The organism is Bradyrhizobium sp. CCBAU 45321 (assembly GCF_028128975.1).
GTDB lineage: Bacteria > Pseudomonadota > Alphaproteobacteria > Rhizobiales > Xanthobacteraceae > Bradyrhizobium > Bradyrhizobium yuanmingense.
This window is the reverse complement of sequence record NZ_LFKZ01000111.1, coordinates 1-47,711: the sequence shown is the minus strand read 5'-3', so window position 1 is coordinate 47,711 and position 47,711 is coordinate 1. Positions and strand designations below refer to the sequence as shown.

The 47,711-nt window shown below is 65.8% G+C and carries 40 protein-coding genes; 22 read left to right on the top strand and 18 right to left on the bottom strand.

What is annotated here, in order from left to right; all coding sequences use genetic code 11:
* Positions 1–5,123 (bottom strand): apolipoprotein A1/A4/E family protein (locus tag ACM43_RS13410; protein ID WP_271540560.1); only part of this gene is annotated, 5,123 nt, incomplete at its 3' end.
* A gap of 396 nt (positions 5,124–5,519) precedes the next feature.
* Between ACM43_RS13410 and ACM43_RS13405 the strand changes: the two genes are divergently transcribed.
* Positions 5,520–5,894 carry an Hpt domain-containing protein gene (locus ACM43_RS13405; RefSeq protein WP_271540558.1) on the top strand — a complete coding sequence of 125 codons (375 nt, stop codon included), beginning with the start codon at positions 5,520–5,522 and terminating at the stop codon, positions 5,892–5,894.
* Between the two features lie 165 nt (positions 5,895–6,059).
* Positions 6,060–6,380 carry a 2Fe-2S iron-sulfur cluster-binding protein gene (locus ACM43_RS13400; protein WP_008143731.1) on the top strand — a complete coding sequence of 107 codons (321 nt, stop codon included), beginning with the start codon at positions 6,060–6,062 and terminating at the stop codon, positions 6,378–6,380.
* 28 nt (positions 6,381–6,408) lie between these two features.
* Here the strand turns inward: ACM43_RS13400 and ACM43_RS13395 are convergent, their stop codons facing one another.
* Complete coding sequence (locus ACM43_RS13395; protein WP_225114188.1) at positions 6,409–6,876, bottom strand: acyl-CoA thioesterase; 468 nt, start codon at positions 6,874–6,876, stop codon at positions 6,409–6,411.
* Between the two features lie 182 nt (positions 6,877–7,058).
* Between ACM43_RS13395 and ACM43_RS13390 the strand changes: the two genes are divergently transcribed.
* The 3 genes from ACM43_RS13390 (at position 7,059) to ACM43_RS13380 (ending at position 9,465) form a co-directional block, all read left to right on the top strand.
* On the top strand, positions 7,059–8,087 hold the full coding sequence (locus tag ACM43_RS13390; protein ID WP_271540555.1) for an NAD(P)/FAD-dependent oxidoreductase: 1,029 nt from the start codon (positions 7,059–7,061) through the stop codon (positions 8,085–8,087).
* Positions 8,088–8,260: 173 nt separating this feature from the next.
* The gene (locus ACM43_RS13385; protein WP_157280838.1) at positions 8,261–8,854 is read left to right on the top strand and encodes a DUF2147 domain-containing protein; all 594 of its coding nucleotides are present in this window, start codon (positions 8,261–8,263) and stop codon (positions 8,852–8,854) included.
* Between the two features lie 257 nt (positions 8,855–9,111).
* Complete coding sequence (locus ACM43_RS13380) at positions 9,112–9,465, top strand: hypothetical protein (RefSeq protein WP_271540552.1); 354 nt, start codon at positions 9,112–9,114, stop codon at positions 9,463–9,465.
* 56 nt (positions 9,466–9,521) lie between these two features.
* Here the strand turns inward: ACM43_RS13380 and ACM43_RS13375 are convergent, their stop codons facing one another.
* The 3 genes from ACM43_RS13375 to ACM43_RS13365 all read right to left on the bottom strand — a co-directional run bounded on the left by ACM43_RS13375 (position 9,522) and on the right by ACM43_RS13365 (position 12,025).
* Complete coding sequence (locus tag ACM43_RS13375; RefSeq protein ID WP_271540550.1) at positions 9,522–9,791, bottom strand: hypothetical protein; 270 nt, start codon at positions 9,789–9,791, stop codon at positions 9,522–9,524.
* 192 nt (positions 9,792–9,983) lie between these two features.
* Positions 9,984–11,348, bottom strand: coding sequence for a sensor histidine kinase (locus ACM43_RS13370; RefSeq protein ID WP_271540548.1), 1,365 nt, complete (start codon positions 11,346–11,348; stop codon positions 9,984–9,986).
* The gene (locus ACM43_RS13365) at positions 11,345–12,025 is read right to left on the bottom strand and encodes a response regulator transcription factor (RefSeq protein WP_036015597.1); all 681 of its coding nucleotides are present in this window, start codon (positions 12,023–12,025) and stop codon (positions 11,345–11,347) included. The genes ACM43_RS13370 and ACM43_RS13365 overlap by 4 nt, the downstream gene beginning before the upstream one ends.
* 354 nt (positions 12,026–12,379) lie before the next feature.
* On the opposite strand from ACM43_RS13365, the gene ACM43_RS13360 reads away from it, so the two are divergent.
* Entirely contained in the window at positions 12,380–13,267 is an 888-nt protein-coding gene (locus tag ACM43_RS13360; RefSeq protein ID WP_271540544.1) for a MipA/OmpV family protein, read from the top strand.
* A gap of 3 nt (positions 13,268–13,270) precedes the next feature.
* Positions 13,271–14,011, top strand: a complete 741-nt coding sequence (locus ACM43_RS13355) for a hypothetical protein (RefSeq protein ID WP_225114191.1) — start codon at positions 13,271–13,273, stop codon at positions 14,009–14,011.
* Positions 14,012–14,053: 42 nt separating this feature from the next.
* On the opposite strand, the gene garD is transcribed toward ACM43_RS13355, so the two are convergent.
* The 7 genes from garD to ACM43_RS13320 all read right to left on the bottom strand — a co-directional run bounded on the left by garD (position 14,054) and on the right by ACM43_RS13320 (position 24,157).
* Positions 14,054–15,595: a galactarate dehydratase gene (garD, locus tag ACM43_RS13350; protein ID WP_225150666.1), complete on the bottom strand. Its 1,542-nt coding sequence runs from the start codon at positions 15,593–15,595 to the stop codon at positions 14,054–14,056.
* A gap of 144 nt (positions 15,596–15,739) precedes the next feature.
* Entirely contained in the window at positions 15,740–17,188 is a 1,449-nt protein-coding gene (locus tag ACM43_RS13345; RefSeq protein WP_057028773.1) for an aldehyde dehydrogenase family protein, read from the bottom strand.
* Between the two features lie 23 nt (positions 17,189–17,211).
* Positions 17,212–18,555 carry a glucarate dehydratase gene (gene gudD / locus ACM43_RS13340; RefSeq protein ID WP_271540537.1) on the bottom strand — a complete coding sequence of 448 codons (1,344 nt, stop codon included), beginning with the start codon at positions 18,553–18,555 and terminating at the stop codon, positions 17,212–17,214.
* Between the two features lie 24 nt (positions 18,556–18,579).
* Positions 18,580–19,524 (bottom strand): 5-dehydro-4-deoxyglucarate dehydratase, encoded by a 945-nt coding sequence (gene kdgD / locus ACM43_RS13335; protein WP_271540535.1) that lies wholly within the window; start codon positions 19,522–19,524, stop codon positions 18,580–18,582.
* 123 nt (positions 19,525–19,647) lie between these two features.
* Positions 19,648–20,553 carry a LysR substrate-binding domain-containing protein gene (locus ACM43_RS13330; RefSeq protein ID WP_109143167.1) on the bottom strand — a complete coding sequence of 302 codons (906 nt, stop codon included), beginning with the start codon at positions 20,551–20,553 and terminating at the stop codon, positions 19,648–19,650.
* A 476-nt stretch (positions 20,554–21,029) separates the two neighbouring features.
* Complete coding sequence (locus ACM43_RS13325; RefSeq protein ID WP_271540530.1) at positions 21,030–22,976, bottom strand: hypothetical protein; 1,947 nt, start codon at positions 22,974–22,976, stop codon at positions 21,030–21,032.
* Positions 22,977–23,074: 98 nt separating this feature from the next.
* Positions 23,075–24,157 carry a lysylphosphatidylglycerol synthase transmembrane domain-containing protein gene (locus ACM43_RS13320; RefSeq protein ID WP_271540529.1) on the bottom strand — a complete coding sequence of 361 codons (1,083 nt, stop codon included), beginning with the start codon at positions 24,155–24,157 and terminating at the stop codon, positions 23,075–23,077.
* Between the two features lie 429 nt (positions 24,158–24,586).
* Between ACM43_RS13320 and ACM43_RS13315 the strand changes: the two genes are divergently transcribed.
* A complete protein-coding gene (locus tag ACM43_RS13315; protein WP_271540528.1) occupies positions 24,587–25,093 on the top strand; it encodes a YciE/YciF ferroxidase family protein in 507 nt (168 codons plus the stop codon).
* Between the two features lie 38 nt (positions 25,094–25,131).
* Here ACM43_RS13315 and ACM43_RS13310 read toward each other — a convergent pair whose 3' ends face one another.
* Entirely contained in the window at positions 25,132–25,470 is a 339-nt protein-coding gene (locus ACM43_RS13310) for a hypothetical protein (RefSeq protein ID WP_271540526.1), read from the bottom strand.
* A 31-nt stretch (positions 25,471–25,501) separates the two neighbouring features.
* Between ACM43_RS13310 and ACM43_RS13305 the strand changes: the two genes are divergently transcribed.
* Both ACM43_RS13305 and ACM43_RS13300 read left to right on the top strand, forming a co-directional pair.
* Positions 25,502–25,693, top strand: coding sequence for a hypothetical protein (locus tag ACM43_RS13305; RefSeq protein WP_271540524.1), 192 nt, complete (start codon positions 25,502–25,504; stop codon positions 25,691–25,693).
* Between the two features lie 454 nt (positions 25,694–26,147).
* Positions 26,148–28,547, top strand: a complete 2,400-nt coding sequence (locus ACM43_RS13300; RefSeq protein ID WP_271540562.1) for a bifunctional diguanylate cyclase/phosphodiesterase — start codon at positions 26,148–26,150, stop codon at positions 28,545–28,547.
* A gap of 4 nt (positions 28,548–28,551) precedes the next feature.
* On the opposite strand, the gene ACM43_RS13295 is transcribed toward ACM43_RS13300, so the two are convergent.
* Entirely contained in the window at positions 28,552–28,986 is a 435-nt protein-coding gene (locus ACM43_RS13295) for a hypothetical protein (protein WP_271540522.1), read from the bottom strand.
* A 76-nt stretch (positions 28,987–29,062) separates the two neighbouring features.
* Here ACM43_RS13295 and ACM43_RS13290 point away from each other — a divergent pair, with 76 nt between their 5' ends.
* Complete coding sequence (locus tag ACM43_RS13290) at positions 29,063–29,644, top strand: hypothetical protein (RefSeq protein ID WP_036015625.1); 582 nt, start codon at positions 29,063–29,065, stop codon at positions 29,642–29,644.
* A gap of 59 nt (positions 29,645–29,703) precedes the next feature.
* On the opposite strand, the gene ACM43_RS13285 is transcribed toward ACM43_RS13290, so the two are convergent.
* Positions 29,704–31,047, bottom strand: a complete 1,344-nt coding sequence (locus tag ACM43_RS13285) for an aminotransferase-like domain-containing protein (protein WP_271540520.1) — start codon at positions 31,045–31,047, stop codon at positions 29,704–29,706.
* Positions 31,048–31,231: 184 nt separating this feature from the next.
* Here ACM43_RS13285 and ACM43_RS13280 point away from each other — a divergent pair, with 184 nt between their 5' ends.
* Complete coding sequence (locus ACM43_RS13280; RefSeq protein ID WP_271540518.1) at positions 31,232–31,468, top strand: DUF1127 domain-containing protein; 237 nt, start codon at positions 31,232–31,234, stop codon at positions 31,466–31,468.
* Positions 31,469–31,727: 259 nt separating this feature from the next.
* Here ACM43_RS13280 and ACM43_RS13275 read toward each other — a convergent pair whose 3' ends face one another.
* The gene (locus ACM43_RS13275) at positions 31,728–32,153 is read right to left on the bottom strand and encodes a universal stress protein (protein ID WP_036015633.1); all 426 of its coding nucleotides are present in this window, start codon (positions 32,151–32,153) and stop codon (positions 31,728–31,730) included.
* A 55-nt stretch (positions 32,154–32,208) separates the two neighbouring features.
* A complete protein-coding gene (locus ACM43_RS13270) occupies positions 32,209–32,745 on the bottom strand; it encodes a SixA phosphatase family protein (protein ID WP_271540516.1) in 537 nt (178 codons plus the stop codon).
* Between the two features lie 92 nt (positions 32,746–32,837).
* Between ACM43_RS13270 and ACM43_RS13265 the strand changes: the two genes are divergently transcribed.
* The 9 genes from ACM43_RS13265 to ACM43_RS13225 all read left to right on the top strand — a co-directional run bounded on the left by ACM43_RS13265 (position 32,838) and on the right by ACM43_RS13225 (position 46,439).
* Positions 32,838–34,295 carry an NAD(P)/FAD-dependent oxidoreductase gene (locus ACM43_RS13265; protein ID WP_271540514.1) on the top strand — a complete coding sequence of 486 codons (1,458 nt, stop codon included), beginning with the start codon at positions 32,838–32,840 and terminating at the stop codon, positions 34,293–34,295.
* Positions 34,296–34,382: 87 nt separating this feature from the next.
* The gene (msrB, locus tag ACM43_RS13260) at positions 34,383–34,895 is read left to right on the top strand and encodes a peptide-methionine (R)-S-oxide reductase MsrB (protein ID WP_036015643.1); all 513 of its coding nucleotides are present in this window, start codon (positions 34,383–34,385) and stop codon (positions 34,893–34,895) included.
* Positions 34,896–35,117: 222 nt separating this feature from the next.
* A complete protein-coding gene (locus ACM43_RS13255) occupies positions 35,118–37,370 on the top strand; it encodes a flagellar hook-basal body complex protein (RefSeq protein ID WP_157280822.1) in 2,253 nt (750 codons plus the stop codon).
* A 34-nt stretch (positions 37,371–37,404) separates the two neighbouring features.
* Complete coding sequence (gene flgK / locus ACM43_RS13250; RefSeq protein WP_271540508.1) at positions 37,405–39,288, top strand: flagellar hook-associated protein FlgK; 1,884 nt, start codon at positions 37,405–37,407, stop codon at positions 39,286–39,288.
* Positions 39,289–39,309: 21 nt separating this feature from the next.
* Positions 39,310–41,193, top strand: a complete 1,884-nt coding sequence (locus tag ACM43_RS13245) for a flagellar protein (protein ID WP_157280820.1) — start codon at positions 39,310–39,312, stop codon at positions 41,191–41,193.
* Between the two features lie 73 nt (positions 41,194–41,266).
* Positions 41,267–42,052, top strand: coding sequence for a hypothetical protein (locus ACM43_RS13240; protein ID WP_271540503.1), 786 nt, complete (start codon positions 41,267–41,269; stop codon positions 42,050–42,052).
* 40 nt (positions 42,053–42,092) lie between these two features.
* Entirely contained in the window at positions 42,093–43,691 is a 1,599-nt protein-coding gene (locus ACM43_RS13235) for a hypothetical protein (RefSeq protein WP_271540501.1), read from the top strand.
* A gap of 1 nt (position 43,692) precedes the next feature.
* Positions 43,693–44,946: an ATP-grasp domain-containing protein gene (locus ACM43_RS13230; RefSeq protein WP_271540500.1), complete on the top strand. Its 1,254-nt coding sequence runs from the start codon at positions 43,693–43,695 to the stop codon at positions 44,944–44,946.
* Complete coding sequence (locus tag ACM43_RS13225; protein ID WP_271540498.1) at positions 44,943–46,439, top strand: pyridoxal phosphate-dependent decarboxylase family protein; 1,497 nt, start codon at positions 44,943–44,945, stop codon at positions 46,437–46,439. Before ACM43_RS13230 ends, ACM43_RS13225 begins: the two co-directional genes overlap by 4 nt.
* 74 nt (positions 46,440–46,513) lie before the next feature.
* Here ACM43_RS13225 and flbT read toward each other — a convergent pair whose 3' ends face one another.
* Positions 46,514–46,957, bottom strand: coding sequence for a flagellar biosynthesis repressor FlbT (gene flbT / locus ACM43_RS13220; protein WP_271540496.1), 444 nt, complete (start codon positions 46,955–46,957; stop codon positions 46,514–46,516).
* 319 nt (positions 46,958–47,276) lie between these two features.
* Here flbT and ACM43_RS13215 point away from each other — a divergent pair.
* Positions 47,277–47,711, top strand: a 435-nt coding sequence (locus tag ACM43_RS13215; protein WP_442869300.1) for a flagellin N-terminal helical domain-containing protein, incomplete at its 3' end; no start/stop codon positions are given.

Below are 47,711 nucleotides of genomic sequence, written 5' to 3'. Positions count from 1 at the left end.
GCCCGGCCGCCGACGGCGGCCAGCACCGGCTCTTCCTGGCGCTGCACGCTGGCGCGGCCCGCCGTGGTGACGTCGAGCCCGCGGCCGTGCTGGGCCACAATGCGGTTGAGCTCGGCGAGCGCCTCGATCTGGTCGACGATCACCTTGCGCATCTGCGCCGTGCTCTCGGCGGCCTCCTGCGGCATCTCGAGTACGCCGCGGCGCAGCTCGTTGCGGGTGGCTTCGAGTTCGTTGTGCATCTCGAGAGCCATCTGCTTCATGCTGGCGACGAGGTTGGTGAACTTCTCGGTCGACTGCTTGAACATCGTATCCGCCTCGTCCGTGGTCTGGCGGTAGATGTCGTGCATGGCCTCGATGGTCTGCCGGTGCTCCTCTTCGGACGCCGCGCGCACCGCCTCGAACTGGCGGGTGATCGCGGCCGAGCCGGCGCCAGCGGTCTCGGCGACGACGCGGGCGATGTCGCGGGCGCGCTCTTCGGCCGCGGCAAGCGATTCATCGAGCAGGCCGGTGAAGCGCGACAGCCGCTGGTCGAGATCGGCCGTGCGCAGGTCGATCGTGGTGACGAGCGATTCCAGCGCCTGCTTGCGTTCGGCGAGCGAGGCGGTGGTGTTCTTGTTGCTCTGCTCGACGACCTGCGCGGCCTCGACCAGCGCCTGGCCATGCTTGTCGAACTGGGTCGACAGCTCGCCGAGATCCTGCAGCGCCTTCGTGGTCTTGCTGTTGAAGACGTTGAGCTGCTCTTCCAGGTTCTGCGTCGCAGCGCCGTTGCGCGAGGTGACGTCGTTCATTGCCGAGACGAAGTCGGCGACGCGGGTCACCAGCGCCCGCTCGAGCGAGTTGAGGTTGTCGTGCGCACCGGTCAGCACCTCCTGGAGCAGGATGTTGCCTTCGCGCAGGCGCTCGAACAGGGCGACCGTGTCGGTGCGCAGGATTTTGCTGGTCTCCTGCATCTCCGTGACGGCCGCGATCGAGACCTGGCGCGACTGGTCGATCGCCGAACGCGAGGCCTGCTCGAGGTCCTTGAGCGACTTGCCGACGGCGCTGGTGGCAACCTCGCTCGCCGCGTTGATGGTGCGGGCGACTTCCGAGCCGTTGCCCATCATGGTCTGCGAGAAAGCCTGGCCGCGCGTCTCGATCGACTTCAGCGCGTCGGAGGTGACGCGGTCAATGTCGAGCGTGAGCTGGCTGGTCTTGGAGCCGATCGCGTCGACCAGTGCGCCGCGCTTGGCGTCGATCATGTTCGACAGGCGGTCGGCCTGCTGCTGCACGTAGGTGACGATCTCGTCGGTCTTGCCGGTCATGGCCTGGCCGAAGCTGGAGCTGGCGGCGAGCACCGAGCGCTCGACGTCGGCCGAGCTCGACTTGACGCGCGAGCTCGCCTCGTTGGAGGCGGAGATCAGCGCGTTCTGGGCGTTGAGCGCGCTGGTCTGGATGTCGTTGGTCGCGTTGGCGGTGGCCGCGCTCAGCGTGCGCTCGATCTCGGTCGAGATCGTGCGGATCTGGCTCGCGGCATCGGCCGAGGTCGAGGTCAGCGAGATCTGGGCTTCACGCGCGCTGTTGAGGATGGTCGAGGCGGTGTCGGCGCCGACCGCGGTCAGCGTGCGCTCGATGTCCGCCGTCAGCGACTTGATCTGGCCCGCCGCATCGGTCGACGCGGAGATCAGCGTACCCTGGGCCTCGCGCACGCCGCTGGTCAGCGCCTCGATGGTGGCGCCGCCGGCGGTCGCCAGCGCGCGCTGCATCTCGGCCGCGAGCGAACGGACCTGGCTGGTTTGTTCTGCGGAGACAGCAAGAAGGGTGCTCTGGGCGTCGCGGGCGCTGGTGGTGATCGTCTCGGCGGTGGTCTGGCCGACCTGCGAGAGCGAGCGATGCACTTCGGCCGCGAGCGACTTGACCTGGCTCGCCGCGTCCGAGGACGCCGTCACCAGCGTGCTCTGAGCCTCGCGGGCGCCGCTCATGATGGTCTCGGCCGTCGAGGTGCCCGCCATCGTCAGCGAGCGCTGCACGTCCGAGGACAGCGCCTTGATCTGGTTTGCGGTCTCGGTCGAGGCCGCGATCAGCGTGCTCTGCGCATCGCGGGCGCCGGCGGTGATCGACTCCGCCGTGGCGGTGCCGGCCATCGACAGCGAGCGCTGCACGTCGGCGGTGAGCGTCTTGACCTGGCTCGCCGCATCCGAGGACGCCGTGACCAGCGTGGTCTGCACCTCGCGGGCGCCGGCCAGGATCGAGGCCGCGGTGGCGGAGCCCGCCGCCGACAGCGTGCGCTCGACGTCGGCCGCCAGCCCCTTGATCTGGTTGGAGGCTTCGCCCGAGGCCGCAACCAGCGTCGACTGCGCTTCGCGCGCGCTGGTCAGGATCGAGTTCGCCGCACCGGTGCCGACTGCGGTCAGCGCCTGCTCGACCTCGGCAGAGGTCATCTTGAGCTGGGCGTTGACATCGGAGGAGACCGTCAGCAGCGACTGCTGGGCGGTGCGCGCGCCGGTCTGGATGGTCTCGCTGGTGTTGACGACGAGGTTGGTGAGCGAGCGCTCGGCGTCCTCGACATGCGAGCGGATCGCGGTCGAGATCATCTCGGCGCGGGACATCATGTCCTCGCTGGCCTGGCGTCCGCTGCTTTCGATGCGGCCGGCGACGGCCTCGACGCGCGAGCCGAGCAGGTCTTCGAACTGTGCCACGCGCACGTCGATGTCGCTGGCGACCGAGCCGACCTTGGTCTCGATTGCCTGCTGGATCTCCTGGAAACGCGCGGTGACCGTGTCGGTCAGATGGGTGCTGCGGCCGTCGATGATCTCGGCAACCCCGGTAATGCGGCGATCGACCGCCTCGATCGCCTGCGCGGTGCCGTCGGTGAGGGTCGAGGTGAGGAGGGTCAGCCGCGTATCGATCGACTGCACCGCCTGCGAGGCGCCGTTCGTTACCGCGGTGGTCAGGTAGGTGAGGCGGGAATCGATGGATTCGAGCGCCTGCGTCGCGCCGCCGCTGAGCGTCGTCGTGAGATGCGTCAGGCGGGTATCGATCGTCTGGATGGTCTGCGATGCACCGTCGGTCAGCGAGCTCGTGAGGTGGTTGAGGCGCGCATCGATGGTTTCGATGGCCTGCGTTGCGCCGCCAGTGAGCGTCGTCGTGAGGTAGGTGAGGCGGGAGTCGATCGACTGGATCGCCTGCGCGGCACCGTCGGTCAGCGAGTTCGCCAGCGTGTTGATGCGTCCGTCGATGGTCGCGGTCATCGACTTCGCGCGGCTGTCGAACGACAGCTCGAGCGCGGCGACGCGGCCGACGAGCTGCTCGTCGAAGGTCCTGATGTGGCCTTGGATGGTGCCGTCGAGGCTGGCGATCTTGCCGTTCAGCGAGGCATCGATATTGCCGACACGTTCGCCGATCGTGGTCTCGAACTGCGCGAGGCGCTGGTCGAGCACCGCCGTGATCTGGCCGCCGTTCGAGGTGAAGCGGGTGTCGAAATCGTCGACATAGGTCTTCAGCGTTTCGGCGATATCCTGCGTGCGCTGGCCCATGCGCTCGACGATCTCGCCGCCAAAGGTCTTCACGGTGCGGTCGAATTCGGAGATGTGGCGGGTGATCAGCGCGCCCAGCGTGCCGGAGTCGCGGGCGAACTTCTCGACCAGCTCGGTGCCCTGGTTCCGCACCAGCTCGTCGAACGCGCTCATCTGCAGCGACAGCGAATCGTGCGCGGTCTCGGTCTGGCTGACGACCTTGGCGACCAGGGCGTTGACGGTGGCGTCGAGCGCCTCGCTGGCCTTGTCACCGCTCGTCATGATCTGGCCGGCGAGGCGGTTGCCGGCGTCGTCGATCTTGGCGGAGATGTCGTTGGACCGCAGCTCGAGCTCGAGCAGCAGGGAGTCCGACGAGTTCTTCAAGGAATCGTGCACCTGCTCGGTGCGCTCGGAGATGCCGTCGACGATCGCGGCGGAACGCTGCTCGAACTCGCCGGTGATGCGGTCGATGCGCTCGTTCAGCATCTCGTGGACGCGGTCGGCGAGGTCGACGAATTCGTCGTGGACGTGGCCGGTCTTGAAGTTGAGGCTGGTGGTCAGCCGCTCGCTGGCGTCGAGCACGGCGCGCGTGGTCTCGTTGCTGGCCTCCTCGAGACGGTCGAGCAGGTCGCCGCCGCGCTCGCCGAGCGCCAGGATCATGTTGTCGCCGGCATTGCTCAGCGCCTGAGTGATGTGGGCGCCGCGCTCTTCCAGAGCGCCGGTGATCGACTTGGCCACTTCGTCGACGCGGGAGGCGATCGCGTCCGAGATCAGCGCGATGTCGTGGCGCAGGTCGATCTGCACGCCGGAAATGGCGCTGCGAACCTGCTCGGCCTGGCCGACCAGGTTGTCGCGCTGATGCGCGATGTCCTGGAGCAAAGCGCGGATGCGCACCTCGTTGTCGGAATAGGCGCGTTCGAGCGCGGCGACCTCGTTGGCGACCAGCGTCTCGAGCTCACCGGCGCGCGCGATCGCACGCTCGATGCCGTCGCCCATCGCCGCGACCTCGCGGCGGATGGCCTGGCCGACGGTGACCATGGAATCGGAGGCCGAGCCTTCCGGCTCGGAGAAGCGGATCGCGACCTGCGCCATCGCCTGCGCGATCATGCGCATTTCCTGGCCGCGCCAGACGAGGCTCGCGAGGAAGTAGAACAGCATGACTGGCGCGAAGAACATCGCGACGAGGCCGGCGATCACGAGCACGCCGCCGCTCTGGCCCATCGCGGCCTGGATCGAGGGCAGGAAGCCGACGGTCAACGCGGCGCAGGCGGCGAGCCAGATGCCGGCGAAGATGGTGGCGAAGGTGTAGACGCTGCGCGCAGGGCGGCCCTTCTGCAGCGCCTGGAGCAACTGGCCGATGGTCTCGCGATCGTCGTTGGCAGCGCGGCGCGCGGCGCGCGGCTCCTCGACCGGGTCGAACACGGTCGAGCGCTCGTTGGCGGCGGGGCGCGGCTCGAAGCTCGGCTCGTCGAAGACCGGAGGCGCGGCCGGCGGCACCGGGGGCGCCGCTTCGTTGCGCATTGCGGCGTTGCGGCTGGTATCGGCCGCGGTGTCGCTGATGTTCAGAGCTTCCTGGATTGCAGAAAGCGCAACTTCTGTAGGGTCTTTGACCTTTTTCGGAGTGTTCGCCATGTTCAGTCCGAGCCCTCGTTACTTGTACGCGTCCCCCCGCGAGCCCTGCGCGCGGCGCAAGCCCACAGACCGGATCATGCCGCTTGCGCGGATCTCCGAGCCGTCCCCACCCGGACGGCTTGTCCGCCAATTTCTGCAACATCCTATTGGCAGAGCGTCGCGAATGAAATGCCCGCGATTAAGACATTCTTAATCATCGTTAACAGGATCGCGCCGTAACGCCTTAGCAATCAACGCAATTCTCAACCGGACTCGGCCAATTGCGGCAACTTTTCGTCAATAAACCGGCGGATCTGCGTCAAATCCCCCAAACATTTCGTTAACCATTTCCATGCTTGGGTGAGGGGAATCTGACCGCCGGACCGGCGGCCGTCGCGCGAAGCCGGGGCCTGCGCCATGACGCCTGAACTGCAAGGGATGGACTGGATGCCTTCGCCCCCGCTTGCGCCCATCGACAGCCCGCTCGACCTCGATCACCTCTCCCGAATGACGCTCGGCGACGCTGAGCTGGAGCAGGAAGTGCTGGCCATGTTCGCGGAGCAGGCGGCCCGCCTGCTCGCGGCGATGACGGCATTGCCGGCCGAGACCGGCACGCTTGCGCACAAGCTCAAGGGTTCGGCGCGCGGGATCGGCGCCTTTGCGGTCGCTGATGCCGCTGCCAGCCTGGAGACTGCGATCCGGACCGGCCATGGCCGGCCCTACGCCTTCGCCGCGCTGAAAGAGTCGGTGGCCGAGGCCCGCGCTGCCATCGCGGCGATGCTGAAGCGTTGAGCCGATACGATCGGAGCCGGGCTCTAGTCGCTTGTTTTGACGCGTTTTCTTCCCGCAAAGCGGGAATCATTTGGCTTCAAAACGCTATGGCGCCGGGCTGACCGACCCGTTATAGGACAGCCGGGACCCTCCTTCATTCAAAGCACCGCGGCAGCACGAGCACACATGGCCAAGATTCACTTTGTCGACCACAAGGGCGAAACCCGCACGGTGGAAATCGAGAACGGCGCAACCGTGATGGAAGCTGCGATCCGCAACAGCATTCCCGGCATCGAGGCCGAATGCGGCGGCGCCTGCGCCTGCGCAACCTGCCATGTCTATGTCGACGAAGCCTGGCGCGAGAAGGTCGGCAGCCCGACGCCGATGGAAGAGGACATGCTCGACTTCGGCTTCGACGTGCGCCCGAATTCGCGCCTGTCTTGCCAAATCAAGGTCTCCGACGAGCTCGACGGCCTCGTCGTGGCGACGCCCGAGCGCCAGGCCTGATCGTCTCCAAGCAGACTGTCCAAGTCGACTAGGTGCTCGGCGGCGCGACCTCGATGCCGCGCTTGTGCCAGGGTCTGAGCTTCTCGATCACCTCTGCGGTCAGCGGCGCCGGTCGCCGCGTCGCCTCGTCGAGCAGGACGCCGACCGACGTCGCCGACGCAATGCACGTGCCGTTCGAGAACACGACCTGCTCGAATGTCACCGACGTTCGCCCGAGCTTGACCACGCCGAGGCCGAGCTCGATCGAGCCGGGCCAGTGCAGCTCGGCGCGAAAATGCATGTCGAGCCGCACCATGATCCAGGCGAGCCCCGGCGGGGTCAGCCCGTATTCGGGAAGCTTCATCAGCGTGACACGGCCGGTCTCGAAATATGTGGCATAGACCGCGTTGTTGACGTGCTGGTTCGGGTCTAGGTCGCCGAACCGGACGTTGTCGCTGAGGCGAAACGGAAAGTCCTCAAGGCGCGGGGTCGTGTCGAGGCGGGCTGGCGCGTTCACCGATTGATCTCCGTCATATCCATCCTCGTTACAGCCCAGTTATTTTGGCCCGGCAAGTGGGCGCGGCGGCGGGGCGATCCCGCTTTTATGCCTTTCCTGTTCCATCCCCGTTGGCTAGACAGGCAGGGTCACCTCTGCCCAACGGGCGCCGTCCAACCGATAACGATCGATAAAGAGACGACATGAGCGACGTGATCAAAACCGATGTGCTGATTATTGGGGCCGGGCCCTGTGGTCTGTTCGCCGCCTTCGAGCTCGGCCTTCTCGACATGAAGGCGCATTTCGTCGACATCCTCGACAAGGTCGGCGGCCAGTGTGCCGAGCTCTATCCGGAAAAGCCGATTTACGACATTCCCGGCATTCCCCAGGTTTCGGGGCAGGGGCTGACCGACGCGCTGATGGAGCAGATCAAGCCGTTTCATCCGACCTTCCATCTTGGCGAGATGATCGAGACCGTGGAGAAGATCGGCGATCCCTTGTTTCGCTGCACCACGGATGCCGGCAAGGTGTTCGAATGCAAGGTGGTGGTGATCGCGGCCGGCGGCGGCTCGTTCCAGCCCAAGCGCCCGCCGGTACCGGGTATCGAGGCCTATGAAGGCACCTCGGTGCATTACGCCGTGCGCAAGATGGAGACGTTCCGCGACAAGAGCGTGCTGATCGTCGGCGGCGGTGATTCCGCGCTCGACTGGACGCTCAATCTGCATCCGATTGCGAAGCGCATCACGCTGCTGCATCGGCGCGACGAGTTTCGCGCCGCGCCCCATAGTGTCGAGCAGATGCGCGCGCTGGTTGCCGGCGGCAAGATGGATCTGCGGCTCGGCCAGGTCACCGCGCTCTCCGGGGCTGACGGAAAGCTCACCGGCGCGACCGTCAAGGGCAACGACAACAGCGTCACCGAAATCGCCTGCGACACCATGCTGCCGTTCTTCGGGCTGACCATGAAGCTCGGCCCGGTCGCGAATTGGGGCATCGCGCTGGAGAACAATCTGGTGCCGGTCGAGACGTCCGCGTTCGAGACCAATGTGCCGGGCATCTTCGCGATCGGCGACATCAACACCTATCCCGGCAAGATCAAGTTGATCCTGTGCGGCTTCCACGAGGGCGCGCTGATGTCGCAAAAAGCCCATCGTTATGTCTATCCGGAGAAGCGGCTCGTGTTCCAGTACACGACCTCGTCCTCCAGCCTGCAAAAGAAGCTCGGTGTCAACTGACGGAAGCGTTCGGGGCGGCGATGCCCCATGTTTCTGGTGCTGGAACCGTTCGTGAAATCGCCGTAGTCTACGGCCATTCCGGTCATAGGCTTGGCCAGGTTTTTGGCTTAGCACAGTTTGGCTCTGCGAAGTCTTGGCTCAGCAAAGGTGATTGGCTCAGCAAGGTGATCATAATGCGGACTCTCGTTTCCAGCTTTCGGCTGCTCTCCTTCCTGGCGCTCGCATTGTCGCTCGCGATCGTGACGCCGTGCGCGGCGCAGACCGCCGAGCCCACGGCGGCGGGCCTCTGGCAGAAGGTCGAAGACGGCAGGACGGTCGGATGGTTCCTCTTCGTCGATCGCAACGGCGTCTTCGAAGGCGTGATCGCCAAGACCTTCCCGCGGCCAACCGACGACCCGAATGAGGTCTGCTCCAAGTGCACCGACGATCGCAAGAACGCTCGGGTGCTCGGCATTTCCTTCGTCCGCGACATGAAGCGCGAAGGATTGAAGTACGAGGGCGGCAACGTGCTCAATCCGCGCGACGGCCAGATCTGGAAGGCCAACATGCGGGTCAGCCCCGACGGTCAGACCCTGACGTTGCGCGGCTATCTCGGCATCGCGCTGCTCGGCAAGGACGAGACCTGGACGCGCCTGCCTGATGCCAACATCGCGCAGGTCGATCCGGCCATCGTCGCAAAATACTTGCCCGCGCAGGCTGCAGCCGCCAAGCAACCGGCGCCCGCGGCGAAGAAGGGCGGCGCGATGATGGCGCCGGCAAAGCAGTAAAGGCGCAAGCCGCGCGCCGCGCGGTCTCAAAGGCCCTAGCGCAGGGTCTCCAGCCTGTGCGGGCACCTTCGCCGAAGGACGAACGTGCCTCGGGCGCCCTCCAGTAGTTCCCCGGAATGCGCGCTGGCGCCGGATTTGCATAGCTGTCGGCAAAGCTGCTGGGGGAGCGAGTCGCCGTCTCCACGCCTGCCGCGCACCATGCGGAAGGCGGACGGCAGCGTTTGCCCCGCGGTGATCACTTCGACCGCGGAGACCACATGAAACCTGCAAGACAGTGTGCCGCCGTGCTGCTGGGGCTGGCGGTTGTGACGCATTCGGCGCTGGCGCGCGACGACGGCCGCTTCGCCAACTCGCCCCTGAAACCCTGGTTCGAGAGTCTGCGTAGCGAGTTCGGGCAATGCTGCTCGGATGCCGACGGCTACGTCATCGCCGACGTCGATTGGGAGTCCGATCGCGGTCGCTACCGCGTGCGCATCGACGACGAGTGGGTCGTGGTGCCCGACGGCGCCGTGATCACCGTGCCGAACAAGATCGGCCGCACCATGGTGTGGAAGCACTATATCGACGGCCATCCGCGCGTGCGCTGCTTCATGCCGGGCAGCATGACGTAGACGCGCGTGCCATTCCGGCCGGCGCGGAGCGCCGAGCCGGAACGACAACGCCAGGCTTAGCGCGCCTGGTTGTTCGAATCCGCGCTCGCGAGCTGCTTGATCCGCGGCGACAGCACGGCGACCTGCACGGGCGAGGCCGGCATGGCGGCGACGATCATCGCGGGGCTCGCAGACTGCTCCTGGACGCCGGCGCCGCCGAGCACCTGCACTTGCGTTGTCGTGATCGGAAACGACGTCACTTCGTAGGAGGGAAGCTCGCTGGCGAACGCGGCGGCAGAGCTCGCAATCATGGCGCCGGCAACGGCAATCATCGAGAGAACACGCATTGGAAAATCTCCGTGGAAGATGTCAATCGGAGGTTTGGTCGCCGCGATGGCGGAACAGGTTCGCCCGGGCGGGAACATTCCCGTTGTCTTCGGCGCAGATATTAATTGCGTGATGCGAAGGGACGAAACGCGGAAGACGTTTTCCGCGCCAATGTTTCCGGACGGTTTCGCGAAAAGCGCCGATGCGCCCGCTCAATGCTCTTGCAGATCGAACTGCGCAGATCTCGCCAGCGCGGCGGCCGCGGCAAAGCGCAGGCGCATCGTCGTGCCGTAGCCGGGCGCGGAAGCGACGACCAACTCCCCGCCATGCGCCGCCATGATCTCGCGGACGATCGACAGGCCGAGACCGGCGCCTGCACCTGCGGCGTTGCCGGTCTGAAACGGCTCGGTCAGCCTGTGTTCGGCGCCATCGGGCAGGCCCGCCCCATCATCGTGAATAGCCACGCCATCGCAGCCGATCGTGGCGACGATGCGCCGCGCGCCATGGGCGTGGATGAGCGCATTGCCGACGAGATTGGCAAGTGCACTTCGGATCGCAGCGTCTACGCCCTGCACCACGAAGGGACCTCTTCCATCGTGCTCCAGCGCAAGCTCGATGCCGGCGTCCAGCGCCGACGGGCTGAAATCGGCCAGCACGTCCAGCGTGATTTGGGCAAGATCGATCGGCCGCTTCTCGATCGCATGATTTTGCAATCGCGCCAGGTCCAGCATCGCGGAGACCAGCGAGGTCAGCCGGCGGACGTCGCGCACCAGCTCGGCCTTCAGGGCCGGCTCGGGCACGTCCTCGATCTTGGCGCGCAGCAGCGTCAGCGGCGTGCGAAGCTGATGGGCGGCATTGCCGAGGAAGCGGCGCTGCATCCTGATATAGGCGTCGATCTCGCCGAAAGCGCGGTTCAGCGCCTCGACCAGCGGCTTCAACTCGCGAGGGACCTCCGACAGCGATATCAAACCTTGCGGCGCCGAGGGGTCGATCGCGAGCGCGCGACGCGCCACCCGCTCGATGCTGCGAGAGACGAAACGTGCGGCAAGCGCTGAACCGATGGCGACGGTCGCGGCAAAGGCCAGCGCCACCAGGGCGATCGAAAAGACCCTGCGGAGGAGGAAAGTCCTTGCAATCCGGCCAAAGCGAACCTGAGGCTCGCCGACCATCATCGCGAGCCGCAACGGGCCCCGTTGCACGGCGGAAAGACAGAAGGTGCTCTTCTGGTCGAGCGTGCTGAAAACGGACGAGCCGATGGGCCCGTGGTAGGGCAGCACGAAGGGAAGGGGAGGCCGGTGTTCGCTGCCGTACTCGCTGAGCAGGTCGCCCGCGGACACCACGTACCAGAGGTTTGGGCTGTCCAGCTTCAATTCCTCGAGCGCAGGAGTCGAACGTATTATCAGTCTTTGCCCTTCGATCACCGTCGCGCGATCGAGAACGGCCGCTACGACCTGGCACGCCCTGAACTCGCGCTCCTCCGTCGGGTAACGCCATATGAAGAGGCCAAGCATGATCAGGAAGATCGTGGTGGCGGCGATACCGAGCGAGAACGCAAAGGTTCGGGCGATTGACTTCATCGCGGCGTTGCCAGCCGCAGGATGTAGCCGATGCCCCGCATGCTGCGGATCTCGACGTCGCCGCCGAGTTCGGCCAGTTTCTTGCGCAAGCGCGAGACTTGCGCCTCGAGCGTGTTGGACTCGATCTCGTCGTCGAAGCCGTAGATCTCCTCGATCAGGGCGGCGCGGGTGATGACGCGGTCGCGCCGCATCAGCAGCGCCCCCAGGATCAGCGCCTCGCGCCGGCGCAGCAGGATCCTGGTGTCGGCGACTACCGCCTCGTTGCTGCCGAGGTGCAGCTCGACGTTGCCGAGCGACAGCACCGATGGGGCCAGCAGCCGAGGCCGGCGCAGCACCGCGCGCACGCGCGCAAGCAGCTCCTGCGGCTCGAACGGCTTGCCGAGATAATCGTCGGCCCCGCCGTTGAGCCCTTCGACGACATCCTCCTTGGCGTCCTTGGATGTCAGCATGATGATTGCGGGCCGCTCCGCCGATTGGCTCAGCGCCGTGACCACCTGGAGCGCATCTCCGTCGGGTAGCATCCGGTCGACGATCGCCAGATCATACTTGAAATTGTTCAGTGCCTGGCGGGCATCGGCGATCGAGCCGACGAGGTCGACGATGCCGTGCAATTGCCCGAGCAGCCGGCTGACATAGGCGCCGATCTGTGGTTCGTCTTCGATCACGAGGGAGCGCACGCGGGTCGTCCTTGACTCTGCTGGGGCAACAAAACCCTGACCGTGACGCTCCCTGGCCGAAGTCTGGCGCTTCGGCTCGTGCGCGAGGGTTCCCATAAAGGCGGCGAGCTTGGCGAATAAAAGGCAGGACCGAGTGAGCTCGCGGGCACGGCTCGTCACGTTTTTGAGGGCGTGATCGCGGTGGTGCAATGTTGGGGCAATGTTGAGCCGGCGGGCGTGCCTGCCAGCGCCAGACATGGCCCTGGGAGCATCCGATCGCACCTTGCAATCTTGGGGCAATTTTGCCGGACCAGATGCTGTGGCTCCTAACCACAACAGTCGACTTGGCCTGCAAGGCCGGTCCGGGGCCCCGCAATGAATGATTTCGAAGAAGCCGCTCTCCGCCTCACGGCGATTGTGCGGCGGACGACCGCCTGTCTCACCGCACTCGGTGCGATCATGGCAACTGCGCCATCAGTCTCGGCGCAGACCGCCTTCACGCTGCCAGCGCCGCCATTGGAGCTGCCGATGTTGCCCTCGCCGTCGGGAAACTGGACCGTCATGGTCGGCATCGGCGGTGAGTACAAGCCCGAGTTCGTCGGATCGAACAACGGGAAGTTTTTTCCGATCCCGATCTTCTCCATCCGCCGCGCCGGATCGATCGACCAGTTTCGCGGACCGCGCGACAGCGCCAGCATCGCGCTGCTCGACGTCGGCAATTTTCGCGCCGGCCCCGCGTTCAAATACGTCGCCTCAAGGAAGGCCGACAAATATGCCGAGCTGACCGGCCTTGGCAATGTCGACGCCGCCTATGAGCTCGGCGGCTTCGTGGAGTATTATCCGGTCGACTGGCTGCGCCTGCGCAGCGAGTTGCGCCAGGGCATGGGCGGCCATACCGGCACCGTCGCGGATGTGTCTGCCGACGTCATCGTGCCGCTGATTCAAAGGCTGACGATCTCGGCCGGCCCGCGCTTCACCTGGAAGAGCGCCAATGCCACTGCGCCATATTTCGGCGTCACAGACACGCAGGCACTGGCATCGGGGCTTCCGAGATACGATGCCAGGGGCGGTGCGCACTCGGTCGGTTTCGGCAGCCAGATCTCCTACCGCATCAACCCGCAGTGGGAGGTCCACGCCTATGTCGAGTACCAGAAGCTGCTCGGCGATGTCGCGGACAGCCCACTGGTGAAGCTGCGGGGATCCTCGAACCAGACCACCGTCGGTCTCGGTGCGTCCTATTCGTTCGATTTCAGGATCCGATAGACCATGCGCGGCAAGATCATCCTAACTCTCGCCTGCGCGATCGCCAGCGTCGCGCTCGGTGCCGCCGCGGCGTTCGAAACGCGTGCGAGCCGGCTCCAGGCGATCAAGACCGTCGGCATCATCTCGGCGATCGGCGAGGAGATCAGCCTGACGCGAGCCGGCCTGACCGGGCTCGACAACGCCGCGCAGACCGCCTCGATCGGCGCATGGGGGCTGGACGAGCTGATCGTCCAGCAGGCGACGAAGCTACTGAGCGGACGGTTTCATGTGCAGCCGGTGAGCTACCGGCGCGCGGCCTTCGCCGCGATCAGGGATTCGGCGGTCGCCCCGGTCAATCTGCTGCGGAGCGACCCGTTCAAGGAGCTGGTTCGCAGCGATGTCACGCCGCAGGGACTGGACGCGTATATCGTCATCACCCGGGCGAGATCGAAGCTTGGAAACGGCCGCAACGTCGAGGGCGTCGGATTCGCCGAGTATCGGACGCTGCTTGCGGATTACGGACTGATCCACGCGTTGTACGAGGTTCGCATCATCGAGGGCAAGTCGTTCGACGTGATCGAGAAGAGGGCGGCCGCGCCGCTCGACAACACTGGAACGGTGCGGATCGCCGGCCCGAGCGGACCGATCGAAGCGACGTTCGAGGACGCGGGTTCGAGCGAACGGCTGCGTGCGGCGATCGCGAATCTCATCGTCCGAAGCCTGCCGCTCACGCTGGGCGACATGCACTTGATCGAGGGGCAGTGACGGTTCTTGACGCGAACCGGGACCCACTTCGCTCGGAACGCTTTAGGTCACCGGCGCGGGATTGAACAGCGTGAGGTCGTTGTGGATGCCCCAGCGGTCCGACCAGGGTTTGGTTCGGCCGCTGGCGACATCGAGGATCAGGCGGAACAGGTCCCAGCCGGTCTCCTCGATGGTCTTCTCGCCGGTTGCGATCTTGCCGGCGTCGAAGTCGATCAGGTCTTTCCAGCGCCGCGCCAGCTCGCTGCGCGTCGCGACCTTGATCACCGGTGCTGCAGCAAGGCCATAGGGCGTGCCGCGGCCGGTGGTGAACACTTGCAACGTCATGCCTGAGGCGAGCTGCAGCGTGCCGCAGATGAAGTCGGAGGCGGGTGTCGCGGCGAACAGCATGCCCTTCTGCGTCGCCTTCTCGCCGGGCGAGAGCACGCCGGTGATGGCGCTCGAGCCGGACTTGACGATGGAGCCGAGCGACTTCTCGACGATGTTGGCAAGGCCCCCCTTCTTGTTGCCGGGCGTGGTGTTGGCGCTGCGGTCGGCGCCGCCGCGGGCGAGATAGGAATCGTACCAAGCCATCTCGCGCACCAGCGCGCGGCCGACGTCCTCGTTGATGGCGCGGCGAGTGAGCAGCTGGATCGCGTCGCGCACTTCAGTCACTTCCGAGAACATCACGGTCGCGCCGGCGCGCACCAGGAGGTCCGCGGCGAAGCCGACGGCGGGATTGGCGGTGACGCCGGAGAAGGCATCGCTGCCGCCGCATTGCAGCCCGATCACGAGGTCGGACGCCGGACAGGTCTCGCGCTTGCGCGTGTTGAGCACCTTCAGCCGCGCCTCGGCCTGGGTCATGATCGCCTCGACGATCGCACCAAAGCCGTCGAAAGCCTCATCCTGCATGCGGATGATCGCGTCACCCACGCCTTCCGGCACCAGGCGTTCGGGTGCGAGCTTCTCGCAGCCGAGGCCGACAACGAGGATCTCGCCGCCGAAATTCGGGTTGAGCGCGAGGTTCTGCAGAGTGCGGATCGGCACCACCGCGTCGGGCGCGGTGATGGCGACGCCGCAGCCATAGGCGTGCGTCAGCGGCACGACGTCATCCACGTTCGGATATTTCGGCAGCAGCTCGGCGCGGATGCGCTTGACCGCATATTCCATCGTGCCCTTGACGCATTGCACGGAGGAGGAGATGCCGAGGATGTTCTTGGTGCCGACCGAACCGTCCGGATTGCGGTAGCCCTCGAAGGTGAAGCCTTCGAGCGGCGGCAGCGGTGCGGGGACGGCGGTCGAGATCTCGAGCTTGTCGAGGGCAGGGGCCTCCGGCATGCGGATGCGCGCCTCGTCGACCCATTCGCCGGCCAGGATCGGCGACAGCGCGTAGCCGATGATCTCGCCATAGCGGACGATCGGTTCGCCTTCCGCGATGTCGACCAGCGCGGTCTTGTGTCCCTGCGGCACGAAGGCGCGCAACGTCAGGCCGCTGGCAAAGCGCGCGCCGGCGGGGAGCCCGAAATCATTGACCACGATCGCGACATTGTCGCGCTCGTTGAGCTTGATGTAGCGGGGCTGCTCTTTCGCTGCGACGTCCTGGTCCATCGAGGACTCCGAAGTGTAGGGTGGGTTAGCCCCGTGATAGCGCGGAGCGCAATCACTCGGCGTAACCCACCAATGTCTGTATCTGCGGAAAGCAGAAGAGGTGGGTTACGCTGCGCTAACCCACCCTACAATTTCAACGATATCTCAGCCCGGGAACGTATAAGCCGTCTTCACCGTGGTGTAGAACTCGCGCGCGTAGGAGCCCTGCTCGCGGGCGCCGTAGCTCGAGCCCTTCCGGCCACCGAACGGCACGTGATAATCGACACCGGCGGTCGGCAGATTGACCATCACCATGCCGGACTCGCTGTTGCGCTTGTAGTGCGATGCGTATTTCAGGCTGGTGGTGCAGATGCCGGAGGCGAGGCCGAACTCGGTATCGTTGGAGATGGCGAGCGCCTCTTCGTAATTCTTCGCACGAATGACGGCGGCGACCGGACCAAAAATCTCCTCACGCGCGATGCGCATGTTGTTGTTGGCTTCGGTGAACAGCGCCGGCTGGAGATAGTGGCCGGGATTCTCGCGCTTCAGCAGCTCGCCGCCGAAGGCGAGCTTGGCGCCTTCGTCCTGGCCGATCTTGATGTAGCGCAGGTCCTGGTCGAGCTGGTTCTGGTCGACCACGGGGCCGATATGCACGCCGGCCTTGAGCGCATCGTCCACCGACAGGCTGTTCAGGCGCTCGGCCATGGCGGCGACGAAGCGGTCGTGAATGCCCTCGGTGACGATAAGACGCGAGGAGGCGGTACAGCGCTGGCCGGTCGAGAAATAAGCGCCGTTGACGGCGACCTCGACGGCGGTCTTGAGGTCGGCGTCGTCGAGCACGACCAGCGGATTCTTGCCGCCCATCTCGAGCTGAAACTTCTTCATGGGGTTCGAGAGCACGCAGGCCTGCGCGATCTTGCGTCCCGTCTGCACCGAGCCGGTGAAGGAGATCGCGGCGACGTCCGGATGCTCGAGCAGGGTCTGGCCAACGACCGAGCCGGAGCCGACGACGAGGTTGAACACGCCCGCGGGAATGCCGGAGCGGGTGATGATCTCGGACAGCGCATGCGCCGAGCCGGGCACCAGCTCGGCCGGCTTGAACACCACGGTGTTGCCGTAGCAAAGCGCCGGCGCGATCTTCCAGGCAGGGATTGCGATCGGGAAATTCCAGGGCGTGATCATGCCGACGACGCCGACCGGCTCACGGGTGAGCTCGACGTCGAGGCCGGGACGCACCGAGGCGCCCTTCTCGCCGATCAGGCGCAGCGCTTCGCCGGCGAAGAACGCGAAGATCTGGCCGGCGCGGGCGACCTCGCCGATGCCTTCGGGGAGGGTCTTGCCTTCCTCGCGCGCGAGCAGGCGGCCGAGCTCTTCCTTACGGGCGAGGATTTCAGTCGAGATCTTGTTGAGCGCGTCGTAGCGCGCCTGCGGGGTCGACTGTGCCCAGGCGGGGAAGGCGGCCTTCGCGGCGGCGATCGCCTTCTCGGTCTGCGCCTTGTCGGCCTTGGCATATTCGCCGACGAGATCATTGGTGTTGGAGGGGTTGATGTTCCTGGTGACGCCGGAGCCGTCGACCCATTCGCCGCCGATGAAGTTCTTCAGGATCGCTGTCATCTTTTTCCTCCAGGGGAACGTTTCTAACGCACGAGGCAGGGACGCTTGTCGTCAAACGTCCAGCCGGGGATCAAGTCCTGCATGGCCATAGCGTCATCCCGCCCGCCGAGTCCATGCTTCTTATAAAGCTCGTGCGCGGCCTCGATGGCGGGGCGGTCGATCTCGATGCCGAGGCCCGGGCGGTCCGGAACGGCGATCTTGCCACCCTTGATCTTGAGCGGCTCCTTTGTCAGCGCCTGACCGTCCTGCCAGATCCAGTGGGTGTCGATCGCGGTGACCTTGCCGGGGGCGGCGGCGCCGACATGGGTGAACATGGCAAGCGAAATGTCGAAATGGTTGTTGGAGTGCGAGCCCCAGGTCAGGCCGTTGTCACGGCAGGTCTGCGCCACGCGCACCGAGCCTTGCATCGTCCAGAAATGGGGATCGGCCAGCGGGATGTCCACCGCCCCGAGCCGCAGCGCATGGGAGAGTTGCCGCCAATCGGTCGCGATCATGTTGGTGGCGGTCGGCAGGCCGGTGGCGCGGCGGAACTCGGCCATGATCTCGCGGCCGGAGAAGCCGGCCTCGGCGCCGCAGGGGTCCTCGGCATAGGCGAGGATGCCATGCATGCCCTTGCAGAGGCTGATCGCCTCATCCAGCGACCAGGCGCCGTTGGGGTCCAGCGTGACGCGCGCGCTGGGGAAGCGTTTTGCGATTGCGGTAACCGCCTCGATCTCCTGCTCGCCGCGGAGCACGCCGCCCTTGAGCTTGAAGTCGGCGAAGCCGTAATGGTCGTGGGTCGCCTCCGCGAGCCGCACCACGGCCTCGGGCGTCATCGCCTCCTGGTGGCGGAGATTGAACCATTCCGCCTTTCCGGTCTCGCCCGTGACGTAGTCGAGCTTCGACTTACGACGGTCGCCAACGAAGAAGAGATAGCCGAGCGTCTCGACGCTGGTGCGCTGCTGGCCTTCGCCAAGCAGTGCTGCGACGGGCAGTCCGAGATGCTGGCCGAGCAGGTCGAGCAGCGCGGATTCGATCGCGGTGACCGCATGGATCATCACGCGAAGATCAAAGGTCTGCTTGCCGCGTCCGCCGACGTCGCGGTCGGCGAAGGCGGTACGGATATCGGCGAGGATGTTGTTCATCGCGCCGACCGTCTTTCCGATCACGAGGTCGCGGGCGTCCTGGAGCGTCTGCCAGATCTTCTGCCCGCCCGGCACCTCGCCGACGCCGGTGTGGCCGGCATTGTCGGTGAGGATGACGATGTTGCGGGTGAAGAACGGCGCATGCGCGCCGCTCAGGTTGAGGAGCATGCCGTCGCGGCCCGCGACCGGGATCACCTGCATCGCCGTGATAACAGGTGCGCCGGAAATCTCAGTCTGGGCCATCGCAGGCTCCTCCGTGTCGTCTTATTATTCTGCAGCCTGTTGTGACGATCGTGCGGCGGGCAGCTTCTGCACCAGTGCGGTCAGCTCCGCCATCTCCTGCTCGGTGAGATCAGTCAGCGGCGGACGGACCGGGCCGGAATCGCGGCCAATCACCTTCATGCCGGCCTTGATGATCGAGACCGCGTAACCCTTCTTGCGGTTCCGGATCGCGATCAGCGGCAGGATGAAATCCTTCAGGCCGGCCTGGATAGTGGCGTGGTCGCGCTTGCGCACCGCGGCGTAGAAGTTGGTGGCGAATTCCGGCACGAAGTTGAACACGGCCGAGGAATAGGTCGTCACGCCCATGTCGAGATAGGGCAGCGCGAAGGTCTCGGCGGTCGGCAGGCCGCCGACATAGGTGAGGCGGTCGCCGAGCTTGGTGTAGACGCGGGTCATCAGCTCGATGTCGCCGATGCCGTCCTTGTAGCCGACGAGGTTCGGGCAGCGCTCAGCAAGGCGCGCGAGCGTGTCGGGCTGGAGGATGGCGTTGTCGCGGTTATAGACGATGACGCCGATCTTCACGGCGGCGCAGACCGCCTCGACATGGGCGGCAAGGCCTTCCTGCTCGGAATGGGTGAGGTAGGGCGGCAGCAGCAGGAGGCCGTCGGCGCCTGCCTTTTCCGCACCGATGGCGATCTCGCGGGCAATCGCGGTGCCGTAGCCGGTGCCGGCGAGCACGGGCACGCGGCCCTTGGTCTCGTCGACGGCGACCTTGACGACCTGCGGAACCTCTGATGGCGTCAGCGAGAAGAACTCGCCGGTGCCGCCCGCGGCGAACAGGCCTGCGACGTCATAACCGCACAGCCAGTCCATGTTGGCGCGATAGGTCGCCTCGTCGAAGGAATAGTCCACCCTAAACGGCGTGACGGGGAAGGACAGGAGGCCCGATCCGATCTTCTGGGCCATTTCCTGCGGGGTCATCTTGCTCATGGGCGCTCCCTTCTCGTGTTGCGGAGGACGCAAGCAGAGGCCGCACGTCCATGCGCCGTGGTTTAGGAGACCGTTCGATACGCGTCCAAGCCAAAGCCTATATCGACCGATGCGGATTGAGCATCAATCCTCCGCCAGCTCCGCGGAGGACAATTCGCCGGCGATCTTGACCAGGGCCGACAGCAACGGGTTCTCGTCCTCGCGCCGCCACACCATGAACAGCTCGACCGGAACGCGCGTGCGCAGCTTCAGCGGACGCAGGCGGACGTCGGAGATCTTCAGGCTCGCCGCTGCCGCCGGTACGATGGCGAGGCCGAGGCCGGCGCGCACCATCGCGAGGATCGAGTGGATCTGGCTGAGATGCTGGACGTAGCGCGGCAGCACGTCGGCGCGGGTGAACAGCGCCACCAGGAGGTCGTGAAAGTAGCGGCTCTCGTAGGGCGAGTACATCACGAAGGGCTGGTCGTCGAAATCCTTGATGGTGATGCCGTCGGCATTCGCCAGCGGATGCTTCTTCGGGATCGCCGCGAGCAGCGGCTCGGCGACGACGCGGCGGCTGGCAAGCTCGGGCCGCGCGATCGGCGGCCGCAGCAGGCCGGCATCGATCTGGCCCGAGGTCAGCGCCTCGAACTGGTCGCCCGATACCATCTCCTTCAGAGAGAAATCGACCTCCGGCAATTTGGCGCGGCAGGCGGCGATGAGCTCGGGCAGAAAGCCATAGGCCGCGGCCGCGGTGAAGCCGACCTTCAGCGAGCCGGTCTTGCCGAGCGCAATGCGGCGGGCCACCTGCGAGGCGCTTTCCGCAAGCTTGAGGATGCGCCGCGCCTCCGGCAGGAAGCTGCGCCCGGCCGGGGTGAGGCGTACCGAGCGGCTGGTGCGCTCCAAGAGCGGCGCGTCGATGATGTGCTCGAGCACCTGGATCTGCCGGGACAGCGGCGGCTGCGTCATGTTGAGCCGCACGGCGGCGCGGCCGAAATGCAATTCCTCCGCCACCGTGACGAAACAGCGGAGCTGGTTGAGGTCGAACATCGATACATGCCTTAGATGAATAAGGCGTTTCCCCGGCACTTCTAGCATCGATCACCCCCAAAACAAAGACGGCGGCCTTGTGGGCCGCCGTTGAGTTGCCTGGTCAGGCTCTCCCATGGGAGCCCTCAGGAGGAACAGGCTGATGCGAGACCGCCTGACGTCCGCTGCGGACGCCACTGCGCTCATCACGCGCCTCTCTTAAGCCTCGGCCGTTTGCCCGACACGAGTCCTAGAGGTGCGCGCGGCGAAGTGTCCAAGTTCAAGGCAGTATCGATCGATGCTGTTTTTGGATCGATGGAACGGCGAAGTGGGGGATGATCGGTGTTGGGAAACCCTATCAAACCAGCGCTGTCATTCCCCGCGAAGGCGGGGAATCCAGTACGCAGCGGCGTCTCGATTCAATCACTGCTGTCACGGAGTACTGGATCGCCCGGTCAAGCCGGGCGACGACGGTGGGTGTGTGGAGGCAGCGCGCGCTATTGCTGCGCGCTGGGCAGCAACTGCGGCAGCAGTCCGCGCGTCACGTTCGGCGGCACGGCGTCGAGACCGAGCACGGCGCTCGCCGCCGGCAGCGCCGCGTCGGCCATCGCGGCATGGCCCTCGGCGCTCGGATGCACCGCGCCGCCATAGACGGCGGAGAGCACGCCCCAGGCCGCATCGTGGATGTCGGTCGGCTGGCTCGCCGCCGGCAGGCCTTGCGGATAGGTCATCGCGGCGAAATAGCTGTCATTGGCGTCGCGGATCCAGCGCGCGCGGGGCAGGTAGGCGCGGTATTCCGAGGCGCCGCGGCCGCACAGCATCGGCTGGCTCGCCGCGCTGACGATGTCGGGATCGAAGCTCTGGCCGTTCGCGGCAAAGCAGCTGCGGTCGAATTCGGGATCGTTGCCGGAACGGGCGCAGAAGCCGTGCTCGGCGAACGCGGCCTGGTGCGCATCGACGAAGGTCATGCGGTCGGCTTCGGGATCGCGGCACAGCGCACCGCGGGTGCAGGTGGCGAGCCCCTTCAGCTGCGGCAGGAATTCGCTGTCGACGAAGGCGGAGACGCGGGAAAGGCGCTGCGGATCGGCATTGAAGGACGGGTGGATGTCGAAGCCGGCCCGGCCGCCGCGGCAGGGCGCGCCGCCGTCGGCGAGTGCAGGATTGGCATAGGAGACATAGACCACGTGCGAGAGGTCGCCGCCGACCAGCGGCTTCAACGCCTCGCGCAGCTTGACGAAAGCCTGCGGCAGCTCGCGTTGGAGCGCATCGCGGGAATCGTCGACGCTTGCCATCACGCCGGAGCGGCGGAACAGCGCGCGCTCGGTGGCGGTTTCGACGATGACGTCGGCGACCAGGCCGGAGAAATAGACGTCGTTGGCGCCGACCGAGAGCAGCACGAGATCGAGCGTGCGATCGGGCTGGCGCTTCTTCGCCGCGGTGACGGCTTCCCGCAGCTCGGCGACTTGCGCGTTCACGCTGGTGTTGCAGACGCCGGTCTTGCCGGGCGGGCATTCGCGGGCGCGCTGCGAGCCGAGCAGCCCGTCGACGATGCTGGCGCCAGTGCAGGCGAGCGGCAGGAAGGTCACGGCGATGTGGGTGTAGCGCACCGCGAGTGCCAGCGCGGTGCGCGCCTGATAGCTGTAGAGCGATCGATGGCACGGCGCATTGAACCAGAGCGCGCTGTAGCGCTGCCAGTTGGCGAGCGTATCCGGCGCCTCGCAGGCGCGGCCGCCCTTGAAGCCGTGGCGGCTCGGCCGATAGTACTGCTCGCCGGCGGTGCCGAGATAGGAGCGGAAGCAAAAACCTTCGTCCGACAGCGCCAGTGGCCGGTCCGGGTTGCCTTCGCCCGAGGCGATGCTGTCGCCTAGACCTGCGATGAAGATGTCGCGGACCTGGATCTCGGTCTGGACCCGCTGGGTCGGATCGGAGCCGGCCGAGACATCGACGGTCGCGACCGTCTGCTTGCCGTAGCGGACGCGCAAATTGACCGGCTCAGCACAGTCGAAGGTCGAGCTCTGCGGCCCGTCGCCGTCATCGAACGACCAGGCGCAGGTGGCGCCGACCGGCACCGCACCGGTCAGGCGCACTGTCACCGGATGGTCGATCGGCGTGATGTAGTTCTCTTTGACATTGTCGCGGGTGCAGGGCTGGTTGACCCGCCCCTGCAGATCGATGCACAGCCGGTTGACCATGTTGCGGGCCCAGCCGCGGCCCTCGCTCTGGAGCTCCAGCGACTGCTCGGCGGCCAGAATGCTGCGGTTACGCGCGTTCTCGACATGGAGCAGGAAATCACGCTCCTCGCGGAATAGCCGGAAGCGGTTACGCACCTCCCAGCTGATCTGCATGGTGCCGGCGTCCTGCGCGGCGGCACGCTCGGGCAAAGCGAGGAGGCTGGTAAGCAGCACGGCGCCTGCCGAAAGGGTGCGAAGGAATACGGAAATCATGGCCCGCGTCTTCAACGGCAAAGTTGAGGCGGAAATAAGAGAGGATTGCGCGCCGGCCCGCAACCTTTGTCCGATGATTCCGAGGTGCCTTCGGCGGCTCAGCGCTTGCCGGCCTGCCGCAGCAGCCGTTCGCGCTCCATCGGCGTCACCTCCTTCGGCAGGTTGGCCTGCGCGCAGGCTTCCGCCAGCCGCCGCCGCTCCTGCCACGGTGCGACCACATTCATCCAGAGCTCGCGCATGCCCATGATGGAGATGGCGAGGCCGAACGGGATCACGAAATAGAGAATGCGGAACACCAGCAGCGTGGCCAGAAGCTCCTCGCGGCCGAACTGGGGCAGCGCCACCAGCATGGCGGCATCGAACACGCCGATCGAGCCGGGGGCGTGGCTGGCAAAGCCGATCAGGGTCGCCAGGATGAACACGACCGCGAGCGACATGAAGTCGATCGGCGGGTTAGCCGGCATTAGGAGGTACATTGCGGTGGCGCAGAAGCCGAGATCGACGACGCCGATCAGGATCTGCACCAAGGTCAGCGGTGCCGAGGGCAGCACCACCTTCCAGCCTTTCTGGCCGAGCTCGCGGCGCTTCTCGCCCATGCAGAGCCAGACCAGATAGGCGCCGATCGATGCGAGGCCGCCGAGGGCGATCAACCGATTGAGCGAAGAGGGGAGCTGATCCATCGAGGAGGCCGCATCCGGATGGACGGCCATGCCGATCGAGAGCACGAAGATGTTACCGAGCCAGAAGGTCAGGCCCGACAGGAAGCAGATCTTCGCGACGTCGATCGCGTTCAATCCGTAGTCCGAATAGATCCGGAAACGGATCGCGCCGCCGGTGAAGACCGTGGCGCCGATGTTGTGGCCGATCGAATAGGACGTGAAGCTGGATAGCGCCGCGATGCGATAGGGCACGTGCTTCTTGCCGATCGTTCGCAGTGCAAAATAGTCGTAGAAGGTCAGCGTACAGAACGCGAAGACCACGCAGATCGCCGCCAGCCCAATGTTGCCGCGGGGAATCTCCGTCAACGCGGTCAGGATGACCCCGGTATCGATGCCCTTGAGGGTTCGCACCAGCGTGGTGATCGCAAAGGCGATGATGAAGATGCTCGCGGCAACTCCGAGCCGTCGCCAGCCGATCCATCTCTTGAAGCCGCGCTTCAGCGCGGGCAGCAGTCCGTGCATTCATCCTCCCGGCGGGGGGCAAGATCGACCGGGCCAGGCATTGGCCGGTCGGGTGCGATCACGGCCAAAAGGAAGGCATCGATCGCTAGGCATGATCCAGCTCATTTAAGGCAAAATCAGCGGCTTGTGCAGCCCTTGACAACAATAGGTTCTGCGTTCGGCGAGCAACTTTGTCATACGCGGTTCATATCGGCGGCCCGTTAAGCATTTGAGTCGCGAAACCCGGCTCCGTCCGCGCGCTCACCGTGCCGGCACGATCTCAAATCCCGGCGCCGTCCGCATTGTTCCAGCGCAGGCCGCATCGACGTTTTTGGAACGTCGATGTCGCGTGGTCGTTAGGCTCCATCAGCAATCGAACATGGCGGAATACGCGGCTTTTTCGTGCAAGCCGGCGCCTCCGTGTTCCCAAAACCCGAGAGGATCAGAACGATGGGACTGTTCACAAAAGACATCAAGACCATGAACGACCTGTTCGTACATCAGCTCCAGGACATCTATTACGCCGAGCAGCAGCTCACCAAGGCGCTGCCGAAGATGGCGACCAAGGCCACTGATCCGCAGCTGAAACAGGGCTTTTTGACGCACCTCGAGGAAACCAAGCAGCACGTTGCGCGGCTCGAGGAGGTCTTCAAGATGCACGGCGTCCCCGTGAAGGCGGTCGACTGCCCGGCAATCGACGGCATCATCGAGGAAGCCGACGAGACCGCCGGCGACGTCGCCGACAAGGCGGTGCTCGACGCGGCCCTGATCAATGCGGCGCAGGCCGCGGAGCATTACGAGATCGTCCGCTATGGCAGCCTGATCGCCTGGGCCAAGCAGCTCGGCCGCAAGGATTGTGCGGCGGTGCTCGCCAAGACGCTCGAGGAGGAGAAGGCGACCGACCAGAAGCTGACGACGCTCGCCGAGAGCAAGGTGAATCTGCGCGCGGCGAGCTGATGCGATTGCACTGGACCGACGCCGAGAACGCCGCGCCATCAGCGCGGCGTTCCTGATTTAGTGGGCCTATATTTGAGCCCGAAGCCGAGCGCGATCACGGCAAAGGCCGCGATCATGGCGGCGAAGACGATACTCGCAAGGCGTGGGCTTGCCAGCGTCAAGATCACCCCGATGCCGATCACAGGAAGCGCGTTGCCTAGAAAGCCGCAGATGAAATAGGCCGAGACCACTTCCGCGCGACGATCCTCCGGCGCGATCTGGTTCACCACCTGCAGGCTGCCACGATAACCCAGCCCCACCGCAACTGCGCATAGCGTAGTTGCCGCGATCATCAGGGCCATCGATGCCTGAAATTGTGCAGCGACGATCAGTGCCACGCTCGGGAGCATGAGGCCGAGGGAGCACAGCATGGCCGTGCTGCTCGACAGCGAGCGTCAGCGCAATAACGATGGCCACCACTGCGGAGAACTCGAGGAAGACAGCCCCGGCCACGGCGTGATGATGGCAACGACCGTTGCAGTGAGCGCTGTCCGGCGGCGGCCAATCTGGTCCGAGATGCGCCCGAACACCAGCAGCGCAGCCAGATTGCCGATCACATAGGTAGATCAGCGTCAGGGTGATTTGCGAGAAGCCGAACTGTCGCTCGTAGAGCACATAAAGCGGCGTCACCAGGGTGCTGCCCGCGAACAGCACGCCGATCAGGCCGGCGACGATTGCAAGCGTAGCCAGCTTGCCGAATTCGGACCCACTGTGTGATCAATGGAGTAGTGCTTCGTTGCCATGCCTAACCTCTGGATGTAGTCCCGGCGGCCAACTCGAAGCAATCACCCCCGTTCCCTGTGTCCCCGGCGCGGCTGGCATGCGCGCGCGGGAAGGTTGATTGTATTGGCACCCGCTCATCCGCCAATTGAAAAACGGGGAGCGAACGCGTGCTGACCGGCAACGATCGGTTGATTTTGGAAGCTCCTGTTCACCATCCGGCACGCCAATCATCCTTCGTTACCTAATATCCACCACTTCCCGGCTTTGGTGATGGCAGGCTTGGGGAATGCTTATGTATCAGGTGCTCTACTGTCTGACCGACGAACATGACTGGCGGCTGGTCGCGCTTGCCGGCGCGGTGTGTCTGCTCGCCAGTGCGGCGGCGATCAGCCTGTTTCACAGGGCGCGCGCGACGCAGGGATCGGGGCGCCTGGTGTGGCTAACGCTCGACGCAGTCGTCGCCGGCTGCGGCATCTGGGCGACGCATTTCATCGCAATGCTGGCGTACGGACCGGGCGTCGGCGGCGCCTACAATGTCCCGGTGACGCTGGTGTCGCTGATCTTCGCCATCGCCGTCACCTTTGTCGGCTTGAGTGTTGCGGTCTCGACCATCCGGCCCAGCCTCGTCGCCCTCGGGGGGGCAGTTGTCGGAGGCGGCGTGGCGGCGATGCACTATACGGGCATGATGGCGCTCGAAATCCCTGCGCGCGTTAGCTGGTCAACGGGGACCGTGGCCGTGTCGATCTTGCTCGGGCTGATCTTCGGCGCGCTCGCGCTCCATGTTGCTGACCGGCGTGACAGCCTGTCCGGCGCGCTCGGTGCCACGGTGCTGCTGACCGTGGCCATCGTCTCGCATCATTTCACGGCGATGGGGGCGGTGCAGCTGACGCCGGATCCGACACTGGTGATCAGCGGGCTATCAATCCCGCCGACGTCGCTGTCGGTTTTGACCGCGAGCGCCGCGGCTGCGATCATCATGATCGCATTGCTCGCCGCGCTCCTCGACCGCCGCGCCAAGGGCGAATTGGGCCGCCAGCAGATGGTGCTGGATACGGCGCTCGAAAACATGTCGCAGGGGCTCTGCATGTTCGACGCCGACGGCAAGATCATGCTGTTCAACGAACGTTATGCATCGTTGCTCCGCCGCACCGGGATCGCCCTGACCGGCCGCCTGCTGGCCGACGTGCTGAGGGAAGAGCAGGCCAGCGGCGAGTGGCAGGGCAATGCCGATGAATTCTTCGCCCGCCTCGTCGCCGATGCGCGGGACGGCCGCACCACGACTGAAATCCTCAATCGCTCCGGCCGCTCTATCCGGGTGGTCAACCAGCCGATGCAGGGCGGCGGTTGGGTCGCAACCTTCGAGGACATCACCGAATGGCTGGAGGCGCAGGCGAAGATCTCCCATATGGCGCGCCATGACGCGCTGACCGGCCTGCCTAACCGCGTGCTGTTCCACGAACAGCTCGAGCATGGGCTGCGCCGGACCAGCTCGGGCGACCAGCTTGCGGTGCTCTGTCTCGATCTCGACCACTTCAAGGACATCAATGACTCGCTCGGCCATCCCATCGGCGATGCCTTGTTGAAGGAGGTTGGGCGCAGGCTGGAGGCGAGCGTCGGCGAGAACGACACCGTGGCCCGGCTTGGCGGCGATGAGTTCGCCGTGGTCCTGATCGGGCGCTCCGAGGAGGCGGTGGCTAGATCCCTGGCCAGCCGTCTCGTCGAGGTGATCTCGGCGCCTTACCAGATCGACCAGCATCAGATCGTGATCGGCGTCTCGATCGGCATCTCGCTGTCGCCGCAGGACGGCAGCAGTCCAGACGAGCTGTTGAAGAACGCCGACCTCGCATTGTACCGCGCCAAGGCGGACGGTCGGGGCACCTACCGCTTCTTCGAGACCGGTATGGATGCGCGCGCGCAGGCGCGGCGGCTACTGGAAATGGATCTCCGCGCGGCGCTCCAACGGAACGAATTCGAGGTGCATTATCAGCCGATCCGCGACGTCCTCAGCGAGCGCGTCGTGGCCTTCGAGGCGCTGCTGCGCTGGAGACATCCGCAGCGCGGGCTGATCGCACCTATCAAATTCATTCCGCTGGCCGAAGAGACGGGCCTCATCATCCAGCTCGGCGAGTTCGTGCTGCACCGGGCCTGTGCCGACGCGGCGACCTGGCCCGACGGTATCGACGTTGCCGTCAATTTGTCGCCGGTGCAGTTCAAGAGCCCAAACCTGATCGCAGGGGTGACCGAGGCGTTGGCCGCCTCGGGACTCGGTGCGCGCCGCCTCGAGCTCGAGATCACCGAATCCGTCCTGCTCCAGAACAGCGAGGCGACGCTGACGACCTTGCACGAGCTGCGCGCCATGGGCGTGCGGATCTCGCTCGACGATTTCGGCACCGGCTATTCGTCGCTGAGCTATCTGCGCAGCTTCCCGTTCGACAAGATCAAGATCGACCGCTCCTTCGTGTCAGAGCTGGCGACGCGCGAGGATTCCATGGCGATCATTCGCGCCGTGACCGGCCTCGGCCGCAGCCTCGGCATCGTCACCACGGCGGAGGGCGTCGAGAACGACGCGCAGCTCGAGCTGCTCCGGCGCGAGGGCTGCACCCAGGCGCAGGGTTATCTGTTCAGCAAGCCGCGGCCCGCCTCGGATGTCGCGATTATGCTGGAACGGCCGCGGCTGCGCGCGTCGGCTTGAGAGGTCAGCTTCGGCGCAGCGCGAAATGCGCGCCGCAGAACGCCATCACGGCGCCGAGACACAGGGCGGCAAGCCCGGCGAGCACGCCCGAGACGGTCGGGATCGGGCTCGGCGCCGACGCCGCCTGACCCGCTCCCGCAAGCAGCAGCACGCCGACCGCGATCAGGAATTGCCGCATCCGCTGCGGGATCTGTCCGGAAACGGCGCTCTGCATCAGGCTCGCCGTGAAATAGCCGCCGGAGAAGCCGACGGTGGCGATCAGCCACCAGGCGATGGCGGCGCCCGCCGGAATGAACTCATGCGTGTCGGAGCGCCAGAGGCGGCCGAGATCGAGACCGTAGCGCGCGCCCAGCATGTGCACCGCGAGCGCCAGCAACACACCGGAGATCATCGCGGCGCCGAGAATCAGGTGGCGCGGAAAAAAGGTCGTCTCAGCCATGTCTCGCTTGTAGGATGGCCGGGGGCGATCGCGCAAGCCGATCGCCCAAGCGATCGCCCATGGGTTCGTTGACGAGATGCCGGGAGCGGAAGCGGGTTCGACCACGAGCTATGCCTACAAGGCCTCGCTGATCGGCTCGGCGCATCGCTTCGAGCTGACGGAGCAGGGGCTGTCCTGGCACATCGCCGGCCGCTCCGGCCTGTGGCGCTATGACGAGATTTCGGCGATCCGGCTGTCGTTCCGCCCGGTGTCGATGCAGCAGCACCGCTTCCGCGCCGATATCAGCCGCACCGGCGGCGGCCGCATCGCGATCCTGTCGACGAGCTGGCAGACCGCGGCGCTGATGGCGCCGCAGGACAACGGTTTTCGCGATTTCCTTATCGAGCTGCATGCGCGGATGGCCAAAGCCGGCAGCCGCGCCGAATTGACCGCGGGCCTCGGCCGCAAGACCTATGCGGCGGTGCTGGCGTTCCTGGCCGTGCTCGCCGTGGCAATGGCGGGGCTGTTGATCCGCGCGCTTCTGACCGGCGAGCTCGCCGGCGTGCTGTTCATCCTCGGCTTCGCCGCGCTGTTCGCCTGGCAGGTCGGCGGCTTCGTGCGGCGCAACCGGCCGCAGAGCTACAGTTTCGATCGCGTGCCGAAGGCCCTGCTGCCCTAAAGCGTTTGCGAGCGAAGTGAGGTCCCGTTCGCGTGAAGAAAACGCGTCAAATGAGAGCCCTACTCCGTCGAATCGAAATCGTCCTCCTTGGTGCCGAGCAGCGAGACGATGGTGCGCAGGCCGGAATCGAGCTGCTCGGGCGAGGGCGGGGCCAGCGCGAGCCGCACCGCGTTCGGCGCATGACCGTGCGCGATCGCAAAGGTCGAGGACGGCGTCAGCGCGATGCCGCGCCTTGCTGCTGCGGCGACGAAGGTCTGCGAGCGCCAGTGCGGTGGCAGCGTCAGCCAGAGATGATAGGAGCGCGGATCGGCGGCGAGCTGGTAGCTGGAGAGCAGCCGTGCGGCGGTCTGCTGTCGGCGCGCGGCATCGATGCGTTTCAGCCGGGTCAACTCGGCGACGGTGCCGTCGGCCATCAGCCGCTGCCCGGCCGCGAGCGCATGGCCGGAGGCGATCCAGCCGCCGGTGCGCACCGCGCTCATCACACTCTCGCGCAGATGCGGCGGCGCGACGAGGATGCCGAGCGCGAGCCCCGGCGCGACTTTCTTGGACAGGCTGTCGATCACGATGCAGCGGTCGGGCCCGAGCGCGGCCAGCGGCGTGTCGTCGGCGAGGAAGCCGTAGACGATGTCCTCGATGATGGTGAGATCGAGCTTCTCGGCGACGCGCATGATGTCGGCGCGCCGCGTCGCGTTCATGGTGACGCCGAGCGGGTTCTGGATGATGGGCTGCAGATACAGCGCCGACAGATGCGCCTCGCGATGGGCCTTCTGGATGGCGTCGGGCCGCGCGCCGAACTCGTCCATGGGGATCGGGACCAGCGTCACACCGAGCCGCGCGGCGATGCTCTTGACGTAAGGGTAGGTCAGCGCCTCGACGCCGCAGCGGCCGCCGGTGGGTACCAGCGCGGCAAGTGCGGCCGCCAGCGATTGCTTGCCGTTGGCGGTGAAGAAGATCTGCTCGGGCTGCGGCGCAAAATCCTTGCGTGCGAGATAGGCAGCGGCGGCAACGCGCGCACTCTTTGTGCCGGTGCTGGTTGAAACGCGCAGCGCGGATTCGAGCGCGTCGATGCGCTCGAGCCCCGCGAGGCTTTTGGCGATCATCGCCCATTGCTGCGGCAATAGCGGGTAATTGACCTCGAGATTGATGCGCGCGTCGGCCGGCTCGCGCATGGTCTCGACTTCACGCCTGACGTCACCCGAAATGAACGTGCCGCGCCCGACCTCGCCGACCACGAGGCCGCGGCGGAGCAATTCGGTATAAACCCGGCTCGCGGTCGAGACCGCGATGCCGCGGTCATAGGCAAAATTGCGCTGCGGCGGCAGCCGGTCGCCGGGCCTTAACCTGCCGTTAGTGATATCGGCCGCAATGGCATCGGCGAGCTTCACGTACTCGAACTTGGACATATTGCACCGAGAGCAATGTTTTGCTTGCTCCGAGGAGTGTACTGGAGCATTTAAGTTCCATCAAGTTCCGCGATTGAGCCGAGGAGGGCGATAGCAATCCGGCGGCAAATGAGGTGCAGGCGCCCACCAGCGTCCGCGCCAACGGCACTGCTTCGCCGCGCGGACGATAGGCCGGAGAAGAAGAATGACCACGATCTCGCAAACTGCCGGGCGGACTTTGCGCCCATCCTCATCGGGCGGATTTTTCAGTGCCCTCGCCCAGCGCCTCACCGCGCTGTTCGACCGCCTGGAGCGCCGCTCCGCCGTCAAGACCCTGAACGAGCTCGACGACCGCGCCCTGCGCGACATCGGCATCACGCGCAGCCAGATCGAGGATGCCGTGTACGGGCAGTTCAAGACCGAGCTGTCGCGGTATCTGTGATACTCGCGTGTCCCGGACGCGCTGCAGCGGGAAACGCTGCTGCGCAGAGCCGGGACCCAGCGGATCGCACTCGCTGACGCATGGGCCCCGGCTCTGCAGCGCATCACTTCGTGCTGCGCAGCGTCCGGGGCACGGAAGCGCGAGTGTGGCACGCAGCTGCCTCTACGTCATTGCGAGCGCAGCGAAGCAATCCAGGCTGTCGCCGCGGAAAGACTCTGGATTGCTTCGCTGCGCTCGCAATGACGGAGTCTGCCGCCCCTCAATGCCTGACCACCAGCACCGAGCACTTGGCGTAGCGCACGACGTGGCCGGCGTTGGAGCCGAGGAAATAGGTGCGCATCGCCGGGCGATGCGAGGTCATCACGATCAAATCGGCCTTCACGTGCACGGCTTCCTCCAGGATCTCGTGATAGATGCCGCCCTGGCGCACCACGCTGGAGATGCGGGACGGCTCGATGCCGGATTCCCGCGCGACGATGGCAAGCGCCTCTTCCGAGGTCTGGCGCTGCTGCTCGTCGAAATCGGCCGGGACGTACTCGGCCAGCATCACCGGCGTCATCGGCAACACGTTGAGCAGGCGCACGGTGCCGCTCCAGGTCTGCGACAACGTCGCCGCGGTCGCGATCGCCGGCTTGGCGAGATCGGTGTCGGCGAGATCGATGGGCACGAGGATGGACTTGAACATCTGCGCCTCCCTGTGAACCAGGCTGAACCAACCGGTCGAGACGGCGCCCGCGCGTCTAGTCCGATCGAAGCAGCTTGGGGCTGACGAACAGCACCAGCTTGCCGCGGCGGTAGGCCACGTCATCCCAATCCTTGACGTCAAAGTCGAAGATCGCAAGCCCCGCTGTGGGCAGGTTGTCGCCGAGGGCCTTGGCGTCATCGGGATCGCCGCCGCCGATCAGCATGAGCGCGACCTCGTGCATGCCGGGATTGTGGCCGATCAGCAGCAGCCGCTTCGGATCGGCCGGGGCGGTTGCCGTGCGAATGGTGTCCAGGATCTGTGCGGGGTCGGCGCCATAGAGTTCCGGCAGGACCTCGACCTGCGGCGCCGGGACGCGGTCCTTCATCGCCTCCCAGGCGATGTCCCAGGTCTGACGGGCCCGCACGGCGTGGGAGACCAATACGGTATCGGGGAAGGGCGGATGGGCCGCGATCCAGTCTCCCATCCGCGCGGCATCCTTGTGACCGCGGTCGTCGAGCCGCCGGTCCTGGTCGCGGCCGCTCGGTGCGTCGGTCTCGGTCTTGGCGTGACGCAGCAGCATCAAACGGCGCATGGCATTCTCGAATCGTTCCACGTCCACGATAATCTACAGGCACCGGTTGAGGACAAGGTGACAGGCGCCCGGTTGGTATCTTAAGAAACGCTATGAGCGAGACTTTCACAAGCGTGTCCCAGGAAGAAGCCGGCTTTCGCGACCGCGTGCGGCTGTCGTTCGATCTCGATGCCGACATTTGTGTGATCGGGGCGGGCCTGGCTGGGCTTACCGTGGCGCTGGAGGCGGCCCGGCTCGGGGCCAGCGTCGCGGTGCTCGAGGGTCGGCATATCGGCTGGAACGCCTCCGGCAACCAGCTCGGCACCGTGATGCCGGGCTTTGCGCTGCCGCTCACGGACCTCATCGAGCGCATCGGCTTGGAGGACGCCCGCGAATTGTGGACCCTGTCGAAGCAGGGCGCCGCGTTCGTCCGGGCCAACGCCAGCGAAGAGAGCATGCCGGGGATCGGCCTCAGCGACGGCGTGCTGGAGGTCTCCAATGTCGATGCAGGCGACCGGCTGATCAGCCGGCTGCAGATGCTGAACGAGGATTTCGATACCGAGGTCGAAGGCTGGCAGGTCGATCGCGTGCGCGAGGCGCTCAAGACCGATCATTACTTCCACGGCGTGTATTATCCGAAAGCGTTCCAGGTCGACGGCCGGAAATATGTGCACGGCCTTGCGGCGCTGGCACGGCGGGCAGGCGCCCGCATCTTCGAGGACACGCCGGTCGTCAGCATCGATCATTCCGGCATCCGCAAGCGCATCGTCACGCCCTCGGCGCGGCTGCGGGCGAGCCACATCGTGCTCGCCGGCAACATTCATCTCGGCGCCCCCTCCAAGCGCCTGTCGGAGACGCTGCTTCCGGTCTGGCGCTATGCCGGCGTGACCGCGCCGCTCGGCGAGCGTGTGCACGAAATCATCGCCTTCAAGGGATCGGTGATGGATTCCGACGGCGTCGACCATTTCCGGGTCGTCGACGGCGACCGGCTGATGTGGGAGAGCCCGGAGACCACCTGGGCCGCGCGTCCGCAGCGCTTCGCCGGCGCCATCAAGCGGCGGATCCGGACGATCTTTCCCGAGCTCGACAATGTCGAGATCACCGACATCTTCGGCGGCGCCACCGGCCAGACCGTGCACGGCATGCCGCAGATCGGCCAGCTGCGCAAAGGCTTGTGGGTGGCGAGCGGCTTCGGCCGCCAGGGCATGAACACCTCCGCCATGGCCGGACAGATGATCGCGCGCAGCATTTTGTGGGGCGATGAGCGCTGGAAGCTGTTCTCGCCGTTCGAGCTGGTCTGGGCGGGCGGCGCCACTGGGCGCGTCGCCGGCCAGCTGGTCGGGATCTGGGGCAGGGCGAGCTCCGCCGCCGCAGGTGCGCTCGCCCGCTATCGCGAGCGCGCCAGGGTCAAGGACAGGCAACGCGAGGCCCGCCTTGCCGAAGCCAACCGCGCCGCCGGCACCGGTCCGCGCCGAGCGCCGCCCGGCGTGCGACCCCGGCCGGCGCCACCGCCGAAAGCCGCGGTCGGCGCTGCGGAACCGGTCGTGCACGAGGACCGCGTCTCGCAATAAGTTGAGCGAAATTCCGCTGCGACGTGTAACTTCGGCCGGCAGAAGCCCGTATCTCAGGGCGTGGACTTCCCGCGCACGGAGAATGACATGCTTGACCGCCGCATCCTGCTCACGACTGTCGCCGGCCTGTTTGGCCTTTCGGCCTTGCGCTGGCTGAGAGGAACACCTGCCGAGGCCGGCGAGAAGGCCGCGCAGAAGTTCGAGATCACCAAGACGGAGGCCGAATGGCGCGCCCAGCTCACGCCGCAGCAATATGAGATCCTGCGCAACCACGGCACCGAGCGGCCCGGCTCCAGCCCGCTGCTCAAGGAGAAGCGCAAGGGCATTTTCGCCTGCGCCGGCTGCGACCTGCCGCTGTTTACGTCGGAGACCAAGTTCGAGAGCGGCACCGGCTGGCCGAGCTTCTATGCGCCGATCGAAGGCAATGTCGGCAAGACCGAGGACCGCAGCTACGGCATGGTCCGCACCGAGGTGCATTGCCGGCGCTGCGGCGGCCATCTCGGCCATGTCTTCGACGACGGCCCGAAGCCAACCGGATTGCGCTATTGCATCGACGGTTTCGGCTTGGTCTTCCATCCCGCGGCGGCGTCGGCGACGTAGATTTCGCGGGAGTCATTCCGGTCCTGCGGACCGCTCCGGAACGACAGGATGCCCCGGCAATTGTTGCCGGCCCCGGCAAATGTGCCCCGGTCGTCAGACCGGGGCTTTTTAATTAAGTCATTGATTTGCTGAGGATACCCGCATTGGCATAGGCCTTGCGACGTCTCTTTCCGATTGCGGCCATGGTCGACCGGCCGCCGAGATCGGATTTGGAGACAAGTTATGGGTATCTTCGATGCAATGAACACCTCGGTGGGTGGCCTGCAGGCGCAGTCCTTCGCGCTGCAGAACATTTCCGGCAACATCGCGAACTCATCCACCACCGGTTACAAGGGCATCGGCACCAGCTTCGTCGACCTCATTCCGGACTCCTCAGTCCCGAGCAAGCAGGTGGCAGGCGGCGTGCAGGCCAACGCCAAGGCTACCATCACGACGCAGGGCACGATCTCGTCCTCCAGCGTCGCCACCAACATGGCGATCACCGGCGACGGCTTCTTCTCGATCCAGAAGGCGAGCGGCGTCGTCGACAACGTGCCTGTCTTCACCGGGGTGACCTACTACACGCGGCGCGGCGACTTCCAGCTCAATGCCAACGGCAACCTGGTCAACGGCGCCGGCTATTATTTGATGGGCGTCACCGTCGACCCGAAGACCGGCAACCCGACCGGCAGCGTGGCAAACGTCCTGCAATTCCAGAACAACTTCATTCCGGCGCAGGCGACCACCTCGATCCAGTACGCGGCGAACCTGCCGACCCAGCCGAACACGGTGGCAAAAACCACGGCATCGACCGGCACCTTGCTCGCCGCCGGCGGCCTGAACCCGTCCGATTTCGCCGCCAACCCGCTGCCGGTCGGCACGCCGCCGGCGCCCTATGCCAACGCGACGGTCTCGGGCGCGGCCGCAACCGGCAACATCCGCTCGGCCTATTCTTCGACGACGGCCACGGGCACAGTTGCGCTCCAGAACAATTCCTCGGCAGTCGCCTCGACCACCACCTCGCTCGACAATGCCGCCGGCACGCATCTCGCCTCCAGCATTCTGACCGCGTTGAGCGGCCAGACGCTGACCATCAACGGCAACACCATCACGTTCAACGGCGGCACCACGGTCTCGACCGTCGGCAGCAACACCACGATCGGTCTCGGTGCGGGCACCACGGCGACAGTGGCCGACATTCTGAATGCGATCCAGACCGCCGGCGGCGCCGGCGTCACGGCCTCGCTCTCGGTCAGCGGCAATATCCAGATCGCGACCGGCACCGGCACGGACGTTGCGATCGGCAGCGGCACGGCCGCCACCGCGCTCGGCATCAGCAGCGTGACACGCGGCGGCAACGTGCTGTCGTCGCCGGCGATCTCCGGCGCGACCGTGTTGAGCGGCAGCGCGACGGCCGGCGGCGCCCAGGTGCTCACATCCGGCTTCTCCGCCGGCGACACCATCACCGTCAATGGTCAGACCCTGACCTTCATGAACTCCGGCGCCTCGGGCCCGAACCAGATCAACGTCACCGACAACGTCACGACCCTGCTCGGCAAGATCGATGCGCTCTCCGGCGCCTCGGGATCGTCGGTCAGCAGCGGCGGCGTGATCACGCTGAACACCGGCACGGTCTCCAACCTGACGGTCTCCAGCTCCAACAGCGCGGCCTTCTCCGCGCTCGGCTTCACCTCGACCATCACCAGGAATCGCGAGGGTGGCGGCACGGCCGGCACCGGCGGCGTGATCGGCAACGACATCGCCACCTTCACCAAGGAATCGATCAGCGGCGGCGCGGTGACCGCCTACAATGCCGCCGGTACGCCGGTGAACCTGCAATTGCGCTGGGCCAAGACCGACAGCGCCTCGCTGGGCGCAGGTCATTCCGACAGCTGGAACCTGTTCTACCAGACCGACCCGAACGCGACCGGCACGACGGTCGGATGGGTCAATACCGGCCAGACCTTCACCTTTGCCGCCGACGGCTCGCTGACCTCGCCGAGCGGCTCGGGCATCACCATCAACAACGTCACCGTTAGCGGCCAGTCGCTCGGCTCGGTCGCCTTCAACATCTCCTCGGGCGGCCTGACGCAATATGCCAGCACCAGCGGCGCGGTGACGATCAACACCATCACCCAGAACGGCTACGCCGCCGGTCAGCTCCGCTCGGTCGCCGTCAACAACAACGGCGTGGTGGTCGGCACCTTCTCCAACGGCCAGAACCTCAACCTCGCGCAGGTGCAGCTGTCGCACTTCAACGGCACCAATTATCTGAAGGCGATGGACGGCGGCGCCTATGCCGCGACCGAACAATCGGGTGACGCCATCGACGGCGCTTCGGGCACCATCAGCGGCTCGTCGCTGGAGGGATCCAACACCGACATCGCCGACGAATTCACCAAGCTGATCGTGACCCAGCAGGCCTATTCGGCCAACACCAAGGTGATCACGACGGCAAACTCGATGGTGCAGGATCTCCTCAACGTGTTGCGCTGATCGGCGCGTGACGTAACAAAGGCGGGCCAGTGATATGGGTTTGAGTTCAGCCCTCGCCAGTGCGATGAGCGGTCTGCGTGCCAACCAGGCCGCGCTCTCGATCGTCTCCTCGAACGTCGCCAATGCGCAGACGCCGGGTTACGTCGTCCAGACGCCGAACCAGATCGAGGTCACCACCGGCGAGTTCGGCGCGACGGCGATGACGACCGGCGTCAGCCGCCTGCTCGACACCTATGTGCAGAACCAGCTACGGACCGAGACCGGCGGCGGCGGCTACGCCGACCAGATGGCCAACATCCTGAAGCAGCTTCAGAATGTCTACGGCACGCCCGGCAATTCCGGCACGCTCGAAAGCGCGCTGAACAAGTTCGCGACGGCGCTGCAGGCGCTGTCGACCAGCTCGGGTGCGTCGTCGGCGCAGACCGTCGCGCTCGGGGCGGCCCAGGCGCTCGCGACGCAGCTCAACGTCACCACCAAGGGCATCCAGTCGCTGCGCTCCAACGTCGAACAGGATCTCGGCAATTCGGCGCAGGCCGCCAATGCGGCCATGAAGCAGATCGCCGACATCAACACCAGGCTCCAGGGCCTGTCGGCCAACGATCCCTCGGCCGCAACGCTGATGGACCAGCGCGACCAAGCCATCAACACGCTGTCGAAATATGTCGACGTCCGCGTCACCACCGACAATTCGAACCAGGCCAACATCTACACCACGACCGGCATTCAGCTGGTCGGCGCCGGGCTCGCCTCCGAATTCTCCTTTGCCTCCGCCGGCGCGCTGTCGGCAACGTCCCTCTACAACATGGACCCTGCCAAGTCCGGCGTCGGCGCGTTCAACATCAAGCTGCCGAACGGCTCGCAAGTCGACGTCGTCGCCAACAACGTGGTGTCGTCCGGCCAGATCGCGGCCGATCTGAAGCTGCGCGACGACATTTTGGTGCAGGCGCAGAACCAGATCGACCAGCTCGCCGCCACGATGGCGAGCGCGCTGTCCGATAAGACAACGGCGGGCAGCACGGTCACCGGCCCGCCGGCCGGCTTCGATCTCGAGCTCGCCGGTGCGCTGCCGGGCAACACGGTCAACATCACCTATACGGACACGGCGACCAACACGCAGCGCCAGATCACGCTCGTCAACGTGACCGACCCAGCCGCGCTGCCGCTCCAGAACGCGACCAACGCCAACCCGATGCGGATTGGCGTCGACTTCGCCGGCGGCATGGGCGCGATCGCCTCTGCGCTGAACACCGCGCTGTCGGGCACGCATCTGTCGTTCTCCGCCGCCCCGTCGCCCGCGACCGCCACGACACTGAGGGTGACCGACGACAACACCGGGCTTGCCAAGGTCGGTTCGGCCTCGACCACCAAGACGATCTCGTCGCTGACCTCGGGCAATCCGCAGCTGCCGCTGTTCACCGACGGCGGGCAGGCGCTCTACACCGGCGCAATCACGGCGTCGGGCTCGCAGATGACCGGTCTTGCCGGGCGCATCGCCGTGAACACGCAGCTCGTGACCGATCCCACCCGGATGTCGGTCTACAATACCTCGCCGGTGACGCCCGCAGGCGACACCACGCGTTCGGACTATCTCTACTCGCAGCTCACCAGTGCAGTGTTTTCCTATTCGCCGCAGAGCGGCCTCGGCTCGGCGAGTCAGCCCTTCACCGGCAGCGTCTCGAACTTCCTCCAGCAGTTCCTGAGCGTGCAGGCCAACGCCGCGACCCAGGCGACCCAGCTCCAGCAAGGCCAGAGCGTCGTGGTCTCGACGCTCCAGGCCAAGTTCGACTCGACCTCCAAGGTCAACCTGGACTCGGAGATGTCGAACCTGATCCAGCTTCAGAATGCCTATGCCGCCAACGCCCATGTCATGTCGGTGGTGCAGACCATGATGAACACGTTGATCCAGGCTCAACTGTAAACAGTAACAGGGCTCCGAAAGATGGCGATCAGCAGCATCAACTATTCTTCGTCGATCCTGGGCGCGCAGATCCGCAACATCAATCAGCAGCTCACCGACCTCTCGACGCAGCTCTCGACCGGCAAGCTGTCGCAGAACTATGCCGGCATGGGGACGAACGAGGGCTTTGCGATCGCCGGGCGCGCGCAGCTCTCCAACATCGCCGGCTATACCGACACGATCACCAACGTCAACGTCAGCATCAACCTCGCCAACACCGCGCTGCAATCGCTGACCAAGATCCGCAGCACGGTGCAGACCGGCTCGGCCTCTACCGCGCAGGACCTCAACGTCAACGGTCAGACGATTGCCCAGAACACCGCCGCCGCCCAGTTCGGCTCGATGGTCGGTGTCCTCAACACGCAGACCGGCAGCCGCTATCTGTTCTCCGGAACGGCCGTCAACACCCAGTCAGTCGCCGATGCCGGCGACATCATTAACGGCACCACGACGCAGGCCGGCTTCAAGACCGTCATGGCCGAGCGCCAGGCCGCGGACTTGGGGGCCAGCGGCATGGGCCGCCTGGTGCAGACGCAGCCGACGGCGAGCTCCGTGCAGGTGTCGGAGGACGTCGCCGGATCGCCGTTCGGCCTCAAGATCAAGGCGGTGTCCTCGACGCTGAACGGGGCGACCGTCACCGGCCCGAGCGGCTCGCCGGTGTCATTCTCGGTCGATCTCAACGGCGTCAATCCGAACAACGGCGACAAGCTCAGCATTCAGTTCACCCTGCCGGACGGCACGACCGAGCAGATCGACCTGACGGCCTCCTCGGCAACGCCGACGCCGCTCGGCAGCTTCGCGATCGATGCGAGCACGCCCGTCAACCCGAACAATACCGCTGCGAATCTCAACACGGCGCTGAACACCGCGATTCAGAAGCTCGCCAACACCTCGCTGGTGGCGGCATCGGCGATCGTTGCGGGCGACAACTTCTTCAACACCGCGAGCTCTGCGATCGGCACCCCTGTCAACAACCAGGCGGCGCCGCCGACCCCGGTCACCGGCGCGACGGCGCTGTCGGGCGCGAGCCCCTCGGACTCGATCTCGCCGGGCTTCGTCGCAGGCGATACCATCACCGTCAACGGGACCACGCTGACCTTCGTGGCCTCGGGCGCGACCGGCAACCAGCTCAACGTTACCGACAGCATCCAGAGTTTGCTGAGCAAGATCGACACGATCACGGGCACGTCGAAGCCCTCGACGGTCCACGGCGGCTCGATCACGATCAACACCGACGACGCGGCGAGCCTCAACATCACGACGTCGAACACCGGCGCGCTGAGCGCGCTCGGGTTCAGCTCGACGCCGGTGACCGCCGCGCAGCCGCCGCTGCGCGTCGGCTCCTCGCCTGCGAGCTCGGCGACCACGCTGGTGAACGGCTCGGCCAATACGGTGAAATGGTATTTGGGCAATGACGGGCCCGGCTCGGCGCGCTCGACCGCGATGGCGCGGGTCGACGATGCCGTGACGGTGCAGTACGGAGCCCAGGCGAATGAGGATGCGATCCGCCGGCAATTGCAGGCGATCGCGGTGTTCGGCACCTTCTCGACCTCGCCGACCGGGCAATATTCGGGCGGGCAGGTCTCGGCGCTGAGCCTGCGCACGACCCAGGCGCTGACCCAGCAGCCCGGACAGCAGCGCATCGAGGACATCCAGACCGACATCGCGATGGCCCAGAACACGATGAAGGACGCGAGCACGCGCCAGACCCAGGCCAAGGCGCAGCTCCAGACCATCATTGACCAGGCGGAATCGGCTTCGCCCGACCAGGTCGCGAGCGAGATCCTGGCGCTGCAGAACGCCCTGCAGGCGTCCTACCAGGTGACCTCGAACCTGGCGCAGCTCTCGCTCGTCAAGTTCCTGTAAGGAAGCGTTAAGACGCCGTTAACCATGCCTGTTTACCTCTTGGTGAGGATTGCAAGCGGGGGCGGAGCGGTCGATGTCGGACAATTTGCAGCTGGTGGTGGCGACGCCTTGCTTCGGCGGGCAGGTGTCGAGCATCTATGCGAGCTCGATCTTCGCGTTGCAGCGGGCCGTGCACGGCATGTCCAATCTCGAGCTCAAGGTTCTCCTGCGCGACGGCGACGCGCTGATCACCCGTGCGCGGGCCAACCTGGTCGCGATGTTCCTGGACGATCCGAAGGCGACGCATTTCCTGTTCATCGATGCCGATATCGGCTTCCGGCCGGAGCAGGTGTTCCGCCTGATCGAATGCGGCGCGGACGTTGTCGCCGGCTGCTATCCGATCAAGCGGGTCAACTGGGACAAGGCCGCGCGGGCGATCCAGTCGGGTCGGGCCGACGTGCCGGCCGCCTCGCTCGACTACGTGCTCGAGATCGAGGATCCCGACCGCATCGTGGTGGTCAACGGATTTACCCGCGTGCGCTATGCCGGCACCGGCTTCCTGATGATCCGGCGTCACGTGCTGGAGGCGATGTGCCGCCACCCCGACTACGCGAACCTCCAGTTCTTCCGCGAACATTCCCATGATGCGCTGGCGGCGAGCCGGAACCGGTTCGCGCTATTCGAATGTATGATCGATCCGGCGACCGGCACCTATCTGTCCGAGGACTTCGCCTTCTGCAAGCGCTGGACCGACATCGGCGGCGAGATCTGGGCCGACATCCAGAGCCCGCTCGACCACGTCGGGCCATCGGTGTTCCACGGCGACATCGCCTCGCAATTCGCAGCCGTGCCTGCGGCGGCGGCCGATGCCGCGGCGTGAGCCTTTCGGGATGAGCGGCGGCCCATCCCCTCGGCGCGAGATGCAACGCGCCGCCGACGGCGGCTCGCGTTATCGCCTGCGCGACCTCTTCACGCCGCTCGACACGCTGCTCGTTTCCGGCGGAGATCCGCGCCTGGCGCTCGATCCCACCGGCCGCGCCAACGCCTATGGCTGCCCGGCTTCGCCGGAGCCGGAGGTGTGGAATTTCGCCTCCTCGACCGCGTCGACGATCTCGCAGGCGGCCTATGACCGCGCCGCGTTGGCGCGTGAAGAGCTGATGCACAAGTGCCTGCTCGACGAGGTCGAGCTCGCTTTCGATGCACGCTGCGAAGATATGCGCGACGAGCTGCGCGGTCATCTCCAGCTCTCGCCGCGCGTCGACGTGGTGTTCTCGCCGTCCGGCACGGACTCCCAGCTCCATGCCCTGTTCCTGGCGCGCGCGATGCTCGGCGCGCGGCCGGTGACGATCGTGGTCGGCGCCGACCAGACCGGCAGCGGCACGGTCCATACCGCGCGTGGACATCATTTCAGCGCCCTGACGGCGAGCGGCTTCGCGGTTCGCAAGGACGGTCCGGTCGCGGGGCTGGCCGGCGCCAGCATCTCGCTGCCGCTGCGCGCGGCGGGGGCCGGGATCGCGATGCGCATGGACGCCGATGAAGCGGTGCTGCATGCGGTCGAGGCCACGATCGCGCAAGGCGCGCCGGTGCTGCTCCAGATCATGGATTCCTCAAAGCTCGGATGGCGTGCGCCGAGCGCGGCCTGCCTCGACGAGATCGCGCGGCGCTGGCCGCGCAAGGTCCAGATCGTCGTCGATGCCTGCCAGGCCCGACTCGGCCGCCGACGGCTGCGCTCCTATCTCGGCCGCGGCTATATGGTGCTGATCACCGGCTCAAAATTCTTCGGCGGACCTGCCTTCAGCGGTGCGCTGCTGGTGCCGAAGGGCCTGTCGCGGTCGCTCGATCGCGTCGAGGGGATCGCAGCTGGAATCCGTGATTACGCCGGCCGCTGCGATTGGCCGATGGCCTGGACGGCGCTGCGTTCGCGCTTCGAGCGCCGTCCGAATTTCGGTCAATGGCTGCGCTGGGAGGCGGCGCTGGCCGAGATCGGCAGCTACTACGGCGTGCCCGGGGCCTTCCGCGCCGGGATGCTCGCCGAGGTCGCTGCCGGCATCGACAGCATGATCGCATTGTCGCCGTCGTTGCGCGCTGTTTCGGCCGCGACCCACGCGGCCGGCATCGACGATGAGGAATTCGCGCAACCCACCATCTTTCCGTTCACGCTGCTGCGCGACGGCAAGCCGGTTTCTGTTGCCGAGACCGCTTCTGTTCATCGCGCGTTGGCGCGTGACGTCAGCGAAGGGATCAACGGCAGCACGGAGGACCGTCAGGTCGCCGCGCAGCGCTGCCTGATCGGCCAGCCGGTGCGGCTGGAGCGGCAGGACGAGACGCCGCAGGCCGTGCTGCGCCTCTGCGTCGGCGCGCGGCTCGTGACTGAGGCCTGGTCGCCGGACAGGGCGGAGGCGCAGCGCAACGTGCAGCGCCTTCTCGACCAGATCGCCCACGTCCTGGTGAAGATCGAGCTGCTGCTCGCCGGTGGCGCAGCGGCGGCCGTGCCAGTAAAGTCCGCGTTCGAGGTGTGAGATGCAGCATCCGGTTTCCGCGTCGATCTGCCTGACCGCGGCGAACTATGCCGACCGCGTCGGCTTTGCGCAGCTGACGCGCCGGGCCTTCGAAGGCGTCGATCTGCATCCGTTGCGCGATCAGCTCGTCGCGCGCATCGCGGCGGGGACCGCGCTGGCGGGCGAGGGGCTGGACCTGTCGTTGATCACCCAGCTGCTGGGTGACAAGGATCGGGGGCTTGCGATCCAGTCCGAGGTGCTGGCCTTCCATCAATTGTTCCGAACGCCTAGCGCCGCCCCGAAGCCGGGCCTGCGCCTGCTCGCGCTTGCAGCCGACATCGACATGGGCGGCAACACGCCGATCGATTTCCTGCTCGAGGGCTCCGATGTCGAGCTGTTGACTCTCTATGTGATCAAGGGCGTCGGGTTGCCCGAGACCTTGCCGGAGCACGACGTGGCCATCGTGGTCGCGTCCGATTCCGAGGAATGCCGCGAGGCGCTCGCGCTGATCGAAGGGGCCGCGCCGCACTGGCCGCGGCCGCTGCTCAATCGCCCCGATCGCATCGGCAATCTCGATCGCGACAAGCTGTATCGGCTGCTGATGGACGTGCCCGGCCTCGACATTCCCGCGACCATCCACGCAACGCGCGCGCAATTGTCGGACCTCGCGCAGGCGCGGATCGCATGCGCGGACATCGCAAGCGAATTGCACTTTCCGATGATCGCGCGGCCGCGCGGCTCGCATGCCGGCGTCGGGCTCGCAAAGCTCGATGATCCGGCGGCTCTGGCGGCCTATCTCGCCGAACGGAAAGAGCAGGACTTCTTCGTCGCACGCTTCGTTGATTATGTGAGCCCCGACGGGCTCTACCGCAAATATCGCCTCGCCATGGTCGACGGCAAGCCGTACGCGTGCCACATGGCGATCGCCGACCGTTGGGACATCTGGTATCTCAACGCCTACATGGCCTTCAGCGAAGAGAAGCGGGCCGAGGAAGCCGTCTTCATGCGCGACTTCGATCATGCTTTCGGCGAGCGTCACAGAAACGCGATCGAGGAGATGAGCCGGCGCGTCGGCCTCGACTATTTCATCGTCGATTGCGCCGAGAACGCGGGCGGCGAGCTTCTGGTGTTCGAGGCCGACAACACCGCCGTCGTGCACAACATGGATTCGCCGGTCGTGTTTCCTTACAAGCCGCCGCAGATGCGCAAGATCTTTTCAGCGTTCACGGCGATGCTGTTGCGGCATGCGAAGACGGGCGGGGAGAGCGCAGCATGAACGAGATCATCCGCAATACGCAAAGCTCCGTTGCGGATGCCCCGCTCGATCCGCAGGACTGGAGCGAGTTTCGCGCGCTGGCCCACCGCATGCTGGACGAGACGATCGACGGCATCGCCAACGTTCGTGCGCGCCCCGTCTGGCGGCCGATTCCCGATGACGTTCGTGCGGCATTCAGGTCGGACGTGCCGCGCGAAGCGAGCGACCTTGCCGAGGTCTGTCGCGAATTCTCCGAGCATGTCGCGCCCTATGCGACGGGCAACGTCCATCCCGGCTTCATGGGCTGGGTGCATGGCGGCGGCACCGCCGTCGGCATGCTCGCGGAGATGCTCGCCGCCGGCCTCAACGCCAATCTAGGCGGACGCGACCACATGCCGATCGAGGTGGAGCGCCAGATCGTCGACTGGATGCGCCGCCTGTTCCTCTTTCCCGAGAGCGCGAGCGGCATCTTCGTCACCGGCACGTCGATGGCCAATCTGATGGCCGTGCTGGTGGCGCGCACCACCGCGCTCGGCACGCTGGCGCGGCAGCACGGCATCGGCAATGACGGTGCGCTGCTCGCGGCCTATACGTCGCAGGCAGCGCATGGCTGCATATCGAGGGCGATGGACATTGCCGGGTTCGGCACCGATGCGCTGCGCAAGATCCCAATCGATGCCGATCATCGCATCGACGTTGCCGCATTGCGCGCGCAGATCGCCGCCGATCGCGAGGTCGGCTTCAAGCCTTTCCTGGTGGTCGCATCCGCAGGCACGGTCGATATCGGTGCGATCGACGACCTCAGGGCGATCGCTGCGCTGTGCAGCGAGGAGGGAATCTGGTTTCACGTCGACGGCGCTTTCGGAGCGCTCGCGATCCTGTCGCCGGAGCTTGCGCCGCTGCTCGGCGGCATCGAGCTTGCGGATTCCATCGCACTCGACTTCCACAAATGGGGGCAGGTGCCGTACGATGCAGGCTTTCTGCTGGTGCGCGACGGCGAGCAGCATCGGCAGGCCTTCGCGCAGCCGGCGGCCTATCTGAGCCGCGAGGCGAGGGGGCTTGCGGCGGGCACAGTCTGGCCCTGCGATCTCGGTCCCGATCTGTCGCGCGGCTTTCGTGCGCTGAAGACGTGGTTCACGCTGAAGACGTTCGGCACCGACCGGCTGGGCCGGGCAATCGCGCGAAGCTGCGCGCTCGCCAAATATCTGGAGGCGCGCGTGCTGGCCGAACCGCGGCTGGAATTGCTGGCGCCGGTCAATCTCAACATCGTCTGTTTCCGCTATCGCAGCGGCGATGTGGTCAATCGCGAGATCGTTGCCGACGTCCATGAGTCCGGCATCGCCGCGCCCTCGGGCACGACGCTGGACGGTAAGTTCGCGATCCGCGCCGCGATCGTCAATCACCGCACCGAGGAGGCGGACATCGATGCGCTGGTCGCTGCCGTGCTGCAGTTCGGTGACCAGCGGAGCGGCGGAGTGATCGAGGTCGACGCGCCGCCGCTCGTAGCGCAATAGTTTGACGAGCGCCTGAAAACGACAACGGCCCCGGAGACGATCCGGGGCCGTTGTCGTTGGCGCGAACGCCTGTATCAGGCGGCGGCGGTGCTGACGTCGTCCTTGTCCGCTCCCGCCGTGGGATGCGTGGCCGCGAACTGGTTGCGCAGCTTCTCCTCGTAGGCGATCAGCTTGCGGGCTTCCTTCAGCGCCCGGTAGAGATCGCCGTTCAGAATGTGGTTGTTGATGCCTTCAATGATCGGCCAGGCGCTCGGCACGGCGGTGACGATGTCCCGCACGAGGTTGAAATAGGTGCCGTGCTGGGTCTGCGGATCCGGGGAGATATACATGAGCTGGACCGCCAGATAGACGAGCTTGGCGGGCGTGTCAGCGGTCTCCGGCGTGAGGATGTCGCGCTCGCGCAGGATCGGCACGTTCTCGCCGTCGATCAGGAGGCGGGCCCGCTGGTCCGTGTTGGTGATCACGGAATTGCCGACGATGATGCGTTCGTGCGGTTTGAGCTCGACCTTGAGGGCCATTCCGGTTCTCCATCAACGCTTTCGTAACCGAGCGTTCGTTGCGGCCTGTCAGACCCTGATTCTCGCTTGCAACTAGTTAACGAGCTGTAAACTCAGGTCCTTCCGGCCAAAAAGCTCAATGCTTTCAAGGGCGGGATTTGGCGGCGGTACGACTGGGCGCGCCGCTTACGGGGCCGAATCACGCGCGGCCGGGCAAAAGCGCCGCTTTCATTTCATGTTTCGTTAGAGGTCTCGGCTCCACGGTCCGCCGTCGCTGGGTCCATCGCGATCCAAGCAGACGTGTAACAGTAGCGTCGTTTACCAGAAAGGTAACAGAGTCATGTCCGGTATCGTCCTCTCCGCATCGGTTCGTCAGAACCTGCTCTCCCTCCAGTCCACCGCTGATCTTCTCGCCACCACACAGAACCGTCTGTCGACCGGCAAGAGCGTCAACTCGGCCCTGGACAATCCCACCAACTTCTTCACGGCACAGTCGCTCGACAACCGCGCCAGCGACATCAACAACCTGCTCGACGGCATCGCCAACGGCGTGCAGGTGCTGCAGGCTGCCAACACCGGCATCACCTCGCTGCAGAAGCTGATCGACTCTGCGAAGTCGATCGCCAACCAGGCGCTGCAGACCACGGTCGGCTACTCCACCAAGTCGAACGTCTCCGCCACCATCTCCGGTGCGACGGCGGCCGACCTGCGCGGCACGACCTCCTATGCCAGCGCGACGGCGAGCAGCAACGTCGTGTATAGCGGCGCGGCCGGC

Bases quoted from the DNA above. Each gene is read 5' to 3' on its own strand.
- ACM43_RS13405 (WP_271540558.1), top strand. From the start codon at position 5,520: ATGACGCCTGAACTGCAAGGGATGGACTGGATGCCTTCGCCCCCGCTT.
- ACM43_RS13400 (WP_008143731.1), top strand. From the start codon at position 6,060: ATGGCCAAGATTCACTTTGTCGACCACAAGGGCGAAACCCGCACGGTG.
- ACM43_RS13390 (WP_271540555.1), top strand. From the start codon at position 7,059: ATGAGCGACGTGATCAAAACCGATGTGCTGATTATTGGGGCCGGGCCC.
- ACM43_RS13385 (WP_157280838.1), top strand. From the start codon at position 8,261: ATGCGGACTCTCGTTTCCAGCTTTCGGCTGCTCTCCTTCCTGGCGCTC.
- ACM43_RS13380 (WP_271540552.1), top strand. From the start codon at position 9,112: ATGAAACCTGCAAGACAGTGTGCCGCCGTGCTGCTGGGGCTGGCGGTT.
- ACM43_RS13375 (WP_271540550.1), bottom strand. From the start codon at position 9,791: ATGCGTGTTCTCTCGATGATTGCCGTTGCCGGCGCCATGATTGCGAGC.
- ACM43_RS13370 (WP_271540548.1), bottom strand. From the start codon at position 11,348: ATGAAGTCAATCGCCCGAACCTTTGCGTTCTCGCTCGGTATCGCCGCC.
- ACM43_RS13360 (WP_271540544.1), top strand. From the start codon at position 12,380: ATGAATGATTTCGAAGAAGCCGCTCTCCGCCTCACGGCGATTGTGCGG.
- ACM43_RS13355 (WP_225114191.1), top strand. From the start codon at position 13,271: ATGCGCGGCAAGATCATCCTAACTCTCGCCTGCGCGATCGCCAGCGTC.
- garD (WP_225150666.1), bottom strand. From the start codon at position 15,595: ATGGACCAGGACGTCGCAGCGAAAGAGCAGCCCCGCTACATCAAGCTC.
- ACM43_RS13345 (WP_057028773.1), bottom strand. From the start codon at position 17,188: ATGACAGCGATCCTGAAGAACTTCATCGGCGGCGAATGGGTCGACGGC.
- gudD (WP_271540537.1), bottom strand. From the start codon at position 18,555: ATGGCCCAGACTGAGATTTCCGGCGCACCTGTTATCACGGCGATGCAG.
- kdgD (WP_271540535.1), bottom strand. From the start codon at position 19,524: ATGAGCAAGATGACCCCGCAGGAAATGGCCCAGAAGATCGGATCGGGC.
- ACM43_RS13330 (WP_109143167.1), bottom strand. From the start codon at position 20,553: ATGTTCGACCTCAACCAGCTCCGCTGTTTCGTCACGGTGGCGGAGGAA.
- ACM43_RS13325 (WP_271540530.1), bottom strand. From the start codon at position 22,976: ATGATTTCCGTATTCCTTCGCACCCTTTCGGCAGGCGCCGTGCTGCTT.
- ACM43_RS13320 (WP_271540529.1), bottom strand. From the start codon at position 24,157: ATGCACGGACTGCTGCCCGCGCTGAAGCGCGGCTTCAAGAGATGGATC.
- ACM43_RS13315 (WP_271540528.1), top strand. From the start codon at position 24,587: ATGGGACTGTTCACAAAAGACATCAAGACCATGAACGACCTGTTCGTA.
- ACM43_RS13305 (WP_271540524.1), top strand. From the start codon at position 25,502: ATGGCCGTGCTGCTCGACAGCGAGCGTCAGCGCAATAACGATGGCCAC.
- ACM43_RS13300 (WP_271540562.1), top strand. From the start codon at position 26,148: ATGTATCAGGTGCTCTACTGTCTGACCGACGAACATGACTGGCGGCTG.
- ACM43_RS13295 (WP_271540522.1), bottom strand. From the start codon at position 28,986: ATGGCTGAGACGACCTTTTTTCCGCGCCACCTGATTCTCGGCGCCGCG.
- ACM43_RS13290 (WP_036015625.1), top strand. From the start codon at position 29,063: ATGCCGGGAGCGGAAGCGGGTTCGACCACGAGCTATGCCTACAAGGCC.
- ACM43_RS13285 (WP_271540520.1), bottom strand. From the start codon at position 31,047: ATGTCCAAGTTCGAGTACGTGAAGCTCGCCGATGCCATTGCGGCCGAT.
- ACM43_RS13280 (WP_271540518.1), top strand. From the start codon at position 31,232: ATGACCACGATCTCGCAAACTGCCGGGCGGACTTTGCGCCCATCCTCA.
- ACM43_RS13275 (WP_036015633.1), bottom strand. From the start codon at position 32,153: ATGTTCAAGTCCATCCTCGTGCCCATCGATCTCGCCGACACCGATCTC.
- ACM43_RS13270 (WP_271540516.1), bottom strand. From the start codon at position 32,745: ATGCGCCGTTTGATGCTGCTGCGTCACGCCAAGACCGAGACCGACGCA.
- ACM43_RS13265 (WP_271540514.1), top strand. From the start codon at position 32,838: ATGAGCGAGACTTTCACAAGCGTGTCCCAGGAAGAAGCCGGCTTTCGC.
- msrB (WP_036015643.1), top strand. From the start codon at position 34,383: ATGCTTGACCGCCGCATCCTGCTCACGACTGTCGCCGGCCTGTTTGGC.
- ACM43_RS13255 (WP_157280822.1), top strand. From the start codon at position 35,118: ATGGGTATCTTCGATGCAATGAACACCTCGGTGGGTGGCCTGCAGGCG.
- flgK (WP_271540508.1), top strand. From the start codon at position 37,405: ATGGGTTTGAGTTCAGCCCTCGCCAGTGCGATGAGCGGTCTGCGTGCC.
- ACM43_RS13245 (WP_157280820.1), top strand. From the start codon at position 39,310: ATGGCGATCAGCAGCATCAACTATTCTTCGTCGATCCTGGGCGCGCAG.
- ACM43_RS13240 (WP_271540503.1), top strand. From the start codon at position 41,267: ATGTCGGACAATTTGCAGCTGGTGGTGGCGACGCCTTGCTTCGGCGGG.
- ACM43_RS13235 (WP_271540501.1), top strand. From the start codon at position 42,093: ATGCAACGCGCCGCCGACGGCGGCTCGCGTTATCGCCTGCGCGACCTC.
- ACM43_RS13230 (WP_271540500.1), top strand. From the start codon at position 43,693: ATGCAGCATCCGGTTTCCGCGTCGATCTGCCTGACCGCGGCGAACTAT.
- ACM43_RS13225 (WP_271540498.1), top strand. From the start codon at position 44,943: ATGAACGAGATCATCCGCAATACGCAAAGCTCCGTTGCGGATGCCCCG.
- flbT (WP_271540496.1), bottom strand. From the start codon at position 46,957: ATGGCCCTCAAGGTCGAGCTCAAACCGCACGAACGCATCATCGTCGGC.